Source organism: Sphingomonas sp. UV9, assembly GCF_004101245.1.
GTDB lineage: Bacteria > Pseudomonadota > Alphaproteobacteria > Sphingomonadales > Sphingomonadaceae > Sphingomonas.
Map to the genome: position 1 here is coordinate 57,672 of NZ_SCIN01000005.1, position 57,671 is coordinate 115,342.

At 63.4% G+C, this 57,671-nt stretch carries 45 protein-coding genes and 1 pseudogene (1 of these 46 only partly in view); 25 read left to right on the top strand and 21 right to left on the bottom strand.

What is annotated here, in order from left to right:
- Both EQZ23_RS18530 and EQZ23_RS18535 read left to right on the top strand, forming a co-directional pair.
- On the top strand, positions 1 to 775 hold the 3' portion of the coding sequence (locus EQZ23_RS18530; RefSeq protein ID WP_240663682.1) for a hypothetical protein. Its footprint begins 563 nt before the window's first position; only the last 775 of its 1,338 coding nucleotides appear in the window; its start codon lies off the left edge, out of view; it ends in the stop codon at positions 773 to 775.
- Positions 772 to 2,121: an O-antigen ligase family protein gene (locus EQZ23_RS18535; protein WP_128455946.1), complete on the top strand. Its 1,350-nt coding sequence runs from the start codon at positions 772 to 774 to the stop codon at positions 2,119 to 2,121. The genes EQZ23_RS18530 and EQZ23_RS18535 overlap by 4 nt, the downstream gene beginning before the upstream one ends.
- Positions 2,122 to 2,133: 12 nt before the next feature.
- Here the strand turns inward: EQZ23_RS18535 and EQZ23_RS18540 are convergent, their stop codons facing one another.
- Together EQZ23_RS18540 and EQZ23_RS18545 are read right to left on the bottom strand one after the other, a co-directional pair.
- Positions 2,134 to 3,279: a glycosyltransferase family 4 protein gene (locus tag EQZ23_RS18540; RefSeq protein WP_240663683.1), complete on the bottom strand. Its 1,146-nt coding sequence runs from the start codon at positions 3,277 to 3,279 to the stop codon at positions 2,134 to 2,136.
- Positions 3,280 to 3,313: 34 nt separating this feature from the next.
- The gene (locus EQZ23_RS18545) at positions 3,314 to 4,363 is read right to left on the bottom strand and encodes an EpsG family protein (RefSeq protein WP_128455948.1); all 1,050 of its coding nucleotides are present in this window, start codon (positions 4,361 to 4,363) and stop codon (positions 3,314 to 3,316) included.
- 342 nt (positions 4,364 to 4,705) lie between these two features.
- Here EQZ23_RS18545 and EQZ23_RS18550 point away from each other — a divergent pair, with 342 nt between their 5' ends.
- Positions 4,706 to 6,409: a hypothetical protein gene (locus EQZ23_RS18550; RefSeq protein WP_128455949.1), complete on the top strand. Its 1,704-nt coding sequence runs from the start codon at positions 4,706 to 4,708 to the stop codon at positions 6,407 to 6,409.
- 200 nt (positions 6,410 to 6,609) lie between these two features.
- Here the strand turns inward: EQZ23_RS18550 and EQZ23_RS18555 are convergent, their stop codons facing one another.
- Entirely contained in the window at positions 6,610 to 8,067 is a 1,458-nt protein-coding gene (locus EQZ23_RS18555) for a right-handed parallel beta-helix repeat-containing protein (RefSeq protein ID WP_128455950.1), read from the bottom strand.
- Positions 8,068 to 8,284: 217 nt separating this feature from the next.
- On the opposite strand from EQZ23_RS18555, the gene EQZ23_RS18560 reads away from it, so the two are divergent.
- The 10 genes from EQZ23_RS18560 (at position 8,285) to EQZ23_RS18605 (ending at position 19,716) form a co-directional block, all read left to right on the top strand.
- Positions 8,285 to 9,556, top strand: a complete 1,272-nt coding sequence (locus tag EQZ23_RS18560; protein WP_128455951.1) for a lipid II flippase MurJ — start codon at positions 8,285 to 8,287, stop codon at positions 9,554 to 9,556.
- Between the two features lie 20 nt (positions 9,557 to 9,576).
- Entirely contained in the window at positions 9,577 to 10,524 is a 948-nt protein-coding gene (locus EQZ23_RS18565; RefSeq protein ID WP_128455952.1) for a class I SAM-dependent methyltransferase, read from the top strand.
- Entirely contained in the window at positions 10,521 to 11,528 is a 1,008-nt protein-coding gene (locus EQZ23_RS18570; protein WP_128455953.1) for a glycosyltransferase family 4 protein, read from the top strand. The genes EQZ23_RS18565 and EQZ23_RS18570 overlap by 4 nt, the downstream gene beginning before the upstream one ends.
- Positions 11,529 to 11,540: 12 nt before the next feature.
- Positions 11,541 to 13,472, top strand: a complete 1,932-nt coding sequence (locus EQZ23_RS18575) for an acyltransferase family protein (RefSeq protein WP_128455954.1) — start codon at positions 11,541 to 11,543, stop codon at positions 13,470 to 13,472.
- Positions 13,469 to 14,638, top strand: a complete 1,170-nt coding sequence (locus EQZ23_RS18580; RefSeq protein ID WP_128455955.1) for a glycosyltransferase — start codon at positions 13,469 to 13,471, stop codon at positions 14,636 to 14,638. Before EQZ23_RS18575 ends, EQZ23_RS18580 begins: the two co-directional genes overlap by 4 nt.
- Positions 14,639 to 14,640: 2 nt before the next feature.
- Complete coding sequence (asnB, locus tag EQZ23_RS18585) at positions 14,641 to 16,584, top strand: asparagine synthase (glutamine-hydrolyzing) (protein WP_128455956.1); 1,944 nt, start codon at positions 14,641 to 14,643, stop codon at positions 16,582 to 16,584.
- Positions 16,585 to 16,697: 113 nt separating this feature from the next.
- Positions 16,698 to 17,693 (top strand): NAD-dependent epimerase/dehydratase family protein, encoded by a 996-nt coding sequence (locus EQZ23_RS18590; RefSeq protein ID WP_128455957.1) that lies wholly within the window; start codon positions 16,698 to 16,700, stop codon positions 17,691 to 17,693.
- 271 nt (positions 17,694 to 17,964) lie between these two features.
- The gene (locus EQZ23_RS18595; protein WP_128455958.1) at positions 17,965 to 18,171 is read left to right on the top strand and encodes a hypothetical protein; all 207 of its coding nucleotides are present in this window, start codon (positions 17,965 to 17,967) and stop codon (positions 18,169 to 18,171) included.
- A 418-nt stretch (positions 18,172 to 18,589) separates the two neighbouring features.
- A complete protein-coding gene (locus EQZ23_RS19970) occupies positions 18,590 to 19,303 on the top strand; it encodes a M48 family metalloprotease (RefSeq protein WP_164913516.1) in 714 nt (237 codons plus the stop codon).
- The gene (locus EQZ23_RS18605) at positions 19,300 to 19,716 is read left to right on the top strand and encodes a DnaJ domain-containing protein (protein ID WP_128455960.1); all 417 of its coding nucleotides are present in this window, start codon (positions 19,300 to 19,302) and stop codon (positions 19,714 to 19,716) included. The genes EQZ23_RS19970 and EQZ23_RS18605 overlap by 4 nt, the downstream gene beginning before the upstream one ends.
- Here EQZ23_RS18605 and EQZ23_RS20405 read toward each other — a convergent pair whose 3' ends face one another.
- Positions 19,717 to 20,448, bottom strand: a complete 732-nt coding sequence (locus tag EQZ23_RS20405) for a sugar transferase (RefSeq protein WP_240663684.1) — start codon at positions 20,446 to 20,448, stop codon at positions 19,717 to 19,719.
- A gap of 1,048 nt (positions 20,449 to 21,496) precedes the next feature.
- Between EQZ23_RS20405 and EQZ23_RS18615 the strand changes: the two genes are divergently transcribed.
- The gene (locus EQZ23_RS18615; RefSeq protein WP_128455962.1) at positions 21,497 to 27,142 is read left to right on the top strand and encodes an autotransporter domain-containing protein; all 5,646 of its coding nucleotides are present in this window, start codon (positions 21,497 to 21,499) and stop codon (positions 27,140 to 27,142) included.
- Positions 27,143 to 27,255: 113 nt separating this feature from the next.
- Here the strand turns inward: EQZ23_RS18615 and rfbA are convergent, their stop codons facing one another.
- The 5 genes from rfbA to EQZ23_RS18640 form a co-directional block, all read right to left on the bottom strand.
- Positions 27,256 to 28,122 (bottom strand): glucose-1-phosphate thymidylyltransferase RfbA, encoded by an 867-nt coding sequence (gene rfbA / locus EQZ23_RS18620; protein WP_128455963.1) that lies wholly within the window; start codon positions 28,120 to 28,122, stop codon positions 27,256 to 27,258.
- Positions 28,119 to 29,048, bottom strand: a complete 930-nt coding sequence (rfbD, locus tag EQZ23_RS18625; RefSeq protein ID WP_206364319.1) for a dTDP-4-dehydrorhamnose reductase — start codon at positions 29,046 to 29,048, stop codon at positions 28,119 to 28,121. Before rfbD ends, rfbA begins: the two co-directional genes overlap by 4 nt.
- Positions 29,045 to 30,100, bottom strand: coding sequence for a dTDP-glucose 4,6-dehydratase (gene rfbB, locus EQZ23_RS18630; RefSeq protein ID WP_128455964.1), 1,056 nt, complete (start codon positions 30,098 to 30,100; stop codon positions 29,045 to 29,047). Before rfbB ends, rfbD begins: the two co-directional genes overlap by 4 nt.
- Before the next feature lie 11 nt (positions 30,101 to 30,111).
- On the bottom strand, positions 30,112 to 30,678 hold the full coding sequence (gene rfbC / locus EQZ23_RS18635) for a dTDP-4-dehydrorhamnose 3,5-epimerase (RefSeq protein WP_128455965.1): 567 nt from the start codon (positions 30,676 to 30,678) through the stop codon (positions 30,112 to 30,114).
- An 83-nt stretch (positions 30,679 to 30,761) separates the two neighbouring features.
- The gene (locus tag EQZ23_RS18640; RefSeq protein WP_164913517.1) at positions 30,762 to 31,355 is read right to left on the bottom strand and encodes a methyltransferase domain-containing protein; all 594 of its coding nucleotides are present in this window, start codon (positions 31,353 to 31,355) and stop codon (positions 30,762 to 30,764) included.
- Between the two features lie 615 nt (positions 31,356 to 31,970).
- On the opposite strand from EQZ23_RS18640, the gene EQZ23_RS18645 reads away from it, so the two are divergent.
- From EQZ23_RS18645 to EQZ23_RS20090, 5 genes are all read left to right on the top strand, one after another.
- Positions 31,971 to 33,248 carry a right-handed parallel beta-helix repeat-containing protein gene (locus EQZ23_RS18645; RefSeq protein WP_128455967.1) on the top strand — a complete coding sequence of 426 codons (1,278 nt, stop codon included), beginning with the start codon at positions 31,971 to 31,973 and terminating at the stop codon, positions 33,246 to 33,248.
- Between the two features lie 203 nt (positions 33,249 to 33,451).
- A complete protein-coding gene (gene wzx / locus EQZ23_RS18650) occupies positions 33,452 to 34,810 on the top strand; it encodes an O-unit flippase-like protein (RefSeq protein WP_128455968.1) in 1,359 nt (452 codons plus the stop codon).
- Positions 34,807 to 35,871 (top strand): glycosyltransferase family 2 protein, encoded by a 1,065-nt coding sequence (locus tag EQZ23_RS18655; protein WP_128455969.1) that lies wholly within the window; start codon positions 34,807 to 34,809, stop codon positions 35,869 to 35,871. The genes wzx and EQZ23_RS18655 overlap by 4 nt, the downstream gene beginning before the upstream one ends.
- Positions 35,868 to 37,145: a glycosyltransferase family 4 protein gene (locus tag EQZ23_RS18660; protein ID WP_128455970.1), complete on the top strand. Its 1,278-nt coding sequence runs from the start codon at positions 35,868 to 35,870 to the stop codon at positions 37,143 to 37,145. Before EQZ23_RS18655 ends, EQZ23_RS18660 begins: the two co-directional genes overlap by 4 nt.
- Positions 37,142 to 37,834: an acyltransferase gene (locus EQZ23_RS20090; RefSeq protein WP_128455971.1), complete on the top strand. Its 693-nt coding sequence runs from the start codon at positions 37,142 to 37,144 to the stop codon at positions 37,832 to 37,834. Before EQZ23_RS18660 ends, EQZ23_RS20090 begins: the two co-directional genes overlap by 4 nt.
- Here EQZ23_RS20090 and EQZ23_RS18670 read toward each other — a convergent pair.
- Together EQZ23_RS18670 and EQZ23_RS18675 are read right to left on the bottom strand one after the other, a co-directional pair.
- Positions 37,819 to 39,144 carry a hypothetical protein gene (locus EQZ23_RS18670; protein WP_128455972.1) on the bottom strand — a complete coding sequence of 442 codons (1,326 nt, stop codon included), beginning with the start codon at positions 39,142 to 39,144 and terminating at the stop codon, positions 37,819 to 37,821. The two genes, EQZ23_RS20090 and EQZ23_RS18670, sit on opposite strands and share 16 nt — an antisense overlap.
- 53 nt (positions 39,145 to 39,197) lie before the next feature.
- Positions 39,198 to 40,241, bottom strand: coding sequence for a glycosyltransferase family 4 protein (locus EQZ23_RS18675; protein ID WP_164913518.1), 1,044 nt, complete (start codon positions 40,239 to 40,241; stop codon positions 39,198 to 39,200).
- Between the two features lie 229 nt (positions 40,242 to 40,470).
- On the opposite strand from EQZ23_RS18675, the gene EQZ23_RS18680 reads away from it, so the two are divergent.
- From EQZ23_RS18680 to EQZ23_RS18695, 4 genes are all read left to right on the top strand, one after another.
- A complete protein-coding gene (locus EQZ23_RS18680) occupies positions 40,471 to 41,943 on the top strand; it encodes an O-antigen ligase family protein (RefSeq protein WP_164913519.1) in 1,473 nt (490 codons plus the stop codon).
- A gap of 82 nt (positions 41,944 to 42,025) precedes the next feature.
- A complete protein-coding gene (locus EQZ23_RS18685) occupies positions 42,026 to 42,721 on the top strand; it encodes a polysaccharide biosynthesis/export family protein (protein ID WP_128455975.1) in 696 nt (231 codons plus the stop codon).
- A gap of 43 nt (positions 42,722 to 42,764) precedes the next feature.
- On the top strand, positions 42,765 to 44,960 hold the full coding sequence (locus EQZ23_RS18690; protein ID WP_128455976.1) for a polysaccharide biosynthesis tyrosine autokinase: 2,196 nt from the start codon (positions 42,765 to 42,767) through the stop codon (positions 44,958 to 44,960).
- Positions 44,961 to 44,964: 4 nt separating this feature from the next.
- Positions 44,965 to 46,233 carry a hypothetical protein gene (locus EQZ23_RS18695; RefSeq protein ID WP_128455977.1) on the top strand — a complete coding sequence of 423 codons (1,269 nt, stop codon included), beginning with the start codon at positions 44,965 to 44,967 and terminating at the stop codon, positions 46,231 to 46,233.
- Positions 46,234 to 46,287: 54 nt separating this feature from the next.
- Here the strand turns inward: EQZ23_RS18695 and EQZ23_RS18700 are convergent, their stop codons facing one another.
- Complete coding sequence (locus tag EQZ23_RS18700; RefSeq protein ID WP_164913520.1) at positions 46,288 to 47,304, bottom strand: acyltransferase; 1,017 nt, start codon at positions 47,302 to 47,304, stop codon at positions 46,288 to 46,290.
- Positions 47,305 to 47,361: 57 nt separating this feature from the next.
- On the opposite strand from EQZ23_RS18700, the gene EQZ23_RS18705 reads away from it, so the two are divergent.
- A complete protein-coding gene (locus EQZ23_RS18705; RefSeq protein ID WP_240663685.1) occupies positions 47,362 to 48,078 on the top strand; it encodes an SGNH/GDSL hydrolase family protein in 717 nt (238 codons plus the stop codon).
- A 138-nt stretch (positions 48,079 to 48,216) separates the two neighbouring features.
- Here EQZ23_RS18705 and EQZ23_RS19980 read toward each other — a convergent pair whose 3' ends face one another.
- The 3 genes from EQZ23_RS19980 to EQZ23_RS20410 all read right to left on the bottom strand — a co-directional run bounded on the left by EQZ23_RS19980 (position 48,217) and on the right by EQZ23_RS20410 (position 51,004).
- On the bottom strand, positions 48,217 to 48,360 hold the full coding sequence (locus EQZ23_RS19980; protein ID WP_164913522.1) for a hypothetical protein: 144 nt from the start codon (positions 48,358 to 48,360) through the stop codon (positions 48,217 to 48,219).
- Positions 48,361 to 48,588: 228 nt separating this feature from the next.
- Positions 48,589 to 49,575, bottom strand: a complete 987-nt coding sequence (locus EQZ23_RS18710) for a glycosyltransferase (RefSeq protein WP_206364320.1) — start codon at positions 49,573 to 49,575, stop codon at positions 48,589 to 48,591.
- 13 nt (positions 49,576 to 49,588) lie between these two features.
- A complete protein-coding gene (locus tag EQZ23_RS20410) occupies positions 49,589 to 51,004 on the bottom strand; it encodes a sugar transferase (RefSeq protein WP_128455981.1) in 1,416 nt (471 codons plus the stop codon).
- 213 nt (positions 51,005 to 51,217) lie between these two features.
- On the opposite strand from EQZ23_RS20410, the pseudogene EQZ23_RS18720 reads away from it, so the two are divergent.
- Positions 51,218 to 51,378, top strand: a pseudogene (locus EQZ23_RS18720) (IS3 family transposase); the annotation flags it as partial.
- 26 nt (positions 51,379 to 51,404) lie between these two features.
- On the opposite strand, the gene EQZ23_RS18725 reads toward EQZ23_RS18720, so the two are convergent.
- The 6 genes from EQZ23_RS18725 to EQZ23_RS18750 all read right to left on the bottom strand — a co-directional run bounded on the left by EQZ23_RS18725 (position 51,405) and on the right by EQZ23_RS18750 (position 57,482).
- The gene (locus EQZ23_RS18725) at positions 51,405 to 51,788 is read right to left on the bottom strand and encodes a hypothetical protein (protein ID WP_128455982.1); all 384 of its coding nucleotides are present in this window, start codon (positions 51,786 to 51,788) and stop codon (positions 51,405 to 51,407) included.
- A 503-nt stretch (positions 51,789 to 52,291) separates the two neighbouring features.
- Positions 52,292 to 52,666 (bottom strand): hypothetical protein, encoded by a 375-nt coding sequence (locus tag EQZ23_RS18730; protein ID WP_128455983.1) that lies wholly within the window; start codon positions 52,664 to 52,666, stop codon positions 52,292 to 52,294.
- A 1,243-nt stretch (positions 52,667 to 53,909) separates the two neighbouring features.
- Positions 53,910 to 54,239 carry a ribbon-helix-helix domain-containing protein gene (locus tag EQZ23_RS18735; protein WP_128455984.1) on the bottom strand — a complete coding sequence of 110 codons (330 nt, stop codon included), beginning with the start codon at positions 54,237 to 54,239 and terminating at the stop codon, positions 53,910 to 53,912.
- A complete protein-coding gene (gene parA / locus EQZ23_RS18740; RefSeq protein ID WP_128455985.1) occupies positions 54,236 to 54,904 on the bottom strand; it encodes a ParA family partition ATPase in 669 nt (222 codons plus the stop codon). The genes EQZ23_RS18735 and parA overlap by 4 nt, the downstream gene beginning before the upstream one ends.
- A 280-nt stretch (positions 54,905 to 55,184) precedes the next feature.
- Positions 55,185 to 55,991 carry a helix-turn-helix domain-containing protein gene (locus tag EQZ23_RS18745; RefSeq protein ID WP_128455986.1) on the bottom strand — a complete coding sequence of 269 codons (807 nt, stop codon included), beginning with the start codon at positions 55,989 to 55,991 and terminating at the stop codon, positions 55,185 to 55,187.
- Positions 55,992 to 56,438: 447 nt separating this feature from the next.
- Positions 56,439 to 57,482: a replication initiator protein A gene (locus EQZ23_RS18750; RefSeq protein ID WP_128455987.1), complete on the bottom strand. Its 1,044-nt coding sequence runs from the start codon at positions 57,480 to 57,482 to the stop codon at positions 56,439 to 56,441.
- Positions 57,483 to 57,671 lie beyond the last annotated feature (189 nt).

Below are 57,671 nucleotides of genomic sequence, written 5' to 3' on the forward strand. Positions count from 1 at the left end.
AATGGCGCCCGAAACGCGCGACGCGGTCCGCCATACGCTCGCCACCGATCCGGTGCTCGAACGCGGCGTGCTGACCGCGCTCGCCAAGTCTGACACCGCGCCCGCTGCGATCTTCGCACTCGCCAGCCCCGCTGCGCGCGTCGATGCGCGCGCGAAGGAGAGCTGGGGTCCGGTCCTGGTGAACCGCCTAGTCGCCCGCGGCCAATATCCCGTCGCGCGATCGGTATGGCAGCGTATCTACGGCGTCGCGCCAGCGCAGGCCGAAGCACTCATCACCAATGCCGGTTTCCGCAAGACCGCCGCGTCGCCCCCGTTCGACTGGACGTTGACCGCCAGTAGCCTCGGCGCAGCCGATATCCGCAACAATAGCCTGATAATGGACTATTACGGCCGCGACAGCGGCGATCTCGCGCGCCAGTTGCTGGTCCTGCAACCGGGACGCTACCGGTTCGCGTTCACCGTCGACCCCGGCAAAACCGATGGAGCCGCCAAGCTCTACTGGTCGCTCGCTTGCGGCACCGCGGCGTTGAGCGACCAAAACCAGCTGATGAACGTCGCCGTGGCCGCGACAGCCAAGCCGCACCGCGTGGCGACCGAGTTCGTCGTTCCGGCCAGCTGCCCGGCACAGACGCTGACGATGCGCGGCGAGGCCGGCGATTTTCCGTCCCCGCTGGGCGTGACGCTGCGCGACCTCGATCTCCGTCCTCTGTCAGGTCCGCCATCGGCAGGCCCTCGGGAAACCACATCGGCTCCCGCATCGGAAACCACGCCATGATCCGCCATGCGGTCGTCCCCGTCTATCTGCTCGCCTGCCTGTTGCTCGGAGGCGCGAGCGCGGCAGGATTCATCGCCAACTTCATCCTCCAGATCGCCAGCCTGCCGCTGATCGGCTGGGCTTTGTGGCAGATGATGCAGGAACGCCCCTCGGCACAAATCCGGGCGCCGCTCGGCCTGCTTGCGATCTTCGTCACGATTGCGGTGCTGCAACTCGTGCCCCTGCCGCCCGCGCTGTGGACGCTGCTGCCGGGCCGCGCGGCGGTTGCCGAAGGCTATCGGCTGCTCGGCATCCCCCTGCCCTGGCTGCCGCTGACGCTGGCCCCCGATATCGCGCCGTCGAGCCTGTTGTGGCTGCTGCCGGCGATCGCCGTGCTGTTAAGCGTGGTCGTACTCGGCGCGTTTCGCGGGCGCAGCATCGCCGCGGTGATCGTCGCAGTCACGCTCGTCTCGGTCGCGCTGGGCGCCTTGCAGGTCATCGGCGGGACCGGCGCCTATCTCTATACGATCACCAATTACGGCGTTGCGGTCGGGTTCTTCGCCAACGCCAACCACAATGCGACGCTGCTGCTGGTCTGCATCCCGTTCCTGGCCGCACTCCAGACGACGCTGCTGCGGCGCAGCAAATCGCAACGCAGCGCCTCGGCGGTTCACCTGCTCGTGGGAGCGACCTACGCGGTCATCTTCGTCGGCCTGCTGATCAATTCCTCGCTCGCGGGGATCGGCCTCAGCGTCCCCGTGGCGCTCGTCTCGTGGCTGACGTTCGGGCGGCGCCGCAACGCCCTCGTCCAGCGCAGCCTCGTCGTCGCAACCGGGCTGGTCTCGCTCGCCGCCATCGTCACGATCGTCGTCGGCCCGTTCGGCAACAATCTGTTCGGCGCCCAGAAGGCCAATGTCGAGCTGTCGCGCCAGACCTCGTTCGCGCTCACCTTCCAGGCGGCGCGCGCATATTTCCCGATCGGCTCGGGCACCGCCAGCTTCCAGCCGATCTATCACATGCAGGAGCCGCTCGCGTCGGTCACGACGACCTACATGAACCATGCGCACAGCGACTGGCTGGAACTGCTGCTCGAGACGGGGATCGTCGGGATCGCGTTCGCGGCGCTGTTCCTCGCCTGGTGGGTGGTCCGCCTGCGCGCGATCTGGCGCGCCGAGGAGCCCGATCCGTTCGCGCAGGCCGCGGTCATCGCGACCGCCGCCATCCTGCTGCACAGCGTCGTCGACTATCCGCTGCGCACCGCGGCGCTGTCCGCGGCCTTCGCCGCCTGCATCGGCCTGATGTCGGGCGTGCGCCCCTATACGCGACGCAGTCGTGCGCCGTCCTCCGCGCGGCACATGAGCCTCTAGCTCAGGCGCGCGCTATCCCGTCGCCGCGGCGGGCGCGCTGCCCGTCGCACTGATAGTCGCGTCACCCGTCGCGGTGGCGATCGCCTCCAGATAGCGTGCCTCGACGACCGACACGTCGAACTCGCGCTCGGCGATCTCGCGGCTGCGGCGCCCCATCGCCGCACGCGCGTCTGTGTCCAGAGCGAGGAACGCGAGCATCGCACCGGCCAGCGACCGTGCATCGCGCACGGTGCACAGAAAGGCGTTCTCGCCGGCGCGCGCGATCTCGGTACAGCCAGGCACGTCGGTGGCAATCAACGGCCGCTCCATCGCGGCTGCCTCGAGCAGCGAGCGCGGCATGCCCTCGCGATACGACGGCAGCACGACGGCCGCAGCCCGGACCAGATGCGGCCTCACATCGACCGCCTCGCCGAGATAGCGCAGCGTGCCTTCCTGCTCCCAGCGTTGGACAGTCGCGCGGTCGATCGCGGTGCGGTTCTGGACGTCGAGAAAGCCGAGTAGATGGAATTCGACGTCGGGCCGGCTGGCGCGGACGATCCGCGCGGCATCGGCGAACTCCACCACCCCCTTGTCGCGCAACAGCCGCGCGACCATCAGGAAGGCCGGAGGCGCCCCCTCCCCGGCCGGTTCTGGCACGAACTGCGCTAGATCGATCCCCGAGCCCGGCAGCAGCGCGGTACGGGCGCTTCGCACCAGCCGCTGCGCCACGAACAGATCGCGGTCGTGGCGGTTCTGGAAGAAGACCGTCGCCGATCGCGCGAGAGCGGCCCGATAGAGCAGTCGCACCACCCGGGTCACTAGGCCGATCTTGATGAACGCGGTGCCGAGCCCCGAGATGTTGTTGATGACCGGGATACCGAGCGCGTGCGCAGCCAGCGAGCCGTAGACATTGGGCTTGATCGTCCAGCCGAGGAACGCGACCGGGCGCACCTGTTTCAGGATACGGAAATACTGCGAGGCCAGTTTCAGGTCGCGGACCGGCGAGAGCCCCTTGCTGTCGATCTCGATCGGGAAATACCGGACGCCCAGCGCGATCAGCGCCTCGCTATGCGGATCGCGCGGCGCCAGCGCGACGACGTCATATCCCTCGCTTTGCAGTCTCGAGACAAGATTTGCCCGGAAGTTTACGATATTCCAGCTTGTGTTTATCGATATCACGATCGTCTTTTTCGGCAACGCCACGGTGTTTCGCCTAACCAGCATTGATGAAAAAGGCTCTGTACGGCAGCCAGAATTCGGCGTTCGTCGCAAACACTAGCCAGACCATCTGGACCGATGCGGAATACGCACAAACAGCAAGAGTAAGCTGCGCGTTCAAGGACCGGCTTCCCGCAAACACATAGGGAAGTCTTGGCAATATCGCGATCTGAAGAGGGATCAGGAACAGCGCCAACCGGTCGATAGCCGTGGTAAAGCTCACGGTCAGCACCAACGGCAGCGTCAGCAATGCGACCACCGCAAAGGCGGTCCACATGTCGTCCTGATATGCACTGAACCTCATCTTCTTGCGCAACACGATCGCAATCACCGCTGGCACGATGTTCATCGCGACTCTGACGACTGCACCTGACGATGCATAATCCGAATCGATATAGTTGTTGATCAGATCATCGGTTTGGCTGCGCAGGAACAGGAAGAACAGGGCAACGAAGACGATGACCCCGAAGATCGATTGAAGTACGCTTCTACGAAAGACCGGTGCTAGAATGAGCGGCAGAACCAGAAGCGCGGTCTTATGAAAAAGCGCCGCGATAAATACATACACGATCAGTTTTACGGTCGACTGCCTGTCAACGTCCGCCAATCCCGCCAATAATATCCCGATCGCAACGGCTTGGCGGGTATACCCCATGCCGACGACGATCACGAGATAGGGTACCGCCACGAGAAATGTGAGCGCCGGATTTGGCTGGCGGCTGCAAAATCGAATGATCGAAAAGGTCATGATCACGCCACAGGCGAGATTGGCCAACCAGATACCCGAATCCAGCCGCCCGGCGATGAAGACGATCGCCGAATACGCCGGATCGTAGCTCATGATCGCCTGGGAGAAGTCCATGAGCTGGATCTGATCGTAGATCCCGAGATACGGGATCCAGTCACCGCCAACCTCAAACCGCAGACCGATCATCAACGCGGTGGCTAGGCCAAGACAATAGACGACGGTCAGAGAACGGGTGGGCGTCGATCCACTACGAGCATCCGGAGTGGCCAACCGATTGTAGCCGAACGCCGCGACCATCCATGCGATGAAGAGGACCCAATACGGAAGCAGGATAAAGTCCTAAAAACGGCCTTTGACACATCCCGCTTAGAAGGGATGCCACCCCTTCGCAACGCTCGCAATCGGAGAGTCGGCTCGCCAGAGCCGACAGACCGCCGAAAGAACAGTCTAGGGTCTTGCGATCCGCTCGGGATACGATCGCTATCCGCGATCGCGCCGCGCGTCCAGCATCGGGTATTATTGATTGGTACCATCGGCGATATCGTAAATTATCTTACAATATTTTACGATGCAATGTATTATTACAACATGGACAAACCGATATGTAGTACCATCGCGCCTGCGTTATAGGAGAATTTGATGCTGTACATCATAGGTACGTTTACCGACGCATTGGCGGCGACCATCGATCCCGATGTCCATGTCATCAGAACAAGTGGTCGCTCGACCGAAAACGATGGCGGCGCAGCAACGTATCAGCGGACGACTGCCACACTCGAGAGCAATCAGCAGAATTACAGCTGGTTTGAGGCGGCGGATGGATCGGTTTGGCAGCTCGCCTCCGGTCAGCCCTATTACGCCGCGCAATTCGGCGCACTGGGTGGAGACCAGATCGACAGCCGCCCGATCATTCAGGCCGCGCTGGACGCGCCGATGGTCGGCGTGCTCAATCTCGGCCCCCTGGTCCATTGGTTCTCGGGAAACATCCGCAAACCGAGTGGGAAAGGACTGGTCGGCGCGGGCCGTGCAATATCCGGGTTTCGGTCATTTCAAATCACCGTTCAGCAAGCTAGCCCGCGGTTCGGCATCTACTGCGATGGCGACAGAAACGGGTGGTTCGCCGATTTTTTCATCAATATCGACCGGGCAGGCCTGAATTTCGGCGCTACGCCCGCCGCACAGTTGCTGAACCGCTGCTCAGGCCTCGTCATTCGCGGCGACAGCCGAAGCGTTCGGGTCAATCGCGTCGATGTTTATAACGCGACCGGTTATGCGCACTACACTGCTGCCGGCGATGCAGCGAATTCTGGGCCAACGCCAAAAGATATCATGCGGCGGGATTGCCAGGCTTATAACAGCCAAGTGTGTTTTGAGGCGACAAGTCTCGGCACCGAGGAGGAAACCGTCGATTGCGCCGCGTGGGGCGCCCCCCAGGACGGCGGTGTAACCATTCCCATGGAAGTTGCCTATCATGCATATGGTGGTATCGCGCGCGTTATCCGGCGCCGCTGCAGTTTTTACGGCAATGCTACGGGCGATTTGACGGTCATCACCGATGGCGTCGACAATGGCGAAGTTGGTTTTGAGGACTGCGATTTCGAAACCACGGGTACGCAAGCCGGGCTCAGCGTTGCAAATCCGGATCCAAACGGCAGCAGCGTCCCGGCGAACGCCGGTAAGATAACACGCAATTATTGGGTGCGGGGTGGACGAATAGCAGGTGGCACGTTCGGCCTGCTGGCGAATAACGCCAAGGTCAGAGTGGACGGAACGACGTTCACGTCTCGATCGACCGGCCTACAAATCACGGCCAACGCTGCCGTGGATCTCTACTCGCCCATCATCAAAGTCACGGGATCAACGACGATTGCCGTCTTCGGCGTCAACGTCGAAGGCACCGGGACGGCATCATGGCATGGTGCCGGCGAGCTTACCGTGACAAACGCAGGAACCGGCGCTGTCGTCACCTTTGCGCCATCGGTGAAATTCACCAACACGCCCGTTATCACACCGCCATCGAGTCAACTCGGAACCGCATTACCGAATTACCGGCAGCGCAAGACCGGACAGATCACACAGACGGCATGGAGCAGCTACAACCCAACGGCCACCAACAAGAAATTCTATGTCAACATTCCGTTGGCGACATCGGTCGCCAGTCGCGCACTGACAATGGTCAATCTGCTTCTCCAGCAGCCTGACGGTAGCTTGGTATGGCCTCCTCAGGATCTGACCATCACGTTCAACTGGCAGAGCAACGGGTTAATTCAAGTGCAGATCAGTACAGCCGATGCGCTGACTAATTATAGCTTGCGCTACGAGATCGTAGAATATCTCGGCTGATGTTGCGGTATTTACTCTAAGATACCGGGTCTTGTAGAGGAAATTTCTGCAGGACCCGGCGTGGAATTTATGGCTTCGCTACCATGGTTATCGGCTGATCCTTCAGCGCGATGCGGCGACTTGAGCAGCACGTCATTACTGCCCCGCAGTCCGGATATTCAGCAGGCACCGGACCGCCTTCAGATATCCGAAACGCTGCCTCATGTAACTCTTTGGCCGTTCACGGTCAGCGTTCCGCTGATCTTGGAGCCACTGAGATCGACCTTGCCTCGGATGGTATTGACCCCGATAAACTGCCCCCGCGGGTGACCGGTCGCCTGCATGCCCTGCACCATCGTGCAATTTCGGTAGATCGCTGCCGTCGACCACGGCAGCGTCCCCCTGACGGCACGAAATCTGCAGCGGTCGAACAGGATGTTCTGGCTGCTCGAAAGATCGGCGATCGGCCGATCGATGTTTGCTGCCGTGGAAACGCCGGCATTTGTCGTCTTGCCCTTGGTGACGCCGGCCGGATCGTCGGTAAAAGTGCAATTGACGAACTGCGTGGCGCGGGTTGCGTCGGGATCGCCATAGGCGCGGACCAGGCCGCCAACGAAATTACAGTCCTTGAAGCGGAACAGCGGCTTGGAAGGCCATGCCGACCAACTGGTGGTGCCAACGAACGTACATCCCGTGAAGCGCACGTCGGCGCTGTCGCCGGAATCGGCGACCATCCCGCATCCCAGATTGTCGGCGAAGCGGCACTGGTCGAAGCCGATGTCACGGATCCCCTTGCCGCCCTCGGCCTCGATATCGAAACCGGCGCCGGGCGCGCTACGCACTTTGCCACGCCCGGTCCGCGTGAAACTGCAGCGCGAGAAGCGATAGCCGGTCCCGCCGACCAGACTGCAGCCCTGTCGACCATTGCTGTCCGACACCACGTCGGTGATCGTTCGCGTCGAATTCGGCAGCGGATCGACGGCACCATCGATCCCCATCCCGTCAAGCGGATGCCCGATGAGCCGCATGCGTTCGATGGTCTCGCCGCCCCGGTTGTTGATCAGTTGCAAGCCGTACGCCGGGATTTGCCAGCCGACGTCGCCGAACTTTCCTCCCAGCACTACGGCGTCGCCAGGCCCGATCAGCGCGAAGTCCGAAACCGCAACCGATCCGCTACATCCTTCGATCTGGATCATCGCTTGGTAGGGGGTCGCCAACCCGTCGCCCAGATACGGCATCGGATGATCCGCGCGCGCGCCGCGTTCGTCGAAAACCCCGTAGCGCAGGCCGGTCTTGCACAGAAGACGCGCGCCATTCCCCAGCAGCGACAAGGGGCGCGTGCAATTTTTGAAGAGCAGCAGTTGATGGGCCGGAAACATGTACTTGCGGCTGATTTGCAGCCCCTGCTGGCCGACCAGGTACGTCGTTCGCCGAAATACGACGGTACCACCGCCATACCGGCTCACCGCATCCGACAGATCCGCCATCGCCATGCTGTCGTCCGCTATGCCGTCGCCTTTGGCGCCAAACTCCTCAGGCGTAAAAATCCGATCGCCGCGCGCAGGGGTGCTGCCACGCGCAGAGGCTGGCGTACCGCAGGTCGCCGACGCGGACGCGCCGCACGTCAGAGCCAGCCCCATCACCAGAAACGTCCGCCGATCAGTGTCGATATCCAGCATCCGATACACTCGCCCTAGCCACGCCTACACGCTGGGCGCTCTAACCGCCGATATGGGAAACGGGTCAATGCCAATCGCACCATTGCGGGTTATATCGGCGACATCTAACGCTCGCCCCATCGCCATCGCCGTTGCCCCCATCAAGGCCGTTACCCACCAAGGCAATCCGGAAATTGGCCGAGAGGTGATGATGTGCATAAGGCGGTAGATTTCATCAATGACTAGAACGCTGGCTTTGGCATTGATGAGCGTGCTCAACATCGCCTCCACTCTGGCCTTTCAGTGGGTCGTCTTGACGATGATCGGACCGGGTCGCGAAACGGATGCGCTGTTTGCGGCGATGACGCTTCCGCAGATTTTTGCGTCCGTCATAAGCGCATCGCTCGCAAATGTGCTCACGCCAATCCTGGCGGGCGAGACCGACGATGTTCAGCGCCGTGATTGCTGGACGCTGTTGATTTTAAGCGGTGCCGGATTTTTGGGTGTCGCCATCACGCTCGAACTGACCTCGGCCTGGTGGACACCGCTGACCGTTCCCGGCTTCAGCAAAACTCATCAGGAACTGACGGTACATCTCGCTCGGGTCAGCCTGATCGGCATCGTCTTTACCGGCATGAACTCAGTCCAGACTGCGCTGGCCTTCGCGCGACACCGCTATATTCGCGTCGATGCGATTGCCGCCTTGGCCAATGTCGTTGCTGTCGGAACGCTTATACTGTTCATTCCTTACTATGGCGTAGAGGCTGCGGTATGGATCGGCACTGGTAGACTGTGCCTGCAGACGGTGCTCTTGCTGCCAGGCATGGGGCGGGCATCGCTGCCCGACTTTCGTCAACCGATCATCAGACTTGCATGGCGTCGCCTGAAGCCACTTCTGATCGGCGCGAGCTATTACAAGATGGACCCGCTCGTCGACCGTTTCCTTCTCTCGGCACTCCCCGCCGGATCACTGTCTCTACTGTATCTGGCACAGCAACTTTATGGCGCGGCCAGTCAGGTTCTGGTGAAAGCGGTCGGCGTACCGGTCATCACCCAGCTCTCGGTTCTATCAAAATCAGATAACGAACCAGCCTTCTACTTGGTCTTGCGCCGAACCTTTATCGTGATGGGTGGAATCGGTATTGCGGCCGTGCTCGCTCTAATAGTGGTTGGCCAGCCACTACTTGCCGCGGCAATCCAGTTTGGTCGCTTCGGCGCGAAAGACAGCCAGACTCTGTGGCTGCTGCTTGTCCTGACGAGCGGTATGTTCGTCGCCGGCAGTCTGGGATCGCTGGTTTCTGGCGCCTTTTACGCGCGTGGCGACACCCGGACACCAACGCTGTTGGGATCGCTCTCGTTCACGCTCGCCATCGGAGTAAAGGTCCTGATGTTCTGGCTGTACGGGCTGGTCGGCGTCGCCATTGCCATTTCGCTCTACTATCTCATGTCGCTTGTCATGCTAACCGTGCCTCTCTATCGACGCGGTCTTAACCAGCGGCGCGTGCTGTAGCTGGCAAAGGATTACAGACATTGGCTTTGGAGACGATTTCCTGCCCGCTCGGCTGTCAGGGGCCGGATGATTTTGTCGTACAGGGCCATGATCGCCAGCACGGCCTTCCGGGCGAGTTCACGGTGGTTCGCTGTCGGACCTGCGGGCTTGCGCGCACTTCGCCGCGGCCGACGCCGGAGAGCATGGGCGACTATTATCCGGATGATTACGGCCCGTATGTCGGGACCCGCATCTCTGCCGATGCCGCAGCCCAGACCGGGCTCAAGGCGCGCGCGCTGGCTGCGGCAAAGACGCTGTTCGATACCAAGGCACATAGCCTCCCCGATCTCCCCGTCGGACGGATGCTGGAATTCGGCTGCGCATCGGGGAATTTTCTCAAGCTGATGGCGGACCGCAGCTGGGACGTCGAAGGGGTCGAATTCTCACCCGAAGCCGCTGAAGCAGCGCGCGCGCTCGGCTTCCCGGTTGAGATCGGCGCGTTGGAGGGCATCGAGAAGGCCGAGAATTCCTACGACCTAGTGGTCGGCTGGATGGTCGTCGAGCATCTTCACGACCCTGTCGGGGGACTGCGCAAGCTTGCTCGCTGGACCAAACCCGGGGGGCAACTCGCCGTATCGGTGCCCGACAGCGGCGCGGCCGAAGCGCGCCTGTTCGGCAAGCGCTGGTACGCGCTGCAATTACCCAATCACCTTTTCCACTTCGACGCGAGCAGCATCACCAAGGTCATGGCGGCGTCGGGGTGGCGCGTGACGCGGATCCAGCGCCATCGGACGATGTCCAACCTGATCGCGAGCGCAGGCTATTGGCTCGAGGACAAGGGCTGGCTGCGCGTGGGGAAGGCCTTGAAGGACTTTCCCGAACGCGGCGGCCGGATCGGCGCCCTCGCGCTGTTCCCCGTGTCCTATGTCATGGCCAGCCTCAACCAAACCGGGCGAATGACGGTCTGGGCTGAGCGTATCGGAGAGTGAAAGTTGCAGCGTTCACCGGCGGTCGCGACGTTCCGAGCGCCCGGTTTCGCGTGCGGCAATACATCAAACCGCTTGCCGATCTCGGGATCGCGATCACCGAGATGCCGACATCGACGTCGGTCTATCCCCCTGCTGCGAACTGGCAGCGGCCAGGCTGGGCGGCCAAGCGCCTCGCCGAACTCGGCTGGCAGGCGATCCGCTCGCACGGCTTCGACCGGGTGCTGCTGCAGCGCGAGATGCTGTCGTCGCTCGCGACGCTTGAAGGGCTGACCAAGCGACCGCGCCTGCTGGACGTCGACGATGCGATCCATCTGCTTCGCGATGGTCGATTTGCCCGGCGGATCGCGGAGGCTTGCGACCGGGTGATCTGCGGCAATGCGTGGCTGGCCGACGTCTATAGTGGCTGGGCGCGCGATGTGGCGATCTTGCCGACCGGCGTCGATGCCGACCGGTATCATCCTGTCGAAAAGACGCAGACCGACCGCCTGGTCATTGGCTGGATCGGCACGGCTGCGAATTTCCCGTATCTCGAGTCGATCGAGCCTGTCTTGAAGATCATTCTGGCGCGCCACGCCGATGTCGACGTCCGTATCGTCAGCAACGCGTCCCCGGCCTTCCCGAATATCGATCCATCGCGGTGGAGTTTCGGCAAATGGTCCGAACCCCGTGAAGTTGCGGAGATACAGGCAACCGACATCGGAATAATGCCGCTGGCTGATACCGATTGGGCGCGTGGCAAATGCAGCTTCAAGATGTTGCAATACATGGCGTGTGGAAAACCGGTCGTGGTCTCTCCTATCGGTATGAATGCCGACGTCCTCGCGATGGATGCACTAGGCATCGGCGCACGAGGTATCGATGAGTGGGTTGACGCGATCGACCTGCTCGTTGCATCGCACACGGAACGATCTCGCCTAGGACGGGGAGGACGCGCAGTCGTTGAACGAGCGTTCTCGCTATCAATACTCGCACCGCAACTCGCCCACCATTTGCGTGACGTCTAGGGGGAAATTGGCGTGAAATTGCGGCAGGATATTCAGGCGTTGCGCGGCATTGCCGTGCTGATGGTCGTCATTTATCACGCACGGCTGGGATTATTGCCGGCCGGATATCTTGGTGTCGACATATTCTTCGTAATTTCCGGTTTTCTGATAACCTCGATGATCAGCACGCAGATCGATCAGAAAAGGTTCAAATTCACCGAATTCTACTTTCGCCGGGCAAAGCGGCTCCTTCCTGCCGCCTATACGACGTTCACGATCACCGCACTGATCTCCGTGGTCCTTCTGACCAGTGTGGAGTTTCGTCAATTTGCGCAGCAGCTCCTGGGTGCCGTCACATTTACCGCCAATTTCGTACTCATGCAGCAAGGGTCGTATTTCGGCGGAGACGCGGATCTGAAACCACTGCTCCACACCTGGTCACTGTCGATCGAGGAGCAGTATTATCTGCTGATGCCGGCAATCCTGTTCTTTACGCCACGCCGAATGTGGCTTGGCGTCGTGGCGGCTGCCCTGGTGTTATCGGCAATTGCCTGCATCGTGATCGGATTGTGGCGGCCGCAGATCGCGTTCTACTTTTTCCCGACGCGGGCTTGGGAGCTTGCCATCGGATCGATCGGCGCCCTGATACTCCATCGCGCCTGGATCTTGCGCCCGGTGAAATGGCTGTTCTGGCCTGCCATCGCAACGCTGATCGTTCTGCCGATTCATCCGATCGGCGGGTTGCACCCGGGTGCGGACGCGGCGCTGGCGTGCCTCGCGACACTCGTCGTCATTCTGCGCCATCATCCGCTCACCGACCGACAGGTCGTACGGCCGATCGCCTTCGTCGGCGACTTTTCTTACTCGCTCTACCTAATCCATTGGCCGCTGTTCGCCTTCGCGATGAATGTCTGGGTGCAGACGCCGCCAACGTGGTTGAAGCTGTTGCTGATCGGTGTCTCACTTGTCCTCGCCTGGCTTCAGTATCGCTTCGTCGAGTATCCGATCCACAAGGCGCCTATTCGTTTTGGCTGGCCGCGGGTAGGCGCGGCCCTGGCGATTTCCGCGTCGGTCGTTGCCGTACCCTATGTGGCGATCGCCATGGGAGCGGCACCCGTACGCTATGCCGAAGACCGGCGGGGCAACACCGGACTGGGTGCCGGCTGCGTTTCAGACACCAGCTATGCCGCCAGATCCGGCTGCAGCACCGGGTCCCCACCGACGCTGCTGGTCTGGGGCGATTCCTATGCCATGCACCTGATCCCCGGCATCGTTGCGACGCGTCTGCCGGGGCAAGCCGTGGTCCAAGCGACGAAATACGTCTGTGGCCCGCTGATCGGCGTAGCACCGGTCGGCCATTTTACCGGATCGACGCAGAACGCGGCCTGGGCGAAAGGCTGTCTGACCTATAACAACGATGTCCTGGCGTATGTCCGCAACACGCCATCGATCCGCACGGTCGCCGTCGCAAGCGTCTTCAAACAATATCTTACGCCTGCGGAGTTCCACCTTATGCGTGGTAGCCCGACCACCGAACGCGAGCAGGCCGGTTCGGAGGCGGCCGCGATTGCCGGACTTGGCAATACCATCCGGGCAATACGAGCGATGGGACGCCGCGTCGTCGTCATCGCACCGCCGCCTGCGCTCGATTGGGACGCCGGGCTGTGCGCCGAACGACTTTTGCGCGGTCTGCCGACCTTGGGGCATTATGCCGACTGCGCCGTCCCCGACCGCGAATATCACGCGTACCGGGCGCCTGTGCTGCACTTCCTGCAACGTGTGCGCACGCAACTCGATGTCGATGTGATCATGCTCGACGATGCGCTGCGCGTCGGAGCGGGGTATCCCGCGATCGCTGACGGCAGGATCGTCTATATTGCGAATGGTCATTTGTCCTATTGGGGCTCCGAATATGTCGCGCGCCGTATGCAGCTTGCGCGCCAGATCGATGTCCGAGCTCGGTGACGGCGTCGCACGACAAGGATTTCCGCGTGCTGCATGTCATCACCGGACTGGGCGGCGGCGGTGCGGAAGCGGCCCTGTTCCGCCTAGCCACAGCCATGCCCGATCCTACCCGGGTGCATGTCGTCAGCCTTACCGGTGACGGCCTGTACGCCTCCCGGTTACGCAACATCGGCGTTCCGGTAACGACGCTTGGCGCCGGATCGGCATTGTCTCTGCTGCGGAGTATCCCCGCGCTGATTCGCATATTGCGAAGTTCCGGTGCCGATATCGTCCAGACATGGATGTATCATGCCGATCTGATCGGCGGTATCGCCGCACGGATCGGCGGACGTCCGGTTTGCTGGGGTGTCCGCGCGGCGAGCTTCGATCCGACGCGCAACAAGAAATCAACGCTGATGGTGGCGCGGATCTGTGCGCGACTGTCGCGGTTGATCCCTGCCGCGGTCGTCTCTCCCAGCCAGGCGGCCATCGTCCTGCACCGATCGATGGGCTATGCGGGGCGGTTCGAACTGATCCCGAACGGCTATGATTTCGCAGCCCTGCGGCCCGATGCCGAGGCCGGCGCGAGCTTCCGGATCGCCACCGGCGTTCCTGCAACCGCGCGCGTCATAGGCCATCTTGCCCGGGCCGATCCGCTGAAGGACCACCCTTCCCTTCTGAAGGCCTTCGCGATCGTTGCCGACGATCGACCCGACGTCTGGCTGTTGATGGCTGGCGCCGGACTGGAACGCGGCGAACCCTATCTCGACACGCTGCTGGCCGGCCACCCCTTCGCCGATCGGATCGTCGGTGTCGGGCGCCGCGACGATATCCGTGCGGTGATGAACGCGATGGATGTCTTCGTGCTGAGCTCCGCAGGGGAAGCCTTTCCCAATGTCGTCGCCGAAGCGATGGCGTGCGCGGTACCGTGTGTCGTCACCGATGTCGGCGATGCCGCGTTGATCGTCGACGGCACCGGGTGGGTGGTGCCGCCCCTGGCGCCCGACAGGCTTGCACAGGCGCTGGGCGTAGCGATCGACGAACCGTCCTTCGATCGTGCGCGGCGCGGAGAGCAAGCGCGGATCAGCGTGCTCGGCAGGTTCGGACTCGACCGCATGGCAGCCGCCTATCGCGCGCTCTGGCATGAAATTGCGCGCGTGCGCGTGGAAGCTTCGCTAGGAACCTGACGATGTGCGGTATTGCTGGAGCATGGGCGAAAGACCCGAAGGATTCGCTGGGCGACGCGTTGCGTCCGATGGCATCGGCCATATCCCACCGCGGTCCGGACGATGGCGGGATCTGGACGGATCCGGAACATGGGATCACGTTGCTGCATCGCCGCCTGGCGATCGTCGACCTGTCGCCGGCGGGACATCAACCCATGGCGTCGCCAAGCGGCGCGCTGATGATCGTCTACAACGGCGAAATCTACAATCACGACGAGTTGCGCGGCAAGCTGGCCCGGCAGGGTTTGGCGCCGCAGTGGCGCGGTCACTCCGACACCGAGACCTTGCTGGCGTGCATCGAATCCTGGGGTGTCGAGCGAACGTTACGCGAAGCAGTCGGCATGTTCGCCTTTGGCCTGTGGGATCGGACGAAGCGCACGCTGACGCTGGCGCGCGATCGGTTCGGCGAGAAACCGCTATATTATGGCCGGCAGGGGGACCAATTCCTCTTTGGATCGGAACTCAAGGCGTTGGCCGCGCATCCCGCGTTCGAGCGCCGGATCAATCACGATGCGGTCGCGCAGCTGCTCCGCTACAATTACGTCGCGGGACCCCAGTCGATCTGGTCGGGCGTTCGCAAATTGCCGCCCGGAACGCTGTTGACGCTGCGCTCGGTCGACGATCGCGACGCTGTCCCCATAGCCTATTGGTCTCTGGTCGACACCGCACTCAACGGGATCGCGAACCCGCTCGACCTCGACGACGGTGCCGCGACCGATCACCTCGAAGCTGTGCTGAAAAAGGCAGTCTGCGGTCAGATGATGGCCGATGTGCCGCTGGGCGCGCTTCTGTCGGGGGGCGTCGATTCCTCACTGATCGTCGCGTTGATGCAGTCCCAGTCGACGCGCCCGGTGCGGACTTTCAGCATTGGCTTCCACGAAAAGCGGTTCGATGAATCCGGCCACGCCGCGCTCGTCGCCGCGCATCTGGGCACCGACCATAGCACGCTGATGATGACTGCGGACGATGTCCTCAATGCCGTGCCGCGGATGCCTGACATCTACGACGAACCCTTTGCGGACAGCTCGCAATTGCCGACGACGCTGGTCATGGCGCTTGCGCGCGAACACGTGACCGTAGCGCTCAGCGGCGATGCGGGTGACGAGCTGTTCGGGGGCTATAACCGATATTTGTTTGCGCCAAAGTTATGGAAATCGCTTCGCTTGGTGCCCGCGCCACTGCGATCGATCGTAGCGCAAATAATGACCAAGGCGTTGTCGCTCAACGGCGGTTCGCTGTCGCACGCGCTCGATCGCCTGCCGATCCATTCGAATCTGGGGGACAAGGCGTACAAGCTCGCCGCCCGCCTAGGTCCGGTTCGATCGATCGACGATCTCTATGCGTCGATGCTGGCCGAATGGGGCCTTGCCGACGTTCCCGTCTTGAGCGGGTCTTCGTATCACGCGCTGATCGACGATCGCGGCGCTTGGCCTGCCATCGCGGATCCGGTCGCGCGGATGATGGCCATAGATTCCGTCAGCTATCTTCCGGACGACATACTCGTGAAGGTGGACCGCGCCGCAATGGCGGCATCCCTCGAGACACGCGCCCCATTTCTGGATCATCGCGTTGTTGAGGCGGCTTGGACGCTGCCCATGCATCAGAAGTTGCGCGATGGCCGCGGGAAATGGGTGCTCCGCGAAATCCTCGACCGCTACGTTCCGCGCACGCTGATCGAGCGGCCAAAAATGGGCTTTGGCGTGCCGATCAACGACTGGCTGCGCGGTCCGTTGAAAGGCTGGGCTTCGGACTTGCTCTCCGAAGACCGTCTCCGGCGACAGGGGCTGCTCGACGCGGAGATCGTCGGGCATCAATGGCGCGACCATCTGTCGGGACGGCGACAGCTCGGCAGCCGGCTGTGGAGTGTGTTGATGCTCCAGGCTTGGCTCGACCGCCAGGGTATGTAACTGCCCCGGTACGGTGTAGCAGGCACGCGGATGAACCGGTTCTTGCAGCACAAGGGTGCTTTTGCGGGTAGTCGTGTGCCTCCATCGAAGCGGTAGACTGCAGGAGTTATTTTATGCGCGTTCTCGTTACCGGCGCGGCCGGGTTTATCGGCTTCAACGTCAGCCGCCATCTGCTCGCACGCGGCGATACGGTGCTCGGCATCGACAGCCTCAACGACTATTACGACGTCACGCTGAAGCATGCGCGCCTTGCCGAGCTCGACAAGCTGGGTGACGGCTTTGCGTTCAAGCAGGTCGATTTCTCCGATCACGTCGCGCTCGAGGCCGCGCTCGACGGCGAACACTTCGACCGGATCGTCCATCTCGGCGCGCAGGCCGGCGTGCGCTATTCGATCGAGAATCCGCGCGCCTATCTGCAGGCCAATCTCGCCGGGCATCTCAACATGATCGAGGTCGCCCGGCACCGGAAGGTCGAGCATATGGTCTATGCCTCGTCCTCGTCGGTCTATGGCGGCAACGACACGCTGCCGTTCCGCGTCGAGGACCGCGTCGACCAGCCGCTGTCGTTGTATGCCGCCACCAAGAAGGCGGACGAGCTGATGAGCGAGACCTACGCACATCTGTACCGGATCCCGCTGACGGGCTTACGCTTCTTCACCGTCTATGGCCCTTGGGGGCGCCCCGACATGGCGATGTGGCTGTTCACCAAAGCGATCCTCGAAGGCCGGCCGATCGACGTGTTCGGCGAGGGCCAGATGCGCCGCGACTTCACCTATATCGACGACATCGTCGCCGGCATCGTCGCCTGCGTCGACAACCCGCCCGCGGACGACGGCGCGCTGAAAGCAGGCGGCAGCGTCAGCCCGCACCGGATCTACAATATCGGCAACAGCCAGTCGGAAGATCTCGGCGAGATGATTTCACTGATCGAACAGGCCTGTGGTCGCCCCGCCGAGCGGCGCCTGCTGCCGATGCAGCCCGGCGACGTGCGCGATACCTTTGCCGACATCAGCGCGATCCAGCGCGACCTGGGTTTCGCGCCGCGCACCACCATCGCCGACGGCGTGCCGCGTTTCGTACAATGGTATCGCGAGTATCACGGACTCTGAGGCCGCGGACGGGCAGAATCGATTGCGCAAACACGCGCCGGATACTATCGATTCGGCGACGATGCGGGCAATTTACCTCGGTAGAGACGGATGGGTACTTGGTCGCGAGTACCTGTAGTCGCGGTTGCGTGTCGAAGATTTCCAATACCGTGATGTCGCGGTGATTTTTCGTGACAATGCAACCTATTCCGGTTTATGGGGTTCGCAATGTTAGGTTCTCTGAATCCTAAAAGGGGATGACGGCGTGAAATTGAAGTGTCTTTATACGGCTATGGCGGCACTTTCGCTCGTCGCAGCGCCGACCATCGCAGCCGCGGCACCCGTTGCCACGCCGCTGACCCAGCCCGCGGCCGAGACGGTCGATGGCGACAACGCGCTTGCCGGTGGCGGCTTCCTGATTGCTGCGCTCGCAGTCGTCGCGCTCGGCCTCGGCGTCTATGTCGCTGCAGATTCGGACGATTCGCCCAACAGCCCGTAAGCCTTCCCGGCTTCCGGTGGAAAAACGGCTCGGATGGTATCGCCATTCCGGGCTTTTTTCTTGTCTACATGTCCGACGATCACGATCGATGCTCTTGGTGAATGTCAGGCTTGCCGTGATCGGGGCGCTCGCGATCAGCATGGCCGGCCCGGCGAATTGTCGGCCGCAAGCCTTGCCCTCCCGCAGTCCTATCGTGGTCGCTCCGGATCTGCCGCGCGGCACCCCTCTACCTGTCTCGACCATGCCTGTCTCGACCATACCGGTCTCGAGCATCGCAGGCCGGGACGACGACGCACGGGTTGCCCGGATCGCGTTTCGTCTTGCACGCGCCGGTCGGAGGCATTGCCCGGAGCTGGAGCCCGATTTCGGCCTCGTCCTTCAGCATCTGTCGCAATTCGAGTTGGGCGATCGTCCCGGGATGATTGCCGGACACGCGCTCGATCGCGGCCCCGGGGTGATCGTCGTCGTCCCCGGCAGCCCTGCCGCGACCGCCGGACTTCGCCCCGGCGACGTGCTGCTGGCGATTGACGGCAACGCCCTTCCTGCGGAAACCGCGCTATCGGTGCCGTTCGATGCGGCACGCGCGCATGCCCGGGCCGATATGGTCCTGGATATGCTGACGCACACCGGAACCGGCGTTTCGACGATCTCGTTGTGGCGCGATGGCGTGGTATCCACCGTCGGGATGGCGCCCCTGCCCGCCTGTCCGTCGCGCGTACACCTCGCACGGTCGAACCAGCGCAATGCCTATGCCGATGGCCGGCACGTCTTCCTCACCACCGGCCTGCTGGCGAGGCTGCGGACCGACGACGAACTGGCCTTCGTCATCGCGCACGAGATGGCGCACAATATCCTCCACCATGCGACGATCATGCGCGGCAGCGACGTGAAGCACGGCCTGGGGCGCACGCTGGGGCGCAGCGGTCGAATCGTGCGCGAGACCGAGCGAGCGGCGGATGCGCGCGCCGGCGACCTGATGATCGACGCCGGATTCGACCCCGTCGCGGGTGCCGGGGTGCTCGACCGTCTGGGCGGGAGCGGTCTGGGTATCGACCTGTTTGCCGCGCATGATTCCGCCGCGTCCCGCATCGCCGCCATGCGCGGTGTCGTCGACGCCCGTCGCGTCCGATGAACCACCGCGATTTCTACCAGGTCCTGGGTATCGCCCGCGATGCTACGCCCGCCGATATCCGTGCGGCCTTCGTCCGGCTCGCCAAGCATCATCACCCGGATTATGCCCGTCCGGAGGAGCTCCATAGCGCAGGCGATCTTCCGGGGCGTCTGCACGAGGTGCAACAGGCCTATCGATGCCTGTCCAACGCCACGGCCCGTGCGGCGCACGACCGGGTTCTGGCGGACAATGAGCGGCTTCACCTCGCGCGGCAACGCAACGTGCAGCGCCGGCTTCGACGCTATGACGGACGCCACCCTTACCCTCAGCCGCGACCGCCGTTGCGGCACTATCGCTGGCTTCATTGGCGATCGTTGCTGGTCGCGACAGTGAGCGTGGTGATCGTCGTGCGCGCACTCAACCTGGTCGGCTGATCATTTCGCGCCGAACCCGGTGACCATGATCCCGACGGTGCGAAGCGCGATCAACAGATCGAGCCACGACGAGAAGAACTTGATGTAATAGAAATCATAGTGGAGCTTGACGTGGACGTCGTCGAGCCCGGCGACATGCCCCTGGTTGACCTGCGCCCAGCCAGTGATCCCCGGCCGGACGATATGGCGATAGGCGTAAAAGGGCAGCTCGCTTTCATACCAGGTCGATAGCGTCACGGCCTCGGGTCGCGGCCCGATCCAGCTCATCTCGCCGCGCAAGATGTTGATGATCTGCGGCAGTTCGTCGATCCGCGACCGACGCAGAAAACGCCCTATATCGGTAATGCGATCGTCGGCATCACGGGTTATGGCCGAGTGACGCGCTGCGTCGTCACCGGTCGTCGCCGCCTGTTCTACCATCGTCCGGAACTTGATCATGTCGAAGGGTATGCCGCGATATCCCATCCGGCGCTGACGGAACAGGATGGGCCCCGGCGAACTCGCTCGCACCAGAAGCGCGACAACGATCAGCGGCAGCATCAGGATCGGCAGCAACACGATGCTCGCGACGATGTCGATCGTCCGCTTTACCCCGCGATAGCCGAGAGCCGGCAACAACGACCCGAAGCTGTTCTCCGAAAGATGCTCGATCTGAACGCGCCCCGTCAGCGACTCACGTAGTTGTTTGGTGTGATAGACAGGTATGCCAGCAAGCGCAGCTTGGGCCAGCATTCTCTCCCATTCGGGCGAATGGTCGGAGCGCAAGTCGACGACAATTGATGCATCAGGATCGTCCGGAACAACGGGTTCGGCCAATCTGACCCAATCAACGTCCGGCGTGTCACCAACAATTCCGGTCTTGCCGGCTGGGACATAATACATGCGCCTAGGTGCAGCACGCTGATTGAAATATCTTAAAAGGAATGTCACGCCTACCGAAGCAGCGTATCCAGCAACTAGCATAGAGCCACTATAACTTACACGTGATACTAGTAACCCGGCCGCTGCAAAGCCAAAAGTCGTCGAAAAAGCTGGCAATATAAAACCGAACGCACGTGCTCCTGGATATATCGTCATACGACGAAAAACGAGTAGCGCAACTATCGCAGCGACCAACGATGTAAGCTGAGTATTTACCGTGCTTGGCAAGTTCAAAGACAAGCTGCCAGATGCTATTAAAGGGGACACGAGCGGTACGAAATACGCAGCCAAAGCTACCGTCAAAAGCGGCTTCAGCAATCGAACGTCTGTATGGCTCGCTCGCGTCGTTCTCCCGTGATCACTTCGTAGCAACAAAATGCCATCCTACATCTAGCACACGTCACAACTCATATTTTCGTCAAGAGCTGAGGCTAAATCAGCCAGCATGTCGGGCAACCAGCGCACTATGCCGGACGCCAGCCAAGGGCAAGCCTCCGAAATTTACAATAATTATTGGCTTATGGCCAGCTGCAGGCGACCGGGTCGAAAATGGTCTTGGTTGCTGCAAACGCTTTGTGGCAGGTTTCGCAGACCAGCTCAGGCACATGCTATCCACGCAAGTGCAAAACAGTTTTCCATGTCCGAGGTGACGCCCCTCTCTATCCAGCAGCGCGGCTTTGGTATCAATCGATTTTCCTGGTATGTCTTGCGGAATCTAAAGCCCCCCTTGTCAAGTATGTTCGTCGCCTCCGATGATGCGGCTTCATAACCGATATTATTTTGGTCGACGTCTTGATCGGGGTGATGGTAGCAGACCGGTAACGATGCGTGTCGCGTTGTATGTACCGGGGGGTTTTAAATGGTTGGTAAGCTTGCGCCGTGGCCGATGCGGTCGCGCTTGGTGTCGTTCGCGCTCGGGAGCAGCGTTCTCGCGATCGTCGCGAGTGCCTCGCCCGCCTCCGCGCAGTGCGCGCCCGACCCGACCAGCATCAACGGAACCACGACCTGCAGCGGCGTCGACAGCGACGGCCTGAACGTTCCGACCAGCGGCACCCGCGTCATCGTCCAGCCGGGTGCGACCGTATTCGCCGGCAGCAACGCGGCGGGCATTGCGACCTCCGGCAGCAGTTCGACCCTGACGATCGGCGGCAGCGTCGTCGGTGGCAACCGGCCGGGCGTCAGCGTCACGAACGCCAATTCCTATTACGGCTATCTGGGACCGTGCGATCCCTATGCCGGCGCGACCGTCACCGTGTGCGGGAGCCCTTACGGCTATGTCTATCCCTCGAACGCGACGGCGATCGGTATCGACGCAGCCGGCGTGGTCAGCGGCAGTTCGGCGATCCGGTTGCAGGCCAATCCCAACAACAGCGCAGGCACGCTGACCGCGACGATCGTCAATGCGGGCACGCTGAGCGGCAGCGCCGGCGCAGCGCTGGTCGCCGATACCGGGGCCTATTTCACGCAGATCACCAATCAGGCCGGGGGCACGATCGGCGGGATTTCCGGCGTGTCGCGGACGATCGTCAACGCAGGAACGATCAATGGGGGCATCATCGCCGGCACCCCGATCGGTTTCGCGCCGGGCACCGTCATCACCAATTCCGGCGCGATCAATGGCGGCATCTCCGCGGTGATCCAGTCGATCGCCAACACCGGCTCGATCGATGGCGGTTCGGGTTCCGCGATCGGGGCGAATACCACCTCCGCACAATATGTCTCGATCGCCAATAGCGGGCAGATCGTGTCGAACGGCAGCGCCGCCACGTTCACGACGCCGGGATACGCCTTCATCCAGAATAGCGGCTCGATCGTAAATGCGGGCAGCGGCAGCGCAATCGAGGTAGGCAACAGCCTGACGCTGACCAATGCCGCGGGCGCGACGATCGGCAGCGCAGGCCCGGTCGCGATCCGCGCCGGCGTCCTCAGCCTGACCAATGCCGGCACCATCAACGGGTCGGTCGTGTCGACCGGCACCGCCAACCAATACGGCATGGTCGACATCACCGCCGGCACCATCAACGGCGACCTGTTGCTCGGCGCGAGCAACGACACCGTCGCCGCGCGGTTCGACATCGCCGCTGGCCGGATCGCCGGCGTCAGCGGCACGATCGACGCAGGGACCGGGATCGATACGCTCGACCTGTCGATCGGCGGTGACGCGACGCTCGGCGCCGGTACGATCTCCGCCAGTTTCGAGCGGCTCGGGCTCGACCTGACCGACGCCACGGTGACGCTCGCCAACGGCATTCAACTGCCCAACGGCGTGTCGGCGACCGGCACCGGCACGCTCGTCAACGACGCGACGCTGGCGACCACGGGCCAGGCGATCATCACGTCCGCCGGCTATCCCGGCACTTTGTCGGTGGTGAACACCGGATCGATCACCGCGAACCTCGCCAACAGCTACGGCTCGGCCGTGTCGGTCAATATCGGCGCCCTGACGAACAGCGGCACGATCACCGCGGTGGGTGGCAGCGGCGTCAGCGTCACCAATTATGACGGGACCGCGCTGACCAACACCGGCACGATCACCGCATCGGGCTTCGGCGCACTCGTCTATTCGGGGCCGCTGGTGAACAGCGGCACGATCCGCTCGACCGGCAACATCGGCGCGATCATCAACGGTTCGCAGTCGAACGCCACGCCGTCGACCAACAGCGGCCTGATCCAGGGCGCGACCAGCGGCGTGTCGCTGTCGTTCGGGCGCTTCGTCAATACCGGCACCATCATCGGCGGAGCTACCGGCACCGGAACGGGCGTCGACATCACCTATTACGGTATCGTCGACAACCAGGCGGGCGGGACGATCACCGGCGCGACCGGCATCAGCGGGCGCAACGGCTATAACAGCATCGTGCTGAACGCCGGGACGATCAACGGCGGTATCAACTTCGCGAGCGGATCGACCTACGATCAGTCGCCCGATATTTTCGTCGACACGGGCGGCGTGGTGAACGGCGCGGTCCGGCTCGGCGGAGGCGACGACCAGTTCGTCACCGACCTCGTGCAGCCGTCCGAGCGAGCACTCGGTGGCGCAACCGGGGGAGTCGATGGCGGCGACGGGTATGACAGCATCGTCTACCGCGTCGGTGCCGATGCGACGGCGCAGATCGCGCGTCCGTCGGGTTTCGAGGGGGTCGGTTACGAGCTGGCGAACGATGCGGCGCTGACGCTGACCGCGGCAAGCCCGCTGGCGAACACGCTGATGCTGTCGGGCGTCGGCAAGGTCGATCTGACCGCGGACATCACCGCGGCGGACCGAACGCTGATCGACATGACCGCGCCGACCGTCGCGCAACGGATCGGCGACCCGGATGCGGCGGCGACTGCGCTCGACGTGGTCAGCCGCGGCACGCTGACGGCCTCCACCACCGGCGATGGATATTACTATAGCCAGACCTATGCGGTGAACGCAGGCGAAAGCCGGTTCGAGAATGCCGGGACGATCAACGTCACGGGCTTCGCATCCGATTATTATTACTCCTACGCACCGCTGGCGATCGTCGGGAACGGCACCGTGGTCAATTCGGGGACGATCAACCTCGCAGGTCCGTCCTACGGCATCAGCGCGCCGACGGTCGTCAATTCCGGCACCATTCTGGGCGCGATCGGCGCGCAGACGTACGGCGTGGTTGGCGCGCAATCGGTCCAGAACAGCGGCAGCATCGTCACCGACGGTGCGGCGATCACGGGCGCCTATTACGCCCCCAGCCAGATCATCAACACCGGGCTGATCGAGAGCCGCCAGGATACCGCGCTGTTCGTCTACGAGGGCTCCGACATCCTCAACGATAGCAGCGGCGTCATCCGTGGCGCATCGCAGGCGATCACCGCGTACGGCAGCACCATCGTCAACCGCGGTACGATCGTCGGCGACGTCTATCTCGGCAGCTACCCCGGTTACAGCATGTCCAGCTATACCGCCGACGGTGGCACGCTGGCCGGCGACCTGGCGTTCGGCGAAGGCGACGACGTCTTCGTCCAGACCGGTGCGGCGACCGGGATCAGCGGCGTGATCGATGGTGGCGACGGAACGAATGCCGTGATCCTGCAGCGTAGCGGTGCCGGCAGCTTTACCGGCGCGACCAACTTCGCGACGCTGGCGGTGAACGCCGGCACCTGGACGCTGACCGGCGCACAGACTTATGCGGGCGGCACTACCATCGCCGCGGGCGCGACCGCGATCGGCAGCGGCGCGGTGCTGAACGGCGCCTTTGCCAATGCCGGTGCGCTGGTGTTCGACCAGTCCATCGACAGCGGCTTTAGCGGTACGATCACCGGCATCGGCAGCGTGACGAAGGCCGGCACCGGCACGCTCACGCTGGGCACGCAAACCTATACCGGTGCGACCAACGTGACCGGTGGCACGCTTGCGCTGACCGGAACGCTGGCCAGCACGACCTACGACGTCGCGACCGGCGCGACGCTGACCAGTGGCAACGCGGCGACGATCGCCTCGACCGTATCGGCGCTGTCAGTCCGTAACGCCGGCACGATCGAGAGCACGCGCGGCGCGGCGATCGCGCTGGGGCTTGGCGACGACCTGATCGTCAATGCCGGGCGGATCGTCGGTGCCAACGGCATCGCGATCGACATGGGTGCGGGCAACGACACGCTCGCGCTGATGCCAGGCTCGACGATCGTCGGTCGCGTCGATGGCGGTGCAGGCACCGACCAGGTGATGCTGGGCGGAACGGGAACCGGCAGCTTTGCCGGCGCGGTCAATTTCGAGCGGCTGAACGTCGCCTCGGGTAACTGGACGCTGAGCACCGCGTCGAGCTTCGCGAACGGCACCGGCATCGCTGCAGGCGCGACGCTGACGGGCACCACGACGACGCTCACCGGCGGGATCGCCAATGCCGGCACGCTGCGTATCGACCAAGCGAGCAACGGCGCCTTCGCCGCGACGCTGACCGGTACGGGCGCGCTGGTGAAGGCGGGCACCGGCAACGTGACGATCGGCAACCAGCTCGGCTTTACCGGCACGACCAGCGTCCAGGGCGGTCGCCTCACGCTTGCCGGCACGCTGCCGTCCGCGGTGACGGTCCAGTCAGGCGGTACGCTCGCGGGCAATGGCACGATCGCCGGCGCAACGATCGCCAGCGGCGGGACGATCGCACCGGGCAACAGTATCGGTACGATCGCGATCGCGGGCAATTTCGTCCAGCAGGCGGGCTCGACCTATGCGGCCGAGATCGACGCGGCGGGTCGGTCAGACCTGATCGCGGTCGGTGGCACCGCAACGCTGCAGCCCGGCGCGCAACTGGCGCTGTCGGGTACCGCCGGCGGGATCGGCACCCGCTACACCGTGCTGACCGCCGCAGGCGGGATTTCGGGCAGCTATACCGTCCTCCAGCCGATCGGCACGGTCGCCGGCACCGAGGTCCGTCTCGCCAATACCGGCACGACGCTGTTCGTCGACGTCGCCCGCAGCGGGGCCGGTCTGGTCGCGCTGGCGGGCACCGGCACGGCCAACCAGCGTGCGGTCGCCCCTGCCTTCGCCGCGCTGGGCGTCGGCAACGCTGCCTATCGCGCACTGACGTTGATCCCCGACAACGCGACCGTCACGCGCGCATTCGACCTGCTGTCGGGCGAGGTCCACGCCTCGTTGCGGACCGCGATGGTCCGCGATGCGCAGTTCGTGCAGGGCACCGTCCTGGCGCGCACACTGGCGAACCAGCCGAGCGGCCTGTGGGGTACGCTGCTCGCCAACAGCGGCGACGACGATGGCGGCCGCAATGCCGGCGCAGTCGATCGCAACACGCTGGGTGGCGTCGGCGGGTTCGATATCGATCTGGACGGTGCGGGTGCCGGCCGTGTCGGCATCGCCGGAGGCTATACGCGTACCAAGGCGTCGATCGACGCGCGCGCCAGCGATGCGAAGGCAAAGACGGTGCATCTGCTCGGCTATGCGGGGGGCGCCTATGGCGCGATCCGCATCCGCGCCGGGCTCGGCTATGCCTGGTCGAACGCGCGCACCGACCGGTTCGTGGCGTTCCCCGGCTTCGGCGATCGCCTGCGCGGAGACTATGACGGCAACAGCGCGCACAGCTTTGCCGAAGCAGGCTATGCGCTGCCGCTCGGGGGCGGCACCCTCCAGCCGTTCGGAGGACTCCAGGCGTTCCGGATCCACACCGACGGGTTCACCGAGACGGGTGGCACGACCGCATTGACGCTTGCCAAGCGGACCGAGTCCTTCGCCTTCGCGACCGCCGGCCTGCGGTTCGACACACCGATCGTTGAGGGTCTGTCGGCCCGCGGCGTGACCGCATGGCAGCGCCGCATCGACGGTAGCGCACCGACCAGCGCGGCGCGGTTCGCGACCGGCAACACGACGTTCGACATCGCCGGCGCACCGCTGTCGCGCGATGCGATGACCGCCGGACTCGACCTCGTCTGGGCACCGGCCGCGAACATCCGGATCACATCGAGCTACGCCGGCCTGATCGGCAGCCAGGGCGAGGACAGCAGCTTCAAGCTGTCCGCCAGCATCGGCTTCTGATCCCGGAGGCTTATCGTGATCCTGTGGTGTACCGCCCCCGATCCGCCGATGATTTCGGCGGATCGGGGGCGGTACACGACTAGCGCAACCTCGCGAGATCGTCCCGTGGGCCCTTATTCCGCGATGGCGTTGAGGATCGCGCGGCCATAGGCGGTCTTGCTGAAGCGCTCGCCGGCCGCGCGGGCCTGGTCGATCGTGATGAAGCCCTGCTGGTAGGCAATCTCTTCCAGACAGGCGACCTGGATGCCCTGGCGGTTCTGGAGCGTGCGGACGAACTCCGAGGCTTCCAGCAGGCTGTCGTGGGTGCCTGTGTCGAGCCAGGCATAGCCGCGGCCCATCTGTTCGACGAACAGGTCTCCGGCGTCCATGTAGAGGCGGTTGAGATCGGTGATCTCGAGTTCGCCGCGCGGCGACGGCTTGAGGTCGCGGGCAAATTGAACGACGCGATTGTCGTAGAAATACAGGCCGGTGACCGCATGGTGCGACTTGGGCTTTGCCGGCTTTTCCTCGAGGCTGATCGCCTTGCCGCCTTCGCCGAACTCGACCACGCCGTAGCGCTCGGGATCCTCGACGCGGTAGCTGAACACCGTGGCGCCGCCCTTGCGTGCGACCGCGCTCGCCAGCAGGTCGGTCAGATGCGCGCCGAAGAAGATGTTGTCGCCGAGCACCAGCGCGACGTCGTCGTCACCGATGAAGTCCGCGCCGATCGTGAAGGCCTGCGCGAGGCCCTCGGGTTTGGGCTGTTCGGCATAGGTAATCGCCAGGCCGAACGCCGACCCATCCTCGAACAGCCGACGATAATTGTCGATATATTCGGGGCTCGAGATGATCAGGATGTCGCGGATGCCGGCGAGCATCAGCACCGACAGCGGGTAATAGATCATCGGCTTGTCGTAGACCGGCAGCAGCTGCTTGTTCACGGCGAGCGTCGCCGGATGGAGCCGCGTGCCCGAGCCGCCTGCGAGAATGATACCCTTCATTGGGAGATGTCCTTCTTGGGGGCCCCGAGCAATTCGTCGAGGATGTTGCCGAGCGCGGTCTGCCACGCCGGTGGATGGATGCCGTAGTCGCGCGTGATCGCGTCGTGGCTGAGCAGCGAATTGGCGGGCCGCGTCGCCGGCGTTGGATAGTCGGCGGTGGTGATGCCCTGCACTTCGGCGCTGGCACCACCGCGTGCGGCACTCTGTGCGAAGATCTCGCGGGCAAAGCCTGCCCAGGTGACCGCGCCGGCGTTGCTGAAATGATAGGTGCCGGTGGGGGCGGCGGGGTCCTCGACGAGACGCATCGTGATCGTCGCGAGCGCGGCAGCGAGATCGGTCGCCGAGGTCGGGCTGCCATGCTGGTCGTCGACGACGCGGAGTGTCGGGTTGGTCGCGCCGACGCGCAGCATCGTCTTGATGAAGTTGTTGCCGTGCGCGCTGACCACCCAGGCGGTCCGGACGATCGCGTGGCGTGCGCCCGAGGTGCGGACGGCGAGCTCGCCCCCGAGCTTGGACGCGCCATAGACGCCGAGCGGTGCGACCGGATCGTTTACGTCCCAGGCGCCATCGCGTGCGCCGTCGAAGACATAGTCGGTCGACACCTGGACGATCGGGATACCGGCCTTCGCGCACGCCTCCGCAAACGCCGCGGGCGCCATCGCGTTGACCGCCCAGGCGGTGACGATGTCGCTCTCGGCCTTGTCGACCGCGGTATAGGCACCGGCCGAGATCACCGCAGCCCAAGGCTGAGACGCGACCATCGCGGCAATCGCTGCGGTATCGCGCAGGTCGAGCTCGTCGATATCGATCGCGGTCACCGCCCAGCCATCCGGCCAGGCATAGCGCTTCAGCTCGGTGCCGAGCTGGCCGTTCCCGCCGGTGACGAGGACGTGTTTCACGCCGCCAGCCTGAGCGCCATCGCTCATACCGAGAGCCCACGGCGCTGGTCAGCCTTGTGCTCGGCGACGATCGCTTCCCACCAGCCCTGATTGTCGAGATACCAGGCGACGGTCTTCTCGATTCCCGTCTCGAACGTCTCGGTCGGCTCCCAGCCGAGCTCGTCCTTGATACGGGTTGCGTCGATCGCATAGCGCTTGTCGTGACCCGGACGGTCGGCGACATAGGTGATCTGCGTCGCGTAGGACTGGCCATCGGCGCGCGGGCGCAACCGGTCGAGGATCGTGCAGACGGTCTTTACGACCTCGAGGTTCTGCTTCTCGTTGTTCCCGCCGACATTATAGGTCCGGCCGGGCTCGCCCTTTTCGAACACCGCGTGCAGCGCGCGGACGTGATCCTCGACGAACAGCCAGTCACGGACCTGATCGCCCTTGCCGTAGACCGGAAGGTCGGCACCAGCGAGCGCCTTGACGATCATCAGCGGGATCAGCTTTTCGGGGAAGTGATACGGCCCGTAATTGTTCGAGCAATTGGTGATCAGCACCGGCAGCCCGAAGGTGTGACCCCAAGCGCTGACGAGATGGTCCGAGCCCGCCTTCGACGCCGAATAGGGTGAGCGCGGGTCGTACGGCGTGTCCTCGGTGAACAGCCCGGTATCGCCGAGCGACCCGTACACCTCGTCGGTCGAGATATGGTGGAAACGGAACGCTGCCTTCGCCTCGTCGTCGAGCCCGAGCCAATAGGCGCGCGCTTCGCTCAGCATCGTGAAGGTGCCGACGACGTTGGTCTGGACGAACGCGCCGGGACCGTCGATCGAGCGATCGACGTGGCTTTCGGCCGCGAGATGCGTGACGATCTCGGGCTTGAACTCGGCGATCGCCGCCTTGACGGCGTCCGCGTCGCAGATGTCGCCCTGGACGAAGCGGTAGCGGTTCGAACTCGCGACGCGCTCGACGGTCGACAATGTGCCGGCATAGGTCAGCTTGTCGAAGTTGAGGACCTCATGGTCGGTGTTTTCGATCAAGTGGCGGACGAGCGCCGAACCGATGAAACCGGCCCCGCCGGTGACGAAAATGCGCATGGGTCTGTCCTTCAGACGAGCGGGCCGAGCGGGCGGCCGTCATAGGGGAATGGGCTGTCGAAATCGGCGAGTAGCGGCTGAACCTGATCCTTGGCCGAAAGTTCGGGGACAGTGCCAGCCTGGATAGGCCAGTCAATGCCGATCGCAGGGTCATCCCAGCGGATACCGCCATCGGCATCGGGCGCGTAGGTGTCGGAGCATTTATAGGTCACTTCGCAATCGGGCTCGAGCGTCACGAAGCCGTGCGCGAAACCAATCGGGATGAAGAGCTGGTGGCCATTCTCGGCGGACAATTCGGCACCGACCCATTGCCCATAGGTCGGCGAGCCCTTGCGGATATCGACCGCGACATCGAAGATCCGGCCGCGGATGCAGCGTACCAGCTTGTCCTGCCCACGTGGGGGAGTCTGGAAATGCAGGCCGCGCAGGGTGAATGCGGGGACCGACAGCGAGTGGTTGTCCTGCACGAAGGTGCAGGTGATGCCCAGCTTGGCGAACGCCTCGACGTTGTAGGTTTCGGTAAACCAGCCGCGGGTATCACCGTGGCGCCTGGGGCGGATCAATTGAACGCAAGACATGGGCAGGCGACATAGCCCTGCACTCGGCCAGGGGCAATCGGGCGAACGGCTCGGCTTCGCAGCGCGCCGTTCGCCCTCGATGACTAGGCGACCCGACGCACCCGCACCAGATATTGCATGATCATGAACCGGCCCAGCATGCCGAAGCTCAGCGCATTGAGCAGGCCCTTTTTCCTGCCAAGATACCCACCGACGCTTTCGAGCTTCAGTCCCGATTTCGTCATCATCTCGACCGCACTGGCCTTGGTGAACCAGCGCAGATGCGTGCGATCGAGCAGCCCTGCATCCTGCAATTCATACCGGCCGCGAAGAACCAGCGGCATGACCAGGCTATGATGATTGACGTTCGGGATGCTCGCGACGACGACCCCGTTGAGTGCCAGCCCCTTGTGGAGTTCCTCGACCGTCGACCATGGATCTCGCAGATGCTCGAGCACGTCGAGGCACAGGATCGTGTCGAACGGACCATGATCTTCGAGAAGCTTGCGCAGGAAGGTCGGGTCTTCGAGATTCCCGCTGACCGCCACGTCGACGCCGTCTGCGGTATCTCCAGCGACCAGATCCGCGACTACCACGAACGTCGCGCCGCGCGTGCGCTTCAGTGCGGCGCCGGTCGCACCGACCCCGCCCCCGAGATCGAGCACGCGTCCGGCCGGCTCCGGAACGATGTCGAACACGTCGCTCCGAACGTGTTTATGGTATTGATCTACAGCCTCGACCATCGTCGCACTCCCGTTTACCGGGCGGCAGTATCGGATAGCATGCCACAACGCAATCACCTGCCGTAGCGGCATATGATTGCATAGTTCATCCCTAACCGGGCAGCAGTATGAATATCACCTTTTGAAACATACGCACATATTTAACAGTATATTTATGAAATACGCGTGCTTTGTTTCCAATTTTATTGCTTACCTAGAAATACAAATATTTTATATTTTGCCTAAGTTCGAATTTATAGTTTAGAAAATCCATATTATCGGCATGGAATTCGGAATGCGCCGGCCATATCCGACGCGACACGCTTTGAACCGATCGAGCATCGCGCTTGTCTGCAACGCCCTTTCGCGTCAAAGACGCTTTCGGCCTTGCGTCGCGCGGACCGATAAACCGGATCGGCAGTGAACCCATCTGCCCGATCACAGGCGTTGGTCCTGCGCTCCGGCGATCGGATGCGTGCCGATGCGATGCACTGCGAACGATGCGATATGGCGACGCAGTACGGCATCGTCGCGAAACGGTGCGACGAGACACCATAGCGAGCCGGCAACGCCGCTGGCAGGAGACAGATATTGCGAGATGGTATCGATCGGCGATGGATGATGGGCGGCACGTTGCTGGCCATGGCATCCGCAGCGTGTGGGCAGACCTCGAAGTCGAGCGACACCGGGAGCGGCGCCGGTAGCGTTCGGGCTTTCGGTGCGCGGGGTGACGGCGTCACCGACGACGCGCCGGCGATCCAGCGTGCGATCGATGCGGCCGCGAAGGCCGGCGGGGGCGTGGTGACGCTCGATCCGGGCACATACCTGCTGCGCTATCGTCCCTCCGACGACGGCGATGGCGGCAGCGCCTTGACGTTGCGATCGGGCGTGACGCTCGAAGGGACGGATCGCGCGCGGTGCATCCTGAAGCTGGCCGATGCGCAGTTGGGCCCGGGCAGCTACGCGCGGATCATCGCCAGCAAGGGCGAGATCAGCCGCGCCGTACTCCGTGGCTTCACGATCGACGGCAGCCGCCAGGGCCAGGGACAGTTTCGCGACGGGTTCGGCGGTGCCGCTGTGCTGCTGGGCTGGAAGGGACGCTGCGTCGACGTGACGGTCGAGAACCTGAACGTTCGCGATGCCGTCGGCCAAGGCATCATGCTGCAAGGATCGATCGAGTCCGTATCGCGCAACCTGCGTATCGCCAACAACTTGGTCGAGCGGACCAGCTTCATCGGCATTCAATGCTCGCAGTTCGATGGCGTCGAGATCGTCGGCAACCGGATCAACGACTGCTACGACAATGCGATCGACGTGTATGGCGACGACACTGCCGGCCAGTCCACGGTCGCCACGTCGCATCGCGCGACGATCACCGACAACCAGATCCGCGGATGCAGCATCGGCGTGTTCCTGGAAACCGTTGCGGACTGCGTCGCCGCCCGTAACGTGATCGCCGACTGCAAGATTGCGGGCGTACGCGTCAATCGCATCCACGGTGAACCGCGTAACCTGACGATCGAGCGCAACAGGATCAGCGGCACGCCGATCGGCGTCGCGATGGGCGGGGATACGGGCGGCGTCGTCATCCGTGACAACGACATTCGCAGTTTCGCAAAGGCCGGTATCGAATTCAGCTACAATGTCAGCCGCGTGACGGCGACCGGAAACCGCTTCCTGCCCGAGAACCGGACGACCCCGATCATACTCGGCCAGCCGACAAAGCTCGGTTCCACGCCCGAGGAGCAGCTCGCGCATATCCGTATCCAGAACAACCGCGTCCCGCGCGGGTACGATCCGCAAAGGCTGTTCGTCAACCGGTATCGCCGCATCGCCGAAGTCGAGGTCGGCCGGTTCGCGAGCCAGTGACGACGCATCAGCCGAGGTGAACCGGCGGGCGGACGCGCGCCCATACGGCGCGGCATTCGCCTGTGCCGATGCAGAACCCGGTGTGAGGAGTCGGGGCTCGCCCGCGGGCAGTCCCGCTTCCGACCGACGATCCACATGGGGCCCGCACCGATGACCCGCCGGCCTGTCTTGCGACCGCGTCCTTGCCGATGCTAGGCGATCGAATGCATTGGTTGATTGGACAGGCTTCTCGCCATCGCGCGCTCGCGGTGGGTCTCACGGCACAAATCGTCCAATACGGGTCGGCCTTGCTGCTGGTCCCCTTCATGGTGACGCGATTGTCGGCCCCCACGATCGGCATCTGGTACATCTTCGTGGCGGTGCAGTCGCTCGCCATGGTCTGCGATTTCGGATTTCAGCCGAGCTTCACGCGCGCGATCGCGCTGGCGTTATCGGGTGCCAAGAAGCTCGAACGCTCGGGACTGGGCGAGGTCGTGCCGCAGGGTCAGGCCCCCAATTACCGCTTGGCGGCCGAAACCGTGGCAGCAGCCCATCGCTTCTATCGGTTGCTGGCGATCGGCGTCCTGGTGCTCCTGCTCGCATTCGGCCTGCCCTACGCCACGACGCTGGCGCGCGCCGGTGGCGTCCCCACGGGATCCGTCCAGATCGCCTGGCTGATCCTGTGCCTGAGTATTGCCCTGACGCTCGCCTTCCTGTGGATCAGCCCGGTCCTCATGGGGTCCGGTCGGGTTGAGCAGAACTATCTCTTCATCATCGCCAACCGCGCGACCTTCTCGATCCTGGGGATACTGGTCCTGGTGGCGGGTGGCGGGCTGATCGCCCTGTGCGTGACGCTAATCATCACACAGCTCTTCGCGCGGCTGGTCGCACACCGGTTCCTGCGCGGCATATTGGGCGACCATGGCGATCGCCCCGCCGATCCGCGGGCGGTACGCGAGGTGCTCAGCATGATCTGGCCCAATGCCGGGCGCATGGGCGCGGTCGCGATCGGCGGATTCCTGATGACGCGGTTCAGCCTGTTCGCCATTTCGAGCTTCGTCGGGGTGGTTGCAGGCGGCGCCTATGCCTTGTCGGTACAGCTGCTGATGGCGCTGTGTGCAGCCGCCCAGTTGCCGATGCAGGTCGCGATGCCGCGGCTGATCGCCGCGCGGGTTGCCCATGACGGGCCCGGACTGCGACGCCAGTTCGGTGGCGCGATGGCGCTCTATACGGCGATCTTCCTGACCGGTGCGGCCGTCATCCTGTTCGCCGTTCCCGCGTTTCTGGCGCTGATCGGCAGCCATATCGCTCTACTCGCGCCGTTGACCCTGGCCTTGCTGGCGGTCGTGCTCTTCCTGGAGGGATTTCACTCGAACGCCGCCTTCTTCATCACCACGGCCAACAACGTGCCGTTCCTTCGCCCCGCCTTGTTGTCGGGCATAGCCGTGGCGATCGGAGCGACGCTGTTCGGCTGGAGCGGCGCGGGCATAACGATGATCGTCCTGTGGCAGGGGATCGTCCAGCTGTCCTACAACAACTGGCGCTGGCCGTTGATGGCCTGGCGGGAGATCGCACGCACATGACCCGGGACACTCCGAACGCCGAGGGCAGTTTTGTCTGGCGCCCAGAACCCGACGCGCAGATCGCCGGGCTGACGAGCGAATGCCTGTTCGAAAGCGCGGTGCGCATCGAACAGCGGAGCACGGTACCGACGCTCACGATCGCCATCCCGACCTATCGACGCCCCGGCCTGCTCGAGGAAACCGTGGCGAGCGTGCTGGCCCAGACCGATCTCGACGGCGTCGAACTGGTCATCGTCGAAGACGATCCGGGATCGGCCGATGCGAACCGGCTACTCGCCGCGCTGCCCGGGCTCCGCGACATCGCCTTTCGCTATTACGGCAATGCCATCAACGCCGGGTTGTTCGGCAACTGGAACAGAAGCCTGTCGCTCGCACGCGGCGAATGGGTCACGATCCTCAACGACGACGACCTGCTCGACCCCGTCTTCGTCGCGACCATGCGCCAGACGCTGTCCGCCGATCCGGCAATCGACGCGGTCGCGTGCTCGCTGCGGTTTCTCGACCAGCGTGCAGGCGTGGGCGACCCCACTGCGCCGCTGTCCCGCGCGGAAAAGCTGCGCAACCTGTTCCGGTTCGGACCCGGCAAGACGCGCCGCCTGCGCCCCGCGCAGATGTTCTTCGGGAGCCTCGCGGGAAGTGGCCTGGGGCTCGTGGTCCGTACCGAGGTGATCCGTGCGCTCGGCGGGTACCGCGCTGCGGATTATCCGTCGGCGGACTATTTCTTCATGACGCGGCTCGCGCGCTATCACCACTTCGTCCAGCTTCGTGCGCCACTCGCGATTTCGCGCGTCGACACCAACGTCTCCTCGCGCCCGGAGACCCAACTGGGCTTCCTCCGGTGCCAGGCGCGGCTGCAGGATGCCTTGCTCGACAGCGGCATCGCGCCGCGCTGGTGGCGCCATATCCAGGCGTCAACGATGGGCATCGCCTTGCGCCATACCAACCGGTACTGGAACCAGGCGTTCGATCGCGAAGACGTCGCCCGGGCGATCGATGCGACCATCTCGTTTCGCCATTTGCGCCCCGTGCGGTGGTACCGCCTGCTGATCGGCGCAGTATGAGCGCCGCCATGACGACCGTTGCAGCCCCCTCCCCCACGATCGATCCGATCGATCGCCCGCTGCGCATCCTGAACGTCAGCCAGAATTATTACGTCCGTGGGGGCATGGACGTCGCGATGTTCCGCCTCGAGGACATATTGAAGGCGCACGGCCACGAGGTCATCCCCTTCGCCGGCGCGGACCCGGCGAACCAGCCGAGCGAATATGCCCGCTATTTCCCGCCTGCACCGCCCACCAGCGATACCGGCTCGACCGATCTGCTACGGACGCTTTATTCGCCGGCCGCGCGGCGCGCGATCGGGCGGGTCCTCGACGAACAGGCGATCGACCTCGTCCACCTCCACAGCTATTTCAAGCGCCTGACGCCTGCCATCCTGCCGGAGATCGCGCGGCGCGGCATTCCGATCGTCCAGACGATGCACGAGTATCGTGCGGTCTGCCCGATTTCGCTGCTCTACCGCGACGGTCATGTCTGCACCGACTGCCACGATCGCCGCTATACGCAGGTGGTGCGGCATCGCTGTGCCGGGGGATCGCTGACCCGCTCGCTCTGGAACATGGCCGAGATGCGGTTGTCGGACATGCTCGGCCACAAGCGCGACATCGCGCGCTATCTGTCGATCAGCGACTATCAACGCGATCGCCTGATCGAGATGGGCATGGCGGGCGAGCGCATCGAGACGATCCATCACCCGGTGACCTTGCCGCCTGCGGCCGGGGACACGCCGCGCGACTATGTGCTCTTCGTCGGACGGCTGGAGCGCTACAAGGGCATCTTCCCGCTGGTCGACGTGGCGCGAGCGTTACCCGCCATCCGCTTCGTCTTTGCCGGCGAAGGTCCAGACGGCGATGCGGTGCGCGCGCACGCTGCCGGTCTCGCCAATGTCGAATGGCGCGGCAATCTGGACGGTGCCGCGTTGGCGAGCGCGAGGAACGGCGCCTTGTGCGCGGTCGTCCCGTCGCTCGGGCCCGAGCCGTTCGGGCTCACCTCGATCGAGGCTCTGGCGCACGACACCCCGGTAATCGCCTCGGCGATCGGCGGGGTCGCCGAGACCGTCCGCGATGGAATCGACGGTTTCCACGTCGCCCCCGGCGACCGCGAGGCGCTGATCGACCGCATCCTGCGCTTTGCCGACGCGCCCGACATGGCGCGCCGGATGGGGTTGGCAGGCCGAGCCCGCGCTGCCGAGGACTTCTCGCCCGAGCGCTATTATCAACGAACGATGGCCGTCTATCGGCAGGTCCTGTCGGCAACACGGAGTGACGCGGCATGATCGCAAACGTGATCGCAAAGCTTACTGGGCGGACCTACGCCATCGATGCCGGCGACATCGGCTACCTCGTCGCGAAAGGCGGCATCCCCTTCCTGCGCGGCCTGCTGTGGAGCCTGGTCCGGCTGCGGCGACCGAGCGGCCTGTTGCTCGGCCCCGGCATCCAGTTCGTCCAGCCCGGTCGCCTGAGGCTCGGTCGCGGCGTCGCGATCGGTGGCTATGGCTATGTCGACTGCGCCGCGAAGGACGGGCTGTCGCTCGGCGACCGCGTCACCTTGCGCGAACGCGTGTGGATCCAGAGCCGCAGCGGCCTGAACAGGCGCGCGGCGAGCCTCACGATCGGCAAGCGAAGCTATATCGGCCCGAACGCCGTCATCGGTCTTGGCGGTCCGGTGGTGATCGGCGAGGACGTCCAGATCGGCGCCGGCCTGACCATCACCGCGGAATCCCATGAGGCGGGTCCGGACGGCAGCTTCGTCTCGGGTGCGGTATCGCGCAGGGGCGTCACGATCGGTCGCCGGTGCTGGCTGGGCAACAACGTGTCGATCCTCGACGGCGTCACGATCGGCGAAGGCGCGGTGATCGGGGCCGGCTCGGTCGTGACGCGCTCGATCCCCGCCTTCTCGGTGGCGCTCGGCGCACCGGCGCGCGTCACGCGATCGATCGGCCCTGCAGATCAGCTCGGACGGTAGGACGGCGCCCCCACGCGCGGACCCGCTTGCGGCCCGGCTTCCGGCCCCACGCCTGCCGCCATACCGACACGCGTAGGGTGTGGCGCCGGCAGCCGGCGCTTGCCGCGCCGGAACAGCGCCTTTGCCTGCCGGAACGCGAAGGGATGACCGGCGTGTTCCAGCGCGAGGAACGCCCAGAGGATCGGCATCACCTTCGACGAGCTGAAGATATCGATGAACACCGCAGCCACGGCGAGCATGACGAGCGAGAACTTGCCGATGCTGCGCTGCTTGAGCGAGCGCAGCGAAACCACGATCCAGCCAAGGAACAAGAAGACTCCGATCAGCCCGGTTTCGCCGAACACGCGCACGTAATACCCGTCGACCGCGTTGCTCCACGCACCCGGTCCCCAGCCGACGAACAGCGTGACCCAGGTCGCGGCGGTCGATTTGATGATGATCGGCCAGCGGACGGCGCGGTATTTGAAACTCAGATCACCACGCGTGTTGGGCATATAGCGGTAAATCAGGATCCCGTTCAGGAACCGCTCGCGATAATAGCTCGGTCGCGGCACGGTCGGAACGCGCTTCCATGTATATTTCAGCAGGCTCCCCATCGCCAGCGGCGTTTCGGACTCGCCAAGACGCGACTTGCTGATCGCCGTGTACAAGGGCTGTGCGGCGATCGTCGCCACGACCGCGCCGGCGAACCCGACCGCCATCGTCCGGCCAGGGCGTGCGGCCGCAAAGCTGACGAGAATGCCGAGCAGCGTGACGCGCGCCTGGGTCATGAAGATCAGCACGATCATGAACGGCGTGAGCCACAGGGCCGGCGCCGCATAGGCCAGCATCGCCAGCATCGCCGACGTTTCGAACGGTCCCGAGGTATTGATCGTCAATCGTTGCGATGCGCCGGCAAACTTGCCGATGCGCCCGATCACACCGAAATATTCCGCCCCGCCCCATATGATGAAGACGCCACAGACGATCAGCAGCGCGGTCCGCAACGCGCGCGTGCTCAGCCGCGGCGCAGCCTCGTAGATAATGAAGAACCACGTCATGTATTGCGCCAGCCGCAAACCATAGACGATCCCAACGAGCCCGCCCTGCGCGATGTTGATGACCGCGGTGAGAAGCCCGAAACCGATGAATATGATATACGCGCGCGCATAAATGGGGATCGACAGGCGCCGGCGCGCGGTGACGATGTAGATGAAGAACGCGAACGCGCTGATGAGGTCTTCGGGACGGATGGCTGCGGCGCCGATCGCGTACAGGTCGATTTTTGGCGCCAAGACATACAGCGCGAAAAGGACCAGATAGATATTCATCGCACGGTTCCGGGGTGAAGGACGCCAACGTCGGATCGGCTGGGCGACAGCGGCTATGTCACAGGCGATCCGCTGCTGGCAACTCCGCCGAACGGGGCCAGCAGGCGCGGGAAGAAGCGGGCCGCCTCGACTTCCGCACCCGCGTTGATGCCGCGCGCATGCGCGGTGCAGGCCTGCCGGGTCGCGATCCAGTCGCCGGCGAGATCGGCGACACGGTCTTCGATCAGCGCGAAATCCCGTTCGCGGTCGAGCGTCAGGAGGTGCCCGGGCGTGCGGATGCGGTCGCGGATACACCCTGTATCGCTCGCCACCACATCGACACCCCGCGCGAAGGCTTCGAGCATCACCAGCGGCTCGGCCTCGTCGATCAGCGTCGTCGGCAGGACGAACAGGTCGATATCGGAAAAGAACCGCTCCTTTTCCGCACCCTGGACGGATCCCCGATACTCCACGCGTGGCGGTCGTCCATCCACCCCGGCAACCGTCGCGGCTGCCAGGGCCGCGCTCAAGGCGGGATCCGCACACGGGCCGGCGATCACGAGGCGCCAGTCATGCCCCCGCGCCGCAAGGCCCGCGAACAGATCGAGCAGATAGGGCACCCCCTTCTCCCGCGTCAGCACGCTCATATGACCCAGCGTGACCGGCCGCTCGGGGCGGGCTCGAGGGTGATCGTCCTCGATCCGCGGACCGAACAAATAGGCGTTGGAGAGGCTGGTGGCGCGGTCGTCCGTCTCGTCGTCGAGATAAAGGCCGGCGAACCGGCGCCGCATGTCGTTCGACAGCAATATATGATGCTGTCGACGCCCGCCCGCTGCGACCAGCGCTTGCATCGCGCGTGACGGACCGAGATTGATCGGCCGAAAACTATGGTGATGAATCCAGTGTTCGATGCCGCGCAGCCGCAGGATCAAGGTCAGCAGGACAAAGAGCCAGACGCCGCGCTGTCCCGGGACCGAGAGATAGGCCCGGTCATCGCGTTTTCCGCCGACCGCCAGTGCGAGCGCCGCCCCGATGGTCCGCCTGAGCTTCGTGGCGCCCGTCCCCCCGGTATCGCGCAGATCTACCGGTGCACCCTGCGCGACGAAATAGTCGAGCATCGCCCGATTGCAGTTGGACTGACCGTGAAGCGGAGGCGGAAGGGCGCCGACGAACCAGAGACGGGCGCCGGATCTGGTCTTGGACGCGGTCGGGGCGGAAAGGCGCAAAGCTGCGGGTATGGGCATGAAGCGAGGGAGCCTGTGGGGGAAGCGGATCGGTGGTCGACGTTGCCATCCCGAAACCCGTATGCGAGACGCGCCCCTTACCGACGATCACGGGCGAGGAAAAGTGACCGCATCGTACACTACGCGTCACGACGACGTCACCGCAGCGACGGGCCAGCCCACGCACCGCGACGACGTCATCGCGAAGACCGGATATACCACACGCCGCAGCGACTTCATCGTCGCGGCCGGATTGCTGTGCCTGGCACTATTGCTCGGGGGCGGCAGCCCGATTTCACCGATCCAGCGCATGATCGTCGAAATCGCCGGCGTCTTCGCGCTCGGATGGTTCTTCGCGCGCGGATGGCACGCGCCACGCAGCCGGGCGATCACGACAGGCCTCGTCCTGATCGGAGCCCTGGTGGTACTGATCGTCGTGCAGGTCATTCCGCTTCCGCCCGGCATCTGGCGCACGTTGCCGGGACGAGAGATGGTGATCAGCGTCCTGGACGTCGTTGGCGCAGGCAGCACATGGCTCCCGCTCAGCCTCGATCCGACCGCGACGCGCGAAGCGGGGTATTTCCTCATCCCGCCGATCGCGATGTTCGTCGCGACGCTGCATCTCGATCGTGACGCACAGCTCAAGCTGATCCTGCTGATCGTCGCAGCGGCCGTCGTCAGCGCCGTGCTGGTGATGATCCAGGCTCAGGGCGCGATGTGGCTGACGCTCTACGACGCCCCGCATGCCACGAAGGGCAAGGGGATCTTCGCTAACAAGAACCACAACGCCGCCTTGCTGGTGGTCGCGATCCCGCTGGCAGCCATGCTCGGCCGCAGTGCGCTTCGGTTTGCCCAGCAAAGCACGCAGCGTGCGGTGACCGGTATCGTGATCGCGATCCTCGCGCTGGCGGTGCTCGGCTGCCTGTCGCGGGCGGGCATCGCGTTGCTGCCGATCGCGCTTCTGGCCTGCGTACCAGTTCTCGGGGGCTATGCGCTGGTGAAGCGCCACTGGAAGATCGCCGTCGGCGCGGCCGCGGCCCTGGTGGTCGCCGCGATCCTGATCGCGCAGTCGTCGATCGTGAAGGAAACGCTCGACCGGTTCGGTGCCAGCCAGGAAGGCCGGTACGTGTTCTGGCCCGACGTGATCGCCGCGATCCGCCAGTTCATGCCATGGGGATCGGGCTTCGGAACCTTCGTCCCGGTGTTCCGGATGAGCGAGACGCTCAACGCCGTACACCAGACCTATACCAACCATGCGCATGCCGACTTCATGGAGATCGCGCTCGAGGCGGGCGTGCCCGGCCTGTTGCTGGTGGTCGCGTTCCTCGTCTGGTTCGGCGGTACCGCATGGTCGCGGCTGCGCGGCCGGATCGACGCCCCGGACTTTTCGCCGATGCTGACGGCCGCGACGGGTATCCTGCTGTTGCTGGCCGCCTCGATCGTCGACTATCCCTTGCGAACGCTGCTACTGGCCTGTGTATTCGCAGTTTTGGCAGCGATCCTCGCGTCTCCGCTGCGCTTTTCAGCCACGTCCAATCCCTTTGGTACTGGACGTGACACAGTACCGCGCCATCCTCGCCGAAAGGTCAGGCTCTAGCCAATCGGCCAAACCCCGGGTAAGCGCCCAACTCGGTTGCAGAAACAGTCTGTAGCCCGGTAGTATCTTGATAGAGGCCATAATGAAGGCTGGTTGTTTCCTCCTGCTGTCGAGCATGTCGCTCAGCGCTTGCGTCTCGTCCGAAAACTGGAAGAAGCTGCCGGCTGGCCCGGCTGCCTACAACACCATTCCGGCGACCATCCCTGTAGATGCGCGGCCCGAATACCGCATCAATCCTCAGGACAAGCTGACGATCACGGTGTTCCGCGAGCCCGACATGTCGGTCGAGGAAGCACCCGTCGAGACGGGCGGCACGCTGGTGCTGCCCCTGATTGGCCGGATCCGCGCGGCGGGACAGACGACAGCCGCGCTCGCCAATTCGATCCAGTCACAGCTTGCAGCACGCTATCTGGTCGATCCTCGCGTATCGGTGATCGTCGCGGAATCGCGCGCGCAGAGCGTCACGGTCGATGGGGCGGTCGGTATTCCCGGGGTGTACGGATTGCAGGGCGACACGACGTTGCTTCAGTCGATCGCGCTGGCGCGAGGCGTGACCCGCACCGCGACATTCGACAAGGTCGCGGTCTTCCGCACGATCAATGGTCAGCGTCAGGGCGCGCTCTTCAACATCAGCGATATCCGCAATGGCGATGCAGAAGACCCCGTGTTGCAGAGCGGCGACTATGTCGTCGTCGGCAATTCGGCGATCAAGGCGGTCGGATACGACCTTCTGAGCCTTGCCCCAGCCGCGGCGCTCTTCATTCCGCTCGTGAACTGACCCTTGCTTCGCGATCAAATACCCTCGTTCGTCCGGATCTCGCATGAATAGTGTCACCCCCAGCCTTTCGCGTTTCCCGGATGCGGATACACCGCTGCTCAACGACGTGCCGGACGAGACCAAGGGTCCGATCGATCTGCGCGCCGTATGGTCGGCAGCCTATCGCAACCGCGTCAAGCTGCTCATCACGGTCATCGTGGCGATGCTGCTCGGCCTGCTCATCACGTTCCTGAGCACGCCGATCTTTCGGGCCGACGCGCTCATCCAGATCGACCAGCAGGCGGCACAGATCCTGGCGGGTACCGATGTCGAACCGAGTGAATCGATCCTCGACGGCGACCGGTTTCTCCAGACCCAGATCGACGTGATCAAGAGCCGCACGCTGGCGCGCCAGGTCGCGGAATCGATCGGTCTCTACCGGAACAACAGCTTCCTCGAGAAGATGCACATCACCCCCGCGGCCGAGCCGCGGGGGTCCTACAATCTCGTCCAGACGCGTCGCGAACAGATCATCGATGCGCTCCAGAAGAATCTCGACGTCGAGCTTCCGGTCGACTCGCGGATCGTGACGATCTCGTTCTCGAGCCCCGACCGCCAGCTGTCGGCGCAGGTCGCCAACAGCTTTGCCGACAGCTTCATCGTCAGCAACATCCAGCGCAAGTTCAACACTTCCGCCTATGCGCGCCGCTTCCTCGAGGGGCAGCTCGGCCAGACCCGCCAGCGCCTGGAGGAATCCGAGCGTGCCCAGATCGCCTATGCGCGCTCCGCCGGGCTGATCGACGCAAGTTCGGGCTCGTCCGAGGGCCAGTCCTCGGGACCGAAATCCCTGACGACGGCAAATCTGATCCAGCTGAACCAGGCCTATTCGCAGGCCGTCAGCAACCGCATCATGGCCGAGCAGCGGTGGCGTGAAGCATCGGGAACAGCGCCGCTGAACCAGCCCGAAGTCCTGAGCAACGCTGCGATCCAGGTCCTGATCCAGGAGCGTGCCAAGGCACAGGCCGAATACGCCCAGAACGCCAAGCGCTATCTGTCGGGCTATCCCGGCCAGACCCAGGCCGCGGCGCAGATCGAGACGCTCAACAACCAGATCTCTCGCCTCGCGAGCGGCATCCGGGACGGCGTCCGCCAGCAATATCAGATCGCCTTGAGCCAGGAGAAGGCGCTCGAGCGCGATCTCGACAAGCTGAAGGGGACGACGCTCACCGAGCAGGGTCGTGGCGTCCGGGCCAACATCCTGCGTCGCGAAGTCGATACCAACCGCGCCCTCTATGACGCGCTGCTGCAGCGCTACAAGGGCGTGAGCGCAACCGCAGGCGTGTCGTCGAACAACGTCTCGATCATCGACCGCGCCGATCCGCCGATCGGTCCCGTGTCGCCGCGACTGTTGCTCAACCTTGCACTGGCACTGTTCACCGGCCTGTTGCTCGGCGTCGGCTATGTCGTGCTCCGCGAGCATTTCGACGATGCGATCCGCTCGTCGGAGGATGTCGAGACCGAACTCGGCACGAGCATGATCGGGCTCGTGCCGATGCTCGCCGCAGGCCAGAGCCCCAACACCGAGTTGCAGAAGGCGCGCTCGGAGACGTCGGAGGCCTATTACGCGCTACGTGCGGCACTCGAGCTGGCAACGCCGACCGGCGCGCCGCACAGCCTGATGGTGACCAGCACGGGGCCCTCGGAAGGCAAGTCGACCACCTCCTATGCGCTCGCCCGCGGGTTCGCACAGATTGGTCGCCGCGTGATCCTGATCGATGCCGACATGCGCAAGCCGGCCCAGCATCGCAATCTGGAGCTGCCCAACAAGTTCGGCCTGGCCAACCTGCTGGCACGCCAGGCGACGCTGCAGGAAGTGCTGCAGCATACGGCCACGCCGAACCTCGACTTCATCTCGGCCGGCCCCCTGCCCGTCAATCCTGCCGAGCTGATCGCCGGATCCGGGCTGGCGACGCTGATCGATCAGATCAAGGACGATTACGACATCATCCTGGTCGACGCCCCGCCGGTGCTGGGCCTCGCCGATGCGCCGACGCTCGCGTCGCATGTCGATGCGACCCTGTTCGTGGTCCAGGCCAACCATGCCCGCGGTCGCCAGGCACGGATCGCCCTGACCCGGCTCAAGGCCGCGCGCGCCTATGTGGTCGGTGCGCTGCTGACGAAGTTCGATGCCAAGGTGATCGGGCATTCGACCGACTACGGCTATTCGTACAGCTATGGTCAAACCGATCCGCGGAGCTGAACGCATGCCGCAGACCGGTGAAACCATCCGCGAGACGCCCGGCCAGTCGGCTGCGACAACGGGCGGGAGGACGACGAGCAAAGCGGGCCGCATAGCCCGGACGCTCGTCGCCGTTTTGCTGGGAACCGGACTGTGCTGGCAGATCAGCGCTGCCAGCGTCGCGACGCTGGCAGCGCGATCCTCCGATCCCCGCCTGCTGGCGGCGACGGGATCGGCCGCGCATCCCCAGGCCGGGTCGATCATGGCACAGAGCCTGTTGGCAGCCGGGCAAAGCGCGCCGGCAGCCGCGCTCGCCCGGTCCATCCTGCTGGTCGATCCGACCAACGACCGGGCCATGCGCGTGCTCGGGCTCGCGACCGAAGCGCTCGGACAGCGCGATCGCGGCGCGATGATCATGCGTCAGGCAGCCGCGCTCGGCTGGCGCGATACGCCGACGCAATTATGGGTCCTGCGCGATGCCGTCATGCGCGACGACTATGTCACCGTTATCCAGCGCGCCGACGCGCTGGCACGCCGCAACCGGTCGGGCGAGCTGACCCAGCCGCTGTTCCGTGCCGCGATCACCGAGCCTCACCTGCGCGGCGCGCTTGCCGACAGCCTCGGCGACAAGCCGATGTGGCGCGGTGCGTTCTTTGCCGATATCCGCCAGAACCTGCCGGCGACCTCGACCGCGGGCATGGAAGCATTGTTCCGCGACATGAAGGCGCGCGGTCAGACGATCGGGCCGATCGAATGGCTGAGCTATGCCGAGCGCCTGATCGATCTCGGCCAGTTCCAGCGGGCCCGACAGGTCTGGGCGAGCGCCTTCAAGGTCGCCGCGAGCCGGTTGTCGACAATTCCGTACGACGGCAACTTCGCACTCGCGGCTGCACGGCCCAACGACGCACCGACCAGCCGGTTCGAGTGGGTCTTCAATCCCGACCTCGCAATGACCTTCGCCGAAGGTCCGGGCGGGTCGTCGCTGACGATCCCCACCGACATCGCGGGCGGTACGCCGCTCGCTTCGCAGGTGGTGATCCTGCCGGCCGGCGAGCATACCCTGACCGCGCGGATCGACGGGTCGCCAAGCGCCGCTGCTGCCGGATGGACGATCACCTGCCTGCCGTCCAAGCAGATCCTGCCACGCCGCCTCGCGCGCGGGGCCAGCGACGAATTGTCCAGCGTGACGTTCGACGTACCGGGCGACGGCTGTGGCGCGCAACAGCTCGCACTGATGACACGCGACCGGCTGGATGCGCAATCGGTTACGATCGGCGACGTCCGCATCCGCTGACCCGGTGGCTCCATTACCGGCCCCGCACCGCTCTGACGGGCGGTAACGGTCGGCCTATTTGGCGTGGACGGGGGGATTGATCACCAGCGCGGCCTTGCGGCGCTTGCGACCCAGGAGGCGAAGCAGGTTTCGCTCGATCAGCCGATAGGAGAGATAGCCGACGGCGATCGCGAACACCGATATCAGCGGCACACCGACCGCGGTCGACAGGTTCGGCGCCATCACCGAGGCGACCTTGCAGACGAACGATATCGCGATCACGTGGACGAGATAGATCGAATAGGACGCATTGCCGAGTTCCGGCAGCACGGTACCCGAATAGGGTCTGCGGAAATCGGCATAGAGCGCGAGCGAGACCAGCGCGGCCGACGGTACCCCGAAAGCCCAGACCCGCCACGCCGCACCGCTCATCGGCAGGGTCAGCAGGACGAGAACACAGCCGAGCAGCATCCAGGGGAACAGCCGGCGATCATAGAGGAACGTGCCGATCGTCATCCCGAACACGAACTCGATCATGATCGGATTCTGCAGGAAGAAGGACGTTCCCCGCCCCGACAGGACGAGCGCGAGCATGACGAACGCGGCCGTCGCCCAGGCCCGCTTGGTCAACGCCATCGACGCTGCGGCGACGGCATAGAACAACACTTCGTATTCGAGCGTCCAGCCGACGTTCAATACCGGATAGGTCTCCGGCCCGTTGACCCACGACACGAACAGCAGCGACTGGAGAAGGTGCCAGGGTCCCGATACCTCGTTTCGCGCCAGCCCCGGGATATGCGTCAGGGCAAACGTGGCGGCGGTCATGATCCAGTACATCGGGACGATCCGCTCGACTCGGCGCTTCACGAACACCGACGCCGTCGTCTCCCGGCTCGAGCCGATAAAGACGATGATGAAGCCCGATATCACGAAGAACAGGTCGACCCCGTAGACACCCAGTTCAAGTAACGGATAGGGGTCGCTGCCTCCGAAATAGGATATCGTCGTGATCTGCGCGTGATAGGCGACGACGACGGCAGCAGCGATGAACCGCAATATCTGGATACGCAGGAATGTACGCTTGTCTTGCACTGCTAGCGGATCCGAATTATGAAGGGATGTGAGCCCTTCGGGTATGCAAAGACCGGAATGGGGGCAACGGAGGCGATCGACATAATATTCCGTGTTTACCGTAGGCTAGGTCGGGGATCTGCCATCGCGAAGGCCGCTTGGCTTGCCACCGGCCTTGGCCTCGCCGCTGCGACCGGATCCGCATCAGCACTATCGCCATACATCAAATCGCAGCGCGACCAAGTGGTGTTCGTGGGCGACAGTATCACTTTCGGGCAGGGATCTTCGGACCCAGCCACTAAATCCCGACCTGCGCTTTTCGAGCAACGGTTCGGGACGAAAGTCGATGTCGTGAACAAGGGGATCAACGGCATAACGCTAGGGTCGATCGCCGGAATCAACGATATCGGCGCGATCAAACGACCGGGCGTCCGCAACGTCGCGATCGTGCTTGCAGGCTCGAACGACCTCGAACAGGGCGACAAGGCGCCTGCGCTGTACGGCACCTTGCGGACCTATGTGACGGGCCTGAAAGCGAGCGGCTGGAAGGTCGCCGTCGGGACCATCCTGGCGCGCCATTTCCCGCCCGACAAGGAACGCGAACGCCTTGCGCTCAATGCGATGATCAAGTCCGGCGAGATCGCGGCCGCAGGGATCGTCGTGATCGATTATGCCCGCGCGCAGGACAAGGGCGGGATTCCGCTGGCGGATCCCGTACATCCCGACGACACCGGTTTCGTCACGATGGCCGCGCTCGAACGCCCGGTGATCCTGCGCCTGCTGCGATCGAAGTAATCGAGCGCTGCGGACTATCGGGTGTGACGATCGCCGATGTGCCCCCGCCGGTCGACCTCGATAGTTGCACTTGCCAGCGCCTTTTGGGATGACCTGGGCATCACGATCCGAGGCAAGGTTTGGCAAGGCGAAGTACGCCTAGACCTTGCCGTTCGCCAGATCGGCGTACCGACGGGCGAGTTCGAGATGCGCGGCTTTCGCACATCCGTCGCTGGTCATTCCCGCGATGGACCGCTCCTCGGCAGCCCTGGCGACATAATATTGGCGATCGTTTTCTGGCATGGGGTTTGGCCGAAAATCCTTGAAATCGATGCGTCAAAAGCTGCACCGAGATCTTTGTATCGCCGGTAAGTCGCGGAATACATGGTATATATGTACGTGTTTCAGAGTAGATTCCGATGGCACCCCCTCAGGTCCGGTCACGTTTTGCAGGACAGCCGAGCCCCGCTGTCCTGCCGTTTCGACACGGAAATCGCCGATCTGACCGCAGCCCGGACGACCTGACGTCGCTCAGGCCTGTCGCTCGGCGCGATCGCGCTGCCGCCAGTAGAAGGGTTGCATCGACAGGCGCTGCTTCCAGCGGTTCGACAATTTGGCCTCGCGGCTGCCCATCTTGTAGCCGGCATATTTGGCGAAGGTGCGCGTGACCGCCGACGGCAGTTGCAGCGGGTCGTGCCGCGCGAGATAGCTGAGTTCCGAGCGGATGAAACGAAGCCCCTCCCCCTCGGCCGTGCCGAAGGTGTCGAGCAGCCAGCGATTGCGACCGTGGAACACGCCTACGTCGAAATACCGGCGGAATTCCTCTGCGATCGTATAGCCGTGGCTGTGGATCACCTCCGCGTCACCGCGATAGGCGATCCGCCAACCGTTGATCAGCATCTGTCCCGCGACCAGCTGGTCCTCCGCGAAGAAGGCATCCTCGGGGAAGCCACCCACCGCCGCCAGCGCCGCAGTGCGATAGGCGGCGAAGGAATCCGAACAGAATACCGTCTTCACGCCGCTTCGCGCGCGATCCTCGAGCGACCGCGTTTCCGATGCCGGGGGATAGTTGGTCAGTCGGGCATGCCGCTCGATACCGCGCGCGACGGTACGTGGCAGCTGCCGCCCATAGGCCATGCCGACCTGTGGGTCAGCAAAGGCGTCGACCAGTCGGGCGATCGTATCCGGCGCCTGCGGAATGGCATCCTGAGTCAACATGACGACGATATCGGCCTCGGGCCGCATCTCGACCGCGCGCTGCCGGGTCCCGCCGTGATTAAACGTGCGGCGCTCGATGCCCACGACCGTCGCACCAAAGGCGCGGAATGCCGCGCAGCTGTCGTCGTCGGATTCGGAATCGACGATCAAAAACTGTTCGGGCGCGAGCCCCTGCCCCGCCAGCGCCGGCAACAGTGCGCCCAGATAGGCGCCGGCATTGAGCGTCGGGATGACCACCGACACGCGTGCCGGATCGATCGTCCACTGCTGGGTTCCGGGCTGAGTTGCGGTTTCGGACACGGGAAAGGCCGGATCAGAAGGCATTGTCGTGCCTGATGACGAAGATGGTCCTGAACAAAATCCACATATCCTTACCCATCGACCAGTCGCGCAGATATTCGAGATCGGACGACAGCCTGTTCGTCAAGTCTGCGGTCAGCACCGTCGCCCCGCGAAAGCCGCGGACCTGCGCGAGCCCGGTCACGCCCGGCTTGACCGCATGGCGATGCCGATAGCGCGCATCGATCTCCCAATAGAGCTGCTCGGCCGCGCGGGCCGACAACGCATGCGGCCGCGGCCCGACCATGCTCATGTCACCACGCAGCACGTTGATCAGCTGGGGCAATTCGTCGATGCTGTTGCGCCGGATGAACTGGCCGATCCGGGTCACGCGACTGTCGCTCCGGGTCGTCAGCACGCTGGCCGTCGCATCGCACTGGTCGTCGAACATGCTGCGGAACTTGAGCATCATGAACAGCGTGTTGTCGCGGCCGATCCGCTGCTGCCGGAAAAGGACGGCGCCGGGGGATTCGAGGCGGATGGCGATCGCGATGCCGACCAGCAACGGCGACAGCAGCAGCAACGCGATCGCCGAGACGACGATGTCGAAGAGCCGCTTCATGATGCGGTCGCGCAGATGCAGCGGCCCGGCCGACACCACCAGCGTCCGGTGGTTATGATAATGGCTGACGCCGATCATGCCGATGCGATCGACCTCGGGCGTGAGGATCTCGCCGTCGACCGCCATGCTCTTCAGCACATGCGCCCACGCGACCACGCGGTCGTCGCGGCATGCAATCACCACGCGATCGGCATGCGCGACGAGCTTGGCGAGCCGGTGATATTCGAGCGGATCCTCGGTTGCCGGATCGAACCCGATCTGGGCGGCATCGAGGATCATGCCATGCGACGGCGCAGTCCAGGCGATGCCGTCGACCACGACGACCGTACTGAACGGCGTCCCTCCCAGGCGGCGCAGCATGATCCGACCCAAGATCAGCCGTTCGCCGATGATCAGTCCGACCGCGCTCAACGTGCCGGTCCAGAAGACAAAGCGGGAAAACGCCGCGCCGACCTTGAAGGAATAGGCGATGATCAGCATCGCCGCGGCCGCAAACGCGATCGCCCGGATCGCGGTGAACGCGCCGACCCGCGGATCGCGCAGGACTGCGCCGTTATACGATCCGTTGATCGCCGCGACCCAGAGATAGATCGGCAAGAGCACGCTCAGCATCGTCGTGCCGTGGAGCGTGGACCATGTGCCGAGATACAGCAGATTGGCGAACAGAAATCCCAAGCCGATCGCAATGACGTCGGCACCCGCCAACGCCGCGTAACAGCGGATCCGTCGCGTCTCCATATTTTTGACCGAGATCAGCGAGTCTGGAAGGATCAAGGATTCTGCAGCGTTGGCGACGCTGTCGTAGCGACGATTGCTCTGGATATTCATCTAATCTGTTCCGGTGGACCGTTTGAGTGGCTTGCCCGCCAGCGCTGGCCTATGCCACGGATAAACGACAACCGTTAGTCTCGATGCAGTCGGCTAGGGTGCCGGTCAGCGTATATTCGGACGCGATGCCAATCGGCATCAGTAGTCGATCGGGCTTTTTCCGTGCGTGCGCAGGAGGTCGTTCAAAGGCTTCTGCGCCCAGCGCCGTAAGCCGATGCGCTGCTGCATCACTCGGATCAGGCAGCCAATATACTAGCGAGCAGTTCCAGCGGCTGATTGCCGTCAATGGCGCCACCTGCTCGATGAGCCGATCCGGCAACGTCTGGGACAATGCTGCGATGGTGAGCTTCTTTTTCTTGCTGAAGACCGAACGGGTCGACCTGCCAAATAACCGCCCAGCTTACCGCACTTTTCCGCGCCATGGCTTTATCTCCTGCCGGTCAAGCTCGCCCCAGACCATTCGCATGTCCTGAGACGATGCACTTGCCCGCAACAGCATCAACGTTTCGATCTGAACGGCGTTCGGTATTGGCGGCTCCGGCTGCACTTGGGCGCTTGCGCTATTACCGGTATCAGCGAGCTGATCGCGCAGCTCGTCCAGCGTTTCGCCCATGTCGATCATGGCCACGCGGATGCTTGCAAGTTCTTCCTCAACCCGGTCGGTCTGGTCGAGCCTGTCCCGAATGAAGGCGGCGAGGCCGATGCCCCGGCTTTCGGCCTCGGCGGCGTAAACAAGCGCCTGACCCTCCCTTAATCGGACTTTGATGGAATCTGACAGCTTCACGACGCCTCCTACCACAGACCGGACCCCAAATAGCCTGTTTTATATCAATGTTTCTAATGGCTTGTGCGTAACTAGGGTCCGCTTAGGGTCCAGCATTCCTACCGATATCTGTGGATAAACGTTGTAATTCAACGACTTACCAGCACCGGAAGGTGCGTATGGTGTACGACCTAAAATCACGGATTTAAGGGTCGGAAATGAAGCTCTGACAGGTCCGAAACGGACTGGCCGAGCTTAAGGGGGTCCAAACTACCCTGATGAGCGCAGCTCAGCAGGCAAGTTCTCCCAATGATGCAAATGTGACGCAAAAATGATGCGATTATAACGCAGATATGATGCGATCTTGCGCGAGAACCCTTATCCAAAAAGCACTGGGGTGCAGATAGGGTGCAAATTAGGGGGCGGACGCAAAAGGGACGCACATCGGACGCAAAAGGGACGCACGTGAACGCCAGTCGGACGCCAAATGTCGATCCCGCTTACGGCACCCAGGCGTGATCGTTCTAGCTGGCTTGGAGACGCCGGCTTATCTCCTGCCTGTCCCCCATTATCAGCAGGGTATCGTCGATAAACTTCTCCAGATTCTGGATCAGATCGAAGATGATCCCCCCGAACAGCAATCGCTGATGGCCCGAAAACCCGTCACGCATTTCCAGCATTAACGTTCTCGCCAATGACACGAACTGCTCGGCCTCCTCGGCCATCCATTCGGCATAAACATCCTTGGAACAGCTCATGCCGGTTGGTCGGTTCAAAGTGATCTCTGTCATGGCCAGACACAGCAAATCATCGAGTTTGGCCGGACCCGACCCAGGCTGTCGGCATTCACCCAGCCCGCCCAGCAATTCCCGCATTTTCTTTTGCAGATCGTCCATCACGATGCCCCCCCGGCTTGGAATGGAGGCACGACCCGGCTGAAGAGCCGGGCGTTCGTAACCCTGCACAAGCACAAGGCGCTGCCACCTTTGGGCAAGCCTTGGACATGCGTGACAGCCACCCGGCCGAGAAGCTCTCGACCGGACTTGTGATCATCGGGGTTACGACGCCCCACGGCCGGGATTGACCGAACCGCAGGTCTATGGTCGCAGAAGGAGACGCTTCGGACAAGCCGCTGCGACATAGACGGACGTTTCGATGATCATCACTGTCATGGTGACATCATAGTGAAATGTCGTCTCCGCACGCAGCCGGTCCTTCAGGATTTCCGTCGGCGTGCGCTTACGCTGCAGGCTGGTGTTACTGCCCCATAGAACGCGAGGCCATGCCGTTGACGCCCGGCTCAACCATGGTCGTCATATCATGTCGCTGCGTGAAATCCCCACAGCTGTTGTAGCGGCTAAAGCCGACATAGGCCGTATGGCACAGCGTCAAGTCCTTGGGTGCACAACTGCCAAAGGTCGTATCGGCTCGCACCGACAGCCAAGGATGTTGAGAATGACGTCTTTGCTGGTTATAGGTCCAGCATCATGGGCAGTCTGAAGCCCTTACCCTGCACCGTGCCGGCAAATTCAATGCAGCCGCGCGATTGTCCGGATTGTGTTCTCGGTCTTCCGGACTATTCTAACGGGATTCATGTGACAATAGGCGACTGAAACAGCAGTACGTCTATCGGATTTCGCAATAACTTATAGTTTCGCCAATGACAAATCATTCAGGTCTCTACCTGGATAACTTTACCTTTGCCTATTTTCCCAGTTCCTTTGTAGCTCTTCGCGCCAACGGTGGCGTCGCGCTTCCCGCCTAATTTGGCGACGGACCGCAGCTATCCAAAACCCCCCACAGGCAATCATAATTGCACATATGCTGACTGCGGGTAATATTGCGGAAGTCATGCGCTGTAACCTGTATAATTCTCTGCCCATACCATACGGCAGTAACATTACCATTCTGCCTAGAACTTCAACCGATTCGGGTATATTTGTAAAACTCAACGGATTTGGTTACGCGAGACTGTGGCCGCTGCACGATAGCTGTTGCGACTGTGCGACGATGCCGATCCTCTCGAAGGATAAGGCCATCCAAATTCTATTGATGGTCAACTGGGGTGAGGTTGCCGACGCCAAACTGCGCCGATGGCACCCGCGGAAAACAGCGAGCTATCAAGCGTATAACAAGCTCTGGTCAATCGCCGATCGGGCTTTCGCCGTGCTTGCGCAGGACGTCGTTGAAGGATTCGGCCATCAGCGCCTGGAGGCTTCGGCCCTGCCGGCGTGCGAGCGTATGCATCGCGAACGACATTTCGGGCGAGAAGAAACCGGCGATCTGCTTGCGGCCCTGGCGGCTGGCGGGACCGGTGGTGGCCCCCTGCCCTCCTATGGTCTGGCCGTTCGGGATATTCGCGGTCGGCGCCTGGCCGTCCGCGGTTGCCTGCACCGTGACAGTTCTTGGGGCCGTGACAGCTCCAGGGGATGTGCGATCGCGCAGATTGGCGAACGAGGGTTTGCGGCTCATGCTGCGACTTTTCCTTTTCGCGCCGGTTTGACGGTCGGTGTCGATATGCCGACCTGTCGACATGTCCACTCGTAGATCTGTCGAACATCGTCGGCGGCCTTGCCGGTCGGCTCGAATTCCATGACCGTACGCCCTTCGGCGCTGGCGTGACGAAACGCGGCGCGATCGGGGATCTGGATCGGACAGGCGGGCGTACCGAAGCTTTCGACCAGTTCGCCGGCCTCCTGATACACGCGTGGCGCATTGGGCGAGCCGGCGGTGAAGACAACGAAGGCGGGCTTGCGCAGCAATTGCACCAGCTTTGCGGTCGTTTGGATCGCCGAGAGATCGAACGCGCTGGGCCGGCACGGGATCAGCACCAGGTCGGCGATCTCGACTGCGGCGCGGGCGGCGCTGTCGGCATGCGGGGGGGTATCGATGACGATGAACTCGGCCCCCTGCTCTTTCGCCTGCGCGACCTTGGCGGCGAGCCGAGGCGGCGGACTATCGATCACTTCGGGCGGCGCCTCCTGGCGCCACGCTGCCCATTGACTGGCGGTCGCCTGGGGATCGGTGTCGATGACGAGCGCGACCCGCCCGGAATCGTGCGCGGCTGCGGCAAGATGCAGCGCCAGCGTCGTCTTGCCAGCCCCGCCCTTCTGGCTGATGATTGCGATTGTCGTCATGTCAGACCCCCTACATGTCTACATGGCGACAAAGCAACAGGGCTGGCAAGCGATCTGGCCAAACCTCGCCCCTGCCCTCTCCTCGACGTTTCCCCCGATCGACAGGTCAGCCGCCTGAAACGCACCGCCAACCGCTTGCTCCAGCTAGGGAGCATATGACGGCGCAGCCGGCATTCTGGGATTTTCCTGTGTCCTTGCGGTTGTTTTGGTTCGACGGTTTTCTCCGGTGGCGACAGGCAAGGACCGACCGGCTAGGTCGGTTCGATATAAGATAAGCATATTAATTTAGGAGCGGTTGCGGATGGATATGAGACTCGCGCTCTCGGCGATCGATCGTTGCACCGAGCTTGGCGAGCATCTTGCCCAATTGCCCCCCAACCGTGGCCGCTGCCATGTCCCGGCAGGATAGTCCCGCGACCATCGCCGCGACCTCGCCGGTACGGTCGATTTCGTTCTGTACCGCATCATCGGGCAGGGGGGCTGGCCGCATCCAGCGCGGCATGAAACCGAGCACACGCTGGGGCAGGGTCGGGCGGTACGCGTTGGACGTCTGTCGATAGCGTGGCCCCGGCCCGTCCGCATCGATCCGCTTGAAGCGGCGCTGGCGAACGAGAAATCCGATATCCTCGAGGATGTGGAGGGCGCGGGCGATGGTCGCGCGGCCGAGGCTGGTCGCATCCGACAGATGATCGTAGCTCGGGAAGACCCGCCCGCGGTTGAGCCGTGCCAGCGTGAGGATCTCCTCATAGACCCGGACGGCAGCAGCGGTCATCGTGACGATCCGCCGCTCGGCCGCGGTCAGGATGCGATCGCCGGCGCGGGCCTCGCGGCGCAGCCGGCGGCCCGCATCGAGCGTCCGGCGGGCGATCCGCAGCAATGTGTCGGTCTCACCCTTGGCCGGTACAGCGAAGAACATTTCCTCGAACGTCCCCGCCTCGATACTGTCGCGCAGCACCGGCGCGCCTGTGCGATGCGGCATGCGGGCGCGCTTGGTGCCGGCATCAGACGCTGCATTGCGCGCGCTTACGCTCGCGCCAGCCTTGCCAAGCGCCCTCGCGGTCGCCTGGCTCAGGGTAAAAACCGTCATCTTCCATCCCCTTGTCGGGGCTGGGACCAAGGCAAAAAGGGGCGTGGCGCGAAACGCGCATCCTTGAACCGAAGTTCGTGTCCGGCTATATGAAGGGGGTCTGAGAGTGACCCCGGATCGACGTTTGGCGACGTCGCTCCACCTAAGCTTGGGATGCCCGGCCTCGTGCCGGGCTTTCCTTTATGGGGTCACAGCCACTCCATCTTCGGTCGTGCCAGCATCAGCGCCGACATTTCTCGATTTTTGCAGCAAATCCCGAAGAGTGAAAGCACCTACGGTTCGTGCTTTCGAGTATCAATTACGAATTACTTTACATTTCGCCGTCGAAAGTTCGTGCTTTCGAGTATCAATTCATGCGCGCATTCGTGCTTTCGAGTATGAATTGCTGTGCACATTCGTGCTTTCGGATATCAATTCCGATGCAAGTTCGTGCTTTCGAGTATCAATTCACGATGCCCGATCCGAATCGGGCGATGCCGATTCGCGCCGCGATTCGGAAATCGAGTGGCGCATCGATCCCCGCGCCATTTCGTGCGCCGCTTCGTGGGCCGCTTCCGTCGACGGACCGATCAACGGAGCAGAGTCGAGCAAGGCCGGGCGCCGGGTGATGACGACCTTGACCGGGTTGCTCTTGCGGCCGCGCTTGACGGTATCGACCACCGCATCGGGGTCGCTGACGGTCTCGATCAGCTCGAGCCGATAGTCCGGGATCGTGTCGGCGCCCGCGATTTGCCGCAGTGCCGCACGGAAATTGGCGAGCGGATTCTGGTAGCCGATCTGCAGCCGGAAGGTCGCGAGATCGATCTCGAAGCCGTCGCCATCGCCGGTCGAGCGTGCGACTTCATAGATCCGCCGTTCGATCGGTCCCAGTTGAAAATACGCCGCGGCATAGTCGAGGACATGCCGATCGAGCAGGATCGCCCTGAACAGCCAGTCGCAGAGCCGAACCTTGACCGCCTTCAACCGCCGTTCGCCGGCCCGCGTCTTGTTGTAATGCAGCTTTGCCTCGGACAACCACGAGAAAAACCCTTCCTCGCCCTCGCCACCCGCCTCGATATTGGTCTTGATCTGCGTGCCCTGGAGCCGTTCCAGCGCCTCCGACAGCCGGCCATAGGAGCGCGCGCTGTGATTGCTGCCGGTCACGCTGAACAGATCGTGCGCGGTGAATACGAAATCCTGCGCGACATCCTCGCCCGCCTCGAGCTTGGCGGCCATCAGGCTGGCGATGTAGAGCACGATCTCCTTGTCGTAGATCGTCGCCACGCCGCTGGCGCTCGGGCGGACCTCGATCGTGACGGTATCGGTCTGGTAGCTGAGCGGCTTCATCCAGGCATTCTTGCTGAGCGCGAAGAACGGGAAGGCCATCAGCGATCGCTCGCCGCGGATCTCCCCGTACAGCGGGCTGTCGAGCAGGAAGAGCTCGCCCTGGGGGATCCTGGACGGCGGCGTCTTGCCATCCTTGGTGCGCTTTACGGTGGGCGATCGGGTCATTGGCTATTCCTACTCGAAAGCACGAACTTTTGGCATCCCATCTCCTGTCATACGGGGCAGGGGGGACGCTACCGCCCTCCAGTTCGTGCTTTCGAGTAGAAATTCACCGGGCCTTTCAAGCAAATCGACTAAATGCGCCGCCTGGTCCTGAGGGGGCTTCGACGCGTCGCACTCTGTCTGGATGTCGAC

Coding starts and splice junctions, on each gene's coding strand:
- EQZ23_RS18690 (WP_128455976.1), top strand. CDS start 42,765: ATGAATAGTGTCACCCCCAGCCTTTCGCGTTTCCCGGATGCGGATACA.
- EQZ23_RS20405 (WP_240663684.1), bottom strand. CDS start 20,448: ATGCTGGCCCAAGCTGCGCTTGCTGGCATACCTGTCTATCACACCAAA.
- EQZ23_RS20090 (WP_128455971.1), top strand. CDS start 37,142: ATGATCGCAAACGTGATCGCAAAGCTTACTGGGCGGACCTACGCCATC.
- EQZ23_RS18595 (WP_128455958.1), top strand. CDS start 17,965: ATGGCGGCACTTTCGCTCGTCGCAGCGCCGACCATCGCAGCCGCGGCA.
- rfbD (WP_206364319.1), bottom strand. CDS start 29,048: ATGAGCGATGGCGCTCAGGCTGGCGGCGTGAAACACGTCCTCGTCACC.
- EQZ23_RS19970 (WP_164913516.1), top strand. CDS start 18,590: ATGATTGCCGGACACGCGCTCGATCGCGGCCCCGGGGTGATCGTCGTC.
- EQZ23_RS18615 (WP_128455962.1), top strand. CDS start 21,497: ATGGTTGGTAAGCTTGCGCCGTGGCCGATGCGGTCGCGCTTGGTGTCG.
- EQZ23_RS20410 (WP_128455981.1), bottom strand. CDS start 51,004: ATGAATATCCAGAGCAATCGTCGCTACGACAGCGTCGCCAACGCTGCA.
- EQZ23_RS18545 (WP_128455948.1), bottom strand. CDS start 4,363: ATGGTCGCGGCGTTCGGCTACAATCGGTTGGCCACTCCGGATGCTCGT.
- EQZ23_RS18750 (WP_128455987.1), bottom strand. CDS start 57,482: ATGACCCGATCGCCCACCGTAAAGCGCACCAAGGATGGCAAGACGCCG.
- EQZ23_RS18535 (WP_128455946.1), top strand. CDS start 772: ATGATCCGCCATGCGGTCGTCCCCGTCTATCTGCTCGCCTGCCTGTTG.
- rfbA (WP_128455963.1), bottom strand. CDS start 28,122: ATGAAGGGTATCATTCTCGCAGGCGGCTCGGGCACGCGGCTCCATCCG.
- EQZ23_RS18685 (WP_128455975.1), top strand. CDS start 42,026: ATGAAGGCTGGTTGTTTCCTCCTGCTGTCGAGCATGTCGCTCAGCGCT.
- asnB (WP_128455956.1), top strand. CDS start 14,641: ATGTGCGGTATTGCTGGAGCATGGGCGAAAGACCCGAAGGATTCGCTG.
- EQZ23_RS18670 (WP_128455972.1), bottom strand. CDS start 39,144: ATGAATATCTATCTGGTCCTTTTCGCGCTGTATGTCTTGGCGCCAAAA.
- EQZ23_RS18660 (WP_128455970.1), top strand. CDS start 35,868: ATGAGCGCCGCCATGACGACCGTTGCAGCCCCCTCCCCCACGATCGAT.
- EQZ23_RS18590 (WP_128455957.1), top strand. CDS start 16,698: ATGCGCGTTCTCGTTACCGGCGCGGCCGGGTTTATCGGCTTCAACGTC.
- EQZ23_RS19980 (WP_164913522.1), bottom strand. CDS start 48,360: ATGCCAGAAAACGATCGCCAATATTATGTCGCCAGGGCTGCCGAGGAG.
- EQZ23_RS18745 (WP_128455986.1), bottom strand. CDS start 55,991: ATGACGGTTTTTACCCTGAGCCAGGCGACCGCGAGGGCGCTTGGCAAG.
- wzx (WP_128455968.1), top strand. CDS start 33,452: ATGCATTGGTTGATTGGACAGGCTTCTCGCCATCGCGCGCTCGCGGTG.
- EQZ23_RS18560 (WP_128455951.1), top strand. CDS start 8,285: ATGACTAGAACGCTGGCTTTGGCATTGATGAGCGTGCTCAACATCGCC.
- EQZ23_RS18550 (WP_128455949.1), top strand. CDS start 4,706: ATGCTGTACATCATAGGTACGTTTACCGACGCATTGGCGGCGACCATC.
- rfbB (WP_128455964.1), bottom strand. CDS start 30,100: ATGCGCATTTTCGTCACCGGCGGGGCCGGTTTCATCGGTTCGGCGCTC.
- EQZ23_RS18695 (WP_128455977.1), top strand. CDS start 44,965: ATGCCGCAGACCGGTGAAACCATCCGCGAGACGCCCGGCCAGTCGGCT.
- EQZ23_RS18555 (WP_128455950.1), bottom strand. CDS start 8,067: ATGCTGGATATCGACACTGATCGGCGGACGTTTCTGGTGATGGGGCTG.
- EQZ23_RS18675 (WP_164913518.1), bottom strand. CDS start 40,241: ATGCTCGACTATTTCGTCGCGCAGGGTGCACCGGTAGATCTGCGCGAT.
- EQZ23_RS18605 (WP_128455960.1), top strand. CDS start 19,300: ATGAACCACCGCGATTTCTACCAGGTCCTGGGTATCGCCCGCGATGCT.
- EQZ23_RS18735 (WP_128455984.1), bottom strand. CDS start 54,239: ATGAGCCGCAAACCCTCGTTCGCCAATCTGCGCGATCGCACATCCCCT.
- EQZ23_RS18705 (WP_240663685.1), top strand. CDS start 47,362: ATGGGGGCAACGGAGGCGATCGACATAATATTCCGTGTTTACCGTAGG.
- rfbC (WP_128455965.1), bottom strand. CDS start 30,678: ATGTCTTGCGTTCAATTGATCCGCCCCAGGCGCCACGGTGATACCCGC.
- parA (WP_128455985.1), bottom strand. CDS start 54,904: ATGACGACAATCGCAATCATCAGCCAGAAGGGCGGGGCTGGCAAGACG.
- EQZ23_RS18655 (WP_128455969.1), top strand. CDS start 34,807: ATGACCCGGGACACTCCGAACGCCGAGGGCAGTTTTGTCTGGCGCCCA.